Here is a 57671-nt window from a genome sequence, read left to right as displayed (position 1 = left end):
GACCGGCACGGGGTGATTTTGGAAGTCCGTGGCGAGGGTGGACACCCGCCCTATGTTGTCCGCTTCGATGACGGGCACGAAACGGTCATGTATCCCGGCGGCGATTTCGCCGTCGACCACGGCCACGACACCTGACGCGGGCCTGCATCCCACGGCTTGACCTGTCAAACTGGATTGATGGATCACCCACTGTCCTCCAGCATGTCCTCCACCCCGCCCCCGCGCACCGGTCCACGGGACCCCGGCGACGCCTGGGTGGAAGGCGACCGCGGCCGGTACTGGGGCAGGTTCGGCGCGGCGGGAGTCCTGGCCTACGACCCCGCCAAGGGGGTGCTCCTGCAGCACCGTGCCGTCTGGAGCCACAACGGCGGTACGTGGGGCCTGCCCGGCGGTGCGCTGCACGAGGGTGAGGAAGCGGTTGAGGGTGCCCTTCGGGAGGCATACGAGGAAGCCGCCGTACCGCCGGAGAGCGTGGAAGTGCTGTTCACCTCGGTGCTGGACCATGGCTACTGGTCCTACACCACGGTGGTGGTTCGGGTGCAGGAATCCTTCGAGCCCGTCATCAGCGATCCGGAGAGCATCGCGCTGCTCTGGATTCCGGTGGCTGAAGTGGACTCTTTGGAGCTGCATCCCGGCTTCGCCGCGTCCTGGCCGGACCTGATGGCCAGGCTGGACGGGGAGGAATCCTGGTAGCCAGGCGTTACCCGTGAAGCACTCACGGACGGTGCACTGAGGGGCTGGCTCCCTTCGGAAAGCAGTTCCGCGCAGGAGAACGCCCCCGGTTTCTGCCCTAAAACAAGGTAGGTCCGGATGCGAAATTAGGTACCCACTACTGGTGTTCGCCCGCAGGCCAGCCCGTATGCTCCAGGCTACGGAGACGTCGCGGCTGCTGAAACGATGGACAGGTGACCGGACAACCGCCGCAGCAGCCCTGGCATGCCGCATTCCGGGGCCTTGACCCATTGGCCGACATGAGTCCGCGCAATACAGCAAGGTTGGTGAGCCAGTTGTCTCTTCCCCTCCTTTCACCTGTTGCACCATGGGCGCACGACGGCGGACTGCCGGGCAACGAGCCGACAGCGATCCAACTCCCGGCCACGGAAAAGCGACATCAGGCTTCCGGCGTCTCCGCCCCCGAGGCATCCGCACACCTCGTGTGCGTTCCCCTGGTGCAGGCCCTGTGACCGCCGCCGTCGACGCCCTCCGGCGCAACCAGGGGCGGCTGCGGCTCCGCGACCTGGGATTCGCACTGGCCGGCCTCGTATCGTTGCTGCTCGTTGCGGGGGCGGCCTCCACCGTGGCGGTACCCGTCACCAGCGACCTGGGCCTCGTCGCGGTGCTGCCCTACCCCTACTGGATAGGGCTCGTGCTCATTAATGTCACCTTCGTCGCGGCGCTGCGGGGCAATGCCGGGGGACCGGCGGGACGGGCAGTGATGATGTGGCTCCTCGCGGTGCTCGTGCTGGAACTGTTTGGGACCGCGGCCTTTGTCACCGATGTACCACGGGGCGAAGTCGCGTTCCGGCATCTGGGGATCGCCGACGCCCTTTCGAGCACCCAGGTGATCGATCCGGACATTGACGCCTACTTCAACTGGCCGGGCTATTTCGCCCTGCTGGCCACCATCATCAAGGCCACAGGCCTGGCCCCGGCAACCATAGCGCTCTGGGCTCCGGTGGTTAACGTAGGATTGTGGCTCGCCGCACTGGGGGTCCTGGCGCGGTTCCTGACGGCTGATCCCCGCCGACGCTGGCTTGTACTCTGGCTTTTCTGCCTCGGTAACTGGCAGGACCAGGACTACCTGTCACCACAGGCCTTTGCCTTCTTCCTGTACCTCGTCGTGATCGCCCTGCTCCTCGGCCCGTTGGCCGCACTGCCCGGGACGTTCCGCGGCTTCCGGCCCGCCAACCTTGCGGTGTGGTGGCGGGGACGGTCCCCCTGCGAGCACCGGCCACAGCACCGGGTGAGTGCACTCGTGGCCACCCTCCTGCTGGTGGCCGTTATCTGTGCCAGCCACCAGCTGACGCCCTTCATGATGCTCATTGCCATGACGGCCCTCTGCCTCAGCGGGCGCGTCTGGACCAGCCGGCTGCCCCTGATCACCGCCGTGATCCTTGCGCTCTGGCTGGTCTATCCGGCCAGTGCTTATCTCATCGGCCACCCGCCGCTCGAGGACGCAGGACTGCAGGGGGCGGTTGCTGCGAATGTCGTCGACCGCGTGACGGGCACCCCCGGCCATTCCCTCGTGGTGAAGGTCCGCATGGTCCTGACCCTCGTGCTGTGGGGCCTCGCCGCGGCAGGCGCGCTGCGCGACTGGCGCAGGAAGCGCCTCGACATCCGGGTGGTCCTGCTTGCCGTTACCCCGATCCTGCTCTTCCCGATGCAGTCATACGGCGGCGAAATGCTCATCCGTGTCTCATTGTTCGCACTGCCCTTCGTCGCCCTGCAGGCGTCCTCGATCCTGCTGCCGAAGGAGGGCAGCGCGCGCCTTCCCTTCCGCACCACGGCGGTCCTCGTTCCCACCTTCCTGGTGCTGTCCCTGCTGATCGAGACCAGCAGGTTCGGGAATACCAAATTCGACATATTCACCGGCAGTGAAATGGCCGCGGTGGCCGAAGTTGAACGGATGGCACCCCACGGCGCGGCCATCATCTCCGCTGCCCACCCCACGCCGTGGCGAAGCGACGCCTACTTGGAGCACCGGTACCGGACAATGGACGATTTGTGCCGGCGGAACCTGTCAGCAGCGAGCTGCGGCCCGATCTTCTACAACTACGGCAGGCACAACCCTGCCGGCGCCTTCGTGCTGCTCATGCGGTCAACAGAGGCGAGCCTCGAACTCCAGGGCCAGACCACCGAGCGCAACTCCGCCCAGATGGAAGACTGGTTGAAATCCCAGCCAGGTGTGGAACTCGTGTTCAGCAACGCCGACGCGCGGATCTACCGGCTGCCGACGCCATGACCTCCTAGTAGCCCTCGCCGTACTCGGCGGTCACCAGGATGGGCAGGTGGTCCGAGTTGCCGCGCGGCAGCGTTTCAACACTGGCGATGTCCAGACCCAGTGAGGTGGCAAAGTCGAAGTGGCCCTTGAACACCTTGTAGCGGGTGTAGGTGCGCCTGTTGCTCAGCGACAGGGCATACCCCGAGTTCTTCATGTGCATGTCAAGGTTCTTGGTGAAGAACGGATAGTTGAAGTCGCCCACCATCAGGGTCATCAGGCCCTTGCCCATGCTCAGCAGCTCCGCGTGGGCTGCATGGATCTGCTTGCGCCGCAGCGAGTTCGATGCCGTCAGAGGTGCGGCGTGGAACGACCCGATCACCAGCTCGTGCTGGGTTTCATTGTCCATGACCCGCGTGCCGATAAGGCGTTCGTGCGCCGGCGCCAGGACGCGGTCGTGCATCGATTTCTTCAGTGCAAAGGACTGCGTGTCCAGGGCTGTGAACCGGCTGGTGCGGTAATAGATGGCCAGCCCCAGCCGGTTGCCTTTCGTGGCGTCGGCCAGGTGCAGGGGCCCCAGGGTCTCGGGAAGGTCGCTGGAGTCCACCTCCTGCAGGCACAGCGCATCGACGTCGTGGTTCCGTGCCAGGGCGAGGAGCTCGCCGCTGGCCTTGTGCTTGCGGAGGTTGTAGCTGATGACACGCATAAAACACCTCATTCGAGGTTGCTGACAGGACCAGTTCCTGAGTCTAGTCCGATTGCCCCCCGCAGCTTCCAACATTTCATCAGCAGCCTCAGCGCGCCGTCCGCAGGCGGCCCGGGATAGAGTTAGTGGCAATTCACTGACTTTCCGTAAGGGGCCAGCCTTGACTGCAGACCTGCCCGAACTCGCCGAAGGCAACTTCTACTACCAGGACCTTGGCGGCAACCGCTTCCGGTCCACCATCCATGCCCAGGGGGCATGGAACGTTCACGAACAGCACATGGCGCCGGCATCGGGGCTGATGGCCGGCGTCCTGGAGCGGCACGAACCGCGGGATGACATGCGGATGGCCCGGATCAGCTACGAGATCCTGGGCCTGATCCCCGGCGGCGAATTCCGGATCGACACCACGACGCTGCGGCCCGGCCGCACCATTGAACTGGTGCAGGCCGAGCTGGTTGCCGGAGGGCGGACGGCAATCCGGGCCTCGGGGTGGCGCATGCTGACCAGCGACACGGCTGCCGTGGCCGCCGTCGAAGATGCTGCCATCCCCGGCCCGGATGAATGCAAGCCCTACGATGGCTCGGCTGTCTGGCCGGGAGGCTACATCCGCTCGCTCGAAATGAGGGTGGCCGAGGGGCACAGGCCCGGCGCCGGGAAAGTCTGGCTCCGCACCGACCATCCCCTGACCGACCATGCCGACAGCAGCGACTTCGCCCGGCTCATGGGACTGGTCGATACAGCCAACGGCATCGCCGCACGCGTCCCTCCGGGCCAGGGGAGCTATGCGTTCCCCAACCTGGACCTCCAGGTCCACATGTACCGCAGGCCTGAGGGGGAGTGGCTGGGGCTGGACAACGCGGTGTCGTTCGGCCGCGACGGGATCGGGCTGACGTCCACCGTGCTGCACGACAGGCAGGGACCCTTCGGGCGGGCCGAACAGATCCTGACCCTGCGCCGGACTTGAGCAAACCCCGCGTACGGTGGGTGCAGTGGCAGGCTGCATCAAGGACCGGCGGTCCCGCCGCAGCTATGGTGGCCGCATGTATCGCTGAGTATCGTTGTATATCGTTCACGATTTGACGAAGGAGTCCATCATGCGTGCTTCATCCCCCGCCGGCGGGTACGGCGGAAACAGCCTGGACGGCATGTGGCAGGCGGTCGAGGAGTTGCGTTCCCGCATCGACAGGCGGATGGGAACCCGGGCCGGAAAAGGCGAAGTCCGGGCGGCCGTGCTTGCCCTGCTTGCGGAGCGGCCCATGCACGGCTACCAGATCATCCGCGAGATCGAGGAGCGCAGCGGCGGCAGCTGGAAACCGAGCGCCGGGTCGGTCTATCCCACGCTGCAGCTCCTGGCCGATGAGGGATCCATCAGTGCCGAGGAATCCAACGGCCGCAAGATCTACTCGCTGGCCGAGGCCGGCCGCGAGGAAGCCGCGGGCCGGCACGGCGCGGCCCCCTGGGATCCGGCAGCTGCCGCGTCCGGCGGGGTCACCTCCCTTCCGAGGGCCGGGATGGAACTGGCCCAGGCAGCGGCACAGGTAGGCCGCACCGGGTCCGCCGGCCAGGTGCAGCAGGCGGTGGCGGTGCTGGACGAGGCCCGGCGCCGGCTGTACGCCATCCTCGCCCAGGACTGACGCGGGTGGCGTCCTCTGTCCAGGAGAGTCCAGCCCGGCAGCAACCCGCGCGGGAGCACGCCGGACGCTACCGGCGGATCCTGCGCTTCGCAGCCTGGAACCTTGCCTCTACGTGGTGGTTCGAGCTGTTCCTGCCGCGCATTGGGCTGGGCCGGATCGCCGCCCGGACACGCTCCACGCGGATGCGCCGCTTTGCCCGGCGGTTCCACGACCTGGCGGTGGAACTTGGCGGCCTGATGATCAAGGTGGGCCAGTTCCTGTCCTCCAGGCTCGACGTCCTGCCGCCGGAGATCACCAGGGAGCTCGAAGGACTGCAGGATGAGGTACCGCCGGTGGCGTTTCCCGCCATCTCCGCCCTCGCAGCAAAGGAACTTGGCACACCCCTGGGCCGCGTCTTCAAGTCGGTGGACCAGGAGCCGATCGCGGCAGCATCGCTGGGCCAGGCACACCGGGCGTGGCTCAATCCCGCGGACGCCGGGGATACCGGACTCCACGCCGTGGTCCTCAAGGTCCAGCGTCCGGGTATCGGGGCGATTGTCGACGTCGACCTCGCTGCCCTGCGCAGGGTGGCGGGCTGGCTCAGCCACGTCCGGCTTGTCGCCCGGCGAGCCGACATGCCCGCCTTGGTGGAGGAATTCGCCCAGACCAGCCTGGCGGAAATCGACTACCTCCACGAGGCCGTCAACGCCGAGCGCTTCGCTGCGGACTTCGCCGGTGACAGCCGGGTGGCCGTGCCGGACGTCGTCTGGGAACGCACGACCCGCCGGGTGCTGACCCTCGAGGACGTCACGGCCATCAAGATCACCGACGTCCGGGGCCTGCGTGCCGCCGGCATCGACCCCACGACGGTCGCCCCGGTGTTTGCGTCCATCATGTTCGACCAGCTCTTCACCAACGGTTTCTTCCATGCCGATCCCCACCCTGGGAACATCTTCGTCACCCCGCAGCCCGCCGCCATGGGGGAACTGCCCTGGAAGCTGACGTTCATCGACTTCGGCATGATGGGCGAGGTAACGGCCGGCACGCGCACCGGGCTGCGGAAGCTGCTGATTGCCGCCGCCGCCCGCGACGGCAAGGGACTCGTTGCGGCGATCAACGACGTCGGCGTGCTGATGCCCTCCGCTGACAGTGTGGCCCTGGAGCGTGCCATGACGCAGCTCTTTGCCCGCTTCGGCGGCATGGGCTTCGCCGAGCTGCGCGAGGTGGATCCGCGGGAATTCCGTGACTTTGCCGTGGAGTTCGGTGACGTGGTCCGGTCGCTGCCGTTCCAGCTGCCGGAGAACTTCCTGCTGATCATCCGCGCCATGTCCCTGACCTCGGGTGTGTGCAGCGCCCTGGACGAACGCTTCAACCTCTGGGATTCCGTGGAGCCCTATGCCGCGCAGCTGCTGCGGGATGAACGCGGCAACCTGCTCCAGGACGCGGCCCGGCAGGCCGTCGAGGCCGCCGGCACCGCACTGCGTCTTCCCGGCCGGCTGGACGCCCTGGCAGGGCGCCTGGAGGAGGGATCGCTGCAGGTGGCCGTTCCCCGCCTGGAACGGCAGGCCGCACGCCTGGACCGTGCCGTGCGCCGCACGGCCTCGGGCGTGGTGTTCGGTGCCCTGCTGGTTGCAGGGGCCATCGTCCGCTCCGATGACCTGCCGCTGGGCAGCGTGCTGATGGCCGCGTCGGCGGTTCCGCTGCTGCACGCCCTGTGGGTGGGGCGCCGGGGGCGTTAAGGCCGGTGCCGCCGTCGGGCGTAACCTAGGGAGGGCCTGCCCGGACCGCAAGCCGTCGAACCTGTCGGAACCGCCGACACCTAGCCAGGGAGCTTCGCCACAATGCACCACACCGGTACTGGACTTCGCACGCTCACGGTGGTGCGCCAGGACGTGTCTCTCGGCGCTGGCCGCGACCTGGAGTTCGGCCTCGAGCTGCTCGCCCGGGCGAGGAGCGGCGGCATCGGCCCCACCCTCCGGCTCTACCGGCCTGCTCCGACTGTGGCCTTCGGGCAGCGGGATACGAGGCTGCCGGGCTTCGAGGCAGCGGCCCAGGCCTGCCGCGACAACGGCTTTGAGCCCCTGGTTCGGCGGGCGGGGGGACGTGCCGCCGCCTACCACCAGGGCACGCTGGTGGTGGACCACATCGAACCGGACGCGGACGCCGTTGCTGGGTCCAAGGCACGTTTCGGGTATTTCGGCGGGCTCTTTGCCGAGGCGCTGCGAAGTGTTGGGGTGCAGGCTGCGGTAGGGGAAATCCCCGGTGAGTACTGTCCCGGCGAATACAGCGTGCATGGAACGGATCCGGCGGACAGCTCCCGCCGGGTGAAACTGGTGGGAACCGCCCAGCGGGTGGTCTCCGGCGGCTGGCTTTTCAGCTCCGTGATCGTGGTGGAGGATTCCGCCCCGATCCGCAAGGTCCTCACCGACAGCTACGCGGCACTGGGACTGGACTGGGATCCTGCCACCGCCGGCGCCGCCAACGACCTGGTGCCGGGCCTTGGAGTGGACGCTGTGGAGCAGGCCCTGCTGCAAACGTATGCGGGCCATGCCACCCTGGAAACTGCTTCCTTCAGCAGCCTGGGGGCATGACCCGCACTAAATTAAATCGGTACCGGGCGGCGGGCATGTACGGTGCGGCGCGGCCGGAACGTCCGGCTAAGCGGCCAGGCGGCTCTTCACCTCGGCGGCCGACGGGTTGGTGGCGGCGGATCCGTCCGGGAAGAGGACCGTGGGGACGGTGCGGTTTCCGCCGTTGAGCTGCTCCACGAGTTCTGCGGTGCCGTCCACCTCTTCGATGTTGATTTCCGTGTAGCCGATGCCCTGCGCATCCAGCTGCTTCTTCAGCCGGTTGCAGTAGCCGCACCAGGTGGTGGAAAACATGGTGATGGTGCCGGATTCGGGAGTGAAGTCCACAGGGATCTCCTAAACGTCGCTTGAAAGGTTTCCTTACGGTCAACGGTAGCGCGGCCGGCGGTATTCCCCGGTGCCGAACGGGCCCGGGCGCGGCTGGATGACAGTTTGTGGCGCGCGCTGGCAAGCTGGTGCCATGTGTGGACGCTACGTTATGGCACGCGCCGTGGGGGACCTGCTGGCCGAATTCGATGCCGGCCTGGAGGACGAGGTAAGCATTCCGCCGTCATGGAACGTGGCGCCCACCGATGCTGTCCCCATCGTGCTGGAACGCATCATTGATGGCCCCGCCGAGCCAAGGCAGATACGCCAGCTGCACGTGGCGCGCTGGGGCCTGGTCCCGTCCTGGGCCCGGGATCCCGGAATCGGTTCGCGCATGATCAACGCCCGAAGCGAATCCGTGCTGGAGAAGCCGGCCTTCAGGAAGGCAGTGCAGTCCCGGCGCTGCGCCGTCCCTGCTGACGGCTACTACGAATGGAAACAGGGCCCGGGGAAATCCAAACAGCCGTACTATGTGCACCCGGGCCAGGGCCGGAGCCTGGCGTTCGCCGGCCTCTATGAATGGTGGAAGGACCCGTCGGTTCCGGACGGGGAGCCGGGCCGCTGGCTGCTCTCCACTTCCATCCTCACGGCGGACACGCCGCCGCCGGGCAGTGAACACGGGATTTTTGGCAAGCTCACCGAACTGCATGACCGCGTGCCGCTGCCCATGGACAATGCAACGATGGACGCATGGCTGGACCCGCAGGCCGACGACCCCGCGGCGCTGGTGGACCTGGTGCGGTCAGGAGTGCAGGAAGCCGCCGCTGGCTGGCAGGTGGAATCCGTGGGCCGCGAAGTTGGCAATGTGCGCAACAACGGGCCGGAACTGATCCGCCCGGTGGAAACACTGTTCTAGCAGCCGCCCACCACGGTGCCACGATGTCACACGGTGACCGTGCCGTCGTCGTCCACTGTCCAGGTGGGGTTGTAGGCCACCTCCCAGCGGAAGCCGTCGGGATCGGCAAAGTACCCCGTGTAGCCTCCCCACGGCTGGGTGACGGGTTCGGCAATAACGGTTGCTCCTGCCGCCGCGGCCTCTTCAATCACCCGGTCCACGTCGGCTGCGCTGGGCTGGTTGTGGCTCAAGGTGATGCGCGGGACGCCGTCAGGTGGGCTGACGCCTGCCTCGGCCTGCATCTGGCGGACATCCCACAGGGAGAGCACCAGGCCGTGGTTCACCTGGATAAACAGCACTTCGCCGGCCACTTCGCGGTGGACCGGCCACCCCAGGCCGTCAATATAGAAGGCCCGCGACTCCTGGACATTGCGGACACCGAGGGAGATAAAGTCGACTCTGGGCTCCATGCTTCGATACTGTCAGATGATGGCGACAATTCAAGGAAACGATAGGGATGCCCGGGCCGACAAGGAACAGCTCGCTGCCGTTCGCGTTGCCGTTGATGAGGTGGATGAACAGATCGTCACCCTCATTGCCCGCCGCGAACGGCTGATCAGGATCGCCGGAACCCTCAAGGGTGATGACGCCGAGGTACGGGCGCCCGGCCGCGTGGAACGCATCATCGAGCATGTGCGCTCCGCGGCCGAGAAAAAGGACATCGACCCGGATATCGTCGAATCAACCTACCGGGCAATGATCTCCGGGTTCATTGAACTTGAACTGAAGATCCACAAAGAAAACAGCTAACCAGCCGCGCGGGGGTGGAGGAGCCTTAGATGGCTTCCTCCACCGGCACCCCGTGCTGGAATTCCCGGCCGTCCGCCTCGCTGAAGGCTGACAGGACGTGCCCCTGCCCGAGCCCGTTCAGGGCAGTGAGCGGAAAGCTGCCGGTAATGCTGTTCTCCGAGTGTGATACTCCGGACAGGTCGTAGTCTTCCTCGATTCCCTGGTCCCGGTTGAACGAGTAGCAGGCAATGGCCTCCCCGTTCATGAACTCAATGCACAGCCGCCGCTGCAGTGAATAGTCCGGCGAGGCACCCATTAAACCCACCACATAGGCGCCGGAATCCGGAATGGCGCCGTCTATGTCGAACTGTGCCACGAGGGTGGAGTCCTCGGTCTTGATGCTGGCCTGCTTCAGGAGCGCGTCATCGGTACTCATGCCAACATCCTGCTCCCTGCCGGACGCCCCGTCCACCCCCGCCTATGTTTTGCTGGCCGCCCGGCGTAAACTGGTTTTATTCGAACACTTATTCGAATGAGCAGAAGAAATCACCGTCGGGAGGCGCCATGGGCATGTTCAGTGAGTCCGTGGACGTGGTGTGTTCCGCCGAAGGGCAGCCTGAATCCCTGACCTGGCAGGGCAGGGCATACACCGTCTGTGCCGAACCCGTCCGCTGGTATGAACGCCGGCAGTGGTGGGCCGAAGACAGCCGTGCTCCGCTCGGAAGCGGGCAGGGAGTGGTGGACCATGAAATCTGGCGCGTCCAGGTGCTTCCCACCAAGGCTACGCGTGTGCCGGCGGCCGGGCCGGCAGCCGAAGAGCCCCTCACCCTTGACCTGGCCCGCCACATCCGCAGTGGCCGCTGGCGGCTGCTGCGAATCCATGATGCCCTCCGCCCTGTCCGGCTTGACCACAGAACAGCATGAGCTTTACCCACCTCCACGTCTCCACTGCATTCAGCGCCCACTACGGCGTCTCCTGGCCTGAAGAACTTGCCAATGCAGCTGCCGCCGACGGCGCCACAGCCCTGGGCTGCACCGACCGTGACGGGCTCTACGGCACCATCAAGCACATCAAGGCCTGCATGGCTGCGGGCATCGACCCCATCGTCGGGGTGGACCTCGCAGTATTTGACGACGACGGCGATCATCGCACCCAGTTGGCCGGCAGGGTGGTGGTGCTTGCCCGCGGCCACAACAACGGGGCCGGTTACCGTGCGCTGTGCCGCCTGGTCTCAGACGCCCACGCCAGGACTTCCGGTAAAGCCGGGGGAGCGGTACCCGTGGCGGTGACCAGGGCCGAACTCGCATCCCGGACCCTCGACCCCCAAACCCTCAAGCCTGTCCTGACCGTCCTGCTCGGCCCTGATTCCGACGTCGGCCGGGCCATGGGAGGCCGGCGGTACCTCCGTCCCCGAACCCTGTTCAAGCAATGGCTGGATGCCATGCCCACCGGGACAGTCGTGGCCGAAATCGTCTCCCAGCTCAGCGCCCCGGGATCGCCTTTCAGCACAGCGCATGCTGTCCGGATGTTGAGGCTTGCCGAGGAACACCACGTCCCCGCCATCCTTACCAACGCCGTGCGGTACTGCGCCGCAGACGGCGCCCCCACCGCCGACGTTCTGGACTCTGCCCGCACCTTGAAATCCCTCCCGGAACTGGCAGGTGAGCCGCTCCTGCAACCCACCGGCCAGGGATGGCTGAAAACCGGGGACCAAATGCTGGGCCTGGGCAGGGAAATCATTTCGGCTGCCGGTTACGGTGCCGCCGACCTCAGGCAGTTGATGGCCCAGACGGAGGCGCTCGCCGATCTGTGCCGTATCGATCCCGCCACGGACATGGGCTGGAAGCAGCCTGTAGTGCCGGAGGCATCAGTCATAGGCATCAGCCAGGATCCGCACGTGGAACTCATCCAGCGCTGCCAGGCCGGAATCGGAAGGCGGTTCCCGGGGATAGCGGGCAAGCCGGAGCAGGACATGCTGGCCCGGCTGGACCATGAGCTTCGCATCATCCAGAACCTCGGGTTCTCCTCCTACTTCCTGACCGTGGCGGAAGTATCCAGGATGATCCAGGACATGGGCGTCAGGGCTGCCGCCAGGGGATCCGGGGCATCCAGCCTGGTCAACTACCTGATCGAGGTCAGCCATGTGAACCCCCTCCAGCATGACCTGATCTTTGAACGCTTCCTGTCCAACGACCGTGCCACGCTCCCGGACATCGACATCGACGTCGAAAGCGCGGAACGCCACAACGTCTACCGCAGGATTTTCGAGCGTTTCGGCCGCGAACGGGTCACCCTGATGAGCATGCAGAACGGGTACCGGGCGCGGGGAGCTGTGCGTGATGCCGGACTCGCCCTGGGCATGGACGACGGCGAGGTGGGGGAGATCGCAAAGCAGTTGTGGCGGTTCTCTGCCCGGAAATTCCGTGAAGCGCTGCAGGAAAAACCCGAGCTTAGGGAGTTTGCCGGCCGGGTGGAACAACGGGATGCCGACGGGAACCAGCAGCTCGACCTGCTGGTGGACCTGACCGAGCGGCTAGACCGGCTGCCCCGCCACATCTCCATGCATCCGTGCGGCGTGATCCTGGGCGACGCCACCCTCCTGGACCGCACTCCCGTCCAGCCAAGCGGCCTCGGGCTGCCCATGAGCCAGTTCGATAAACATGACATGGACCCCATGGGCATGCTCAAGCTCGATGTCCTGGGTGTCCGCATGCAAAGTGCCATGGCCTTTGCCGTCAGGGAGATCATCCGCATCCACCCCACAAAAAAGGATGTCGTGGCTGCAGGCCGCCACCCGCAAGGGCCTGACGGCTCAGGCCCCGACTACATTGCCGGAGACGGCCGGATCGACCTCAATGCCGTTCCCCTCGACGATGAAGCCACCTATGAGCTGATCAGGAGCACCCACACGCTCGGTTGCTTCCAGATCGAATCCCCGGGCCAACGTGAGCTGATCGGCAAAATGGCGCCACGGGAATTCAACGACCTCATCATCGATATTTCCCTCTTCCGCCCGGGCCCCATGAAGTCGGACATGGTCCGTCCCTTCCTGGAACACCGGCACGGATTCGCCCCTGAGGTCTATCCCCACCCGGACCTTAAGCCGGTGCTGAAGGAAACCCACGGGGTCACGGTGTTCCACGAACAGATCCTGAAGACCCTGGACATCATGACCGGCTGCGGACTGGCCAAAGCCGACGAATTCCGCAGGGCTTTGAGCAGCGAAGCCGGCGAAGCCCAGGTGGAGGAGTACTTCCGGCGCCACGCCAAAGCCAAGGGATACGCACCGGAGGTGGTGGACAAGGTCTGGGGCACGCTGAAGTCGTTTGCCAGTTTCGGCTTCTGCAAAGCCCATGGTGCCGCTTTCGCTGTCCCCACCTACCAGTCAGCCTGGCTGAAGACCCACCACCCCGAGGCCTTCCTGGCCGGCCTGTGGGAGCACGACCCCGGAATGTACCCGAAACGCCTGCTGGTGGCCGAAGCTCGCAGGCTTGGCATCCCCATCCTTCCCCTGGACATCAACAGGAGCAAAGCCGAATACCGGGTGGAACGTATCGAGTCCGGCAAAGATGCCGGCAGGCTGGGAATCAGGCTTAGCCTGAACGGCATCTATGGGTTGTCCGCAGCCGAATTGAAACGGATCGTGGCCGGCCAGCCATTCGACTCCCTGGCAGACCTCCGGGCGCGCTCGCGGCTCAGCAAGCCAAGCATCCGCCGCCTGGCGCAGCTGGGGGCCTTCGATTCCCTGCACCGCGAAGCCGGGGGTACCGCCAACCGTGCCGACCTGGTCCAGCACCTGCAGCAGCTGCAGTCATCCACTGGGGCGCGCAAAGGTACTGATGTGGTGGACGGGCAACTGTCCCTGCCCCTGGGGGACATTGAACTGCGCAACCTCAAGCCAGGTCTTCCCGCCCCTACCCTGGTGGAAAATGTCCGGGCCGAACTGGACCTGATGGCAGTGGATGTCAGCACCCACCTCATGGACAGCCACCGTCCCATGCTCGAACGGTTGGGCGTCACCACGGCGGACAAGCTCCTCAGCCTCCGGAACGGCACTGAAGTCCTGGTTGCGGGTGTCCGGGTGGCCACCCAAACCCCTCCGATGCGGGGCGGCCGGAGGGTGGTGTTCATCAGCATCGACGACGGCACCGGCTGCGTGGATTCCGTCTTTTTCCATGAAGCCCAGGAAAGTGCCGGGCCGCTCCTGTTTGGCACCCGGTTGCTCCTGATCCGGGGCACCACCCGCAGGACCGGCCCGCGCGGCATCAGCATCAGCGCAAGCATGGCGTGGGACCTGGCCAGGCCGGAGACCTTGCCCTTCCCGGACTCCGGCACCACGGTCCCGGGGGACGGGCCGCACCCGCTGGACGGCATCAGCAGGACACTGGCCATCACCGGCTTCAACGGGTAACCCTGCCGTGTGCCGCGTTGGTCGGCCCTTAGCCGAACCGATAGCATTGACGGTGGCTGGCTGTGGTCCCCGTATGCCACAAGCTATGAAGCCTTAACTTTGAATAGGAGACACCCGTGTCAGATGCCCAGCAGATCACCCTTCTCGTCGATGGCGAAGAGACCAAGGTGACTACCGGGACCACCGGTGCGGAACTCTTCTTTGAGCGCCGTGACGTTGTTGTTGCCCGCGTTAACGGCGAACTGAAGGACCTGGACCAGGAACTTCCCGAAGGCGCCGAGGTGGAAGGCGTCACCATTGACTCGCCCGACGGCCTTAACGTCCTGCGCCACTCCACCGCGCACGTCATGGCCCAGGCTGTGCAGCAGCTGCGCCCCGACGCCAAGCTTGGCATCGGTCCGTACATCACCGACGGCTTCTACTTCGACTTCGACGTCGCCGAACCGTTCACCCCCGAGGACCTCAAGACCCTCGAAAAGATGATGCAGAAGATCATCAACCAGAACCAGAAGTTCGTCCGCCGAGTGGTCAGCGAGGACGAGGCCCGCGAGGCCATGAAGGACGAGCCCTACAAGCTCGAGCTGCTCGGCAGGAAGAACGACGCCGCCGAGGCCGGGGAAGGCGTGAACGTCGAGGTCGGAGCCGGCGACATCACGATCTACGACAACGTTGAGCGCAAGGAAGGCACCACCGTCTGGTGCGACCTCTGCCGCGGCCCGCACCTGCCCAACACCAAACTCATCTCCAACGCCTTCGCGCTGACGCGGTCCTCGTCGGCCTACTGGCTCGGCAACCAGAAGAACCAGCAGCTGCAGCGCATCTACGGCACCGCGTGGCCCACCAAGGAAGCACTGAAGGAGTACCAGGAGCGCATCGCCGAGGCAGAGCGCCGCGACCACCGCAAGCTGGGCTCTGAACTCGACCTGTTCTCCTTCCCGGACGAGCTGGGCTCCGGCCTGCCCGTCTTCCACCCCAAGGGCGGCATCATCCGCAAGGAGATGGAGGACTACTCACGCCAGCGCCACGTGGAAGCCGGCTACGAGTTCGTCTACACCCCGCACATCACCAAGGGCCACCTCTACGAGGTATCCGGCCACCTGGACTGGTACAAGGACGGCATGTTCCCCGCCATGCACGTGGACGCCGAACTCAATGAGGATGGCACCGTGCGCAAGCCCGGCCAGGACTACTACCTGAAGCCGATGAACTGCCCCATGCACAACCTCATCTTCCGCTCCCGCGGCCGGTCCTACCGCGAACTGCCCCTGCGGCTGTTCGAATTCGGATCCGTCTACCGCTACGAGAAGTCCGGCGTGGTGCACGGCCTGACCCGGGTCCGCGGCATGACACAGGATGACGCCCACATCTACTGCACCCGCGAGCAGATGAAGGATGAGCTCACCAAGACCCTCACCTTCGTCCTGGACCTGCTCAAGGACTACGGTCTGAACGATTTCTACCTGGAGCTCTCCACCAAGGATCCCGAGAAGTACGTCGGCGACGACGCCACCTGGGAGGAAGCCACGCGCACCCTTGCGGAGGTGGCCCAGGAGTCCGGGCTGGAGCTTGTGCCGGACCCCGGCGGAGCGGCCTTCTACGGTCCCAAGATCTCCGTCCAGGCCAAGGATGCGCTGGGACGCACATGGCAGATGTCCACCATCCAGCTGGACTTCAACCTGCCCGAGCGTTTCGAACTGGAATTCCAGGCCGCCGACGGCAGCCGGCAGCGGCCCGTCATGATCCACCGCGCGCTCTTCGGCTCGGTGGAGCGCTTCATGGGCGTCCTCACCGAGCACTACGCCGGTGCCTTCCCCGCGTGGCTGGCTCCGGTCCAAGTGGTGGGCATCCCGGTTGCGGAAGCGTTCAACGAGTACATGTTCGACGTCGTGGACCAGCTCAAGGCGGAGGGCATCCGCGCCGAGGTGGATACGTCATCGGACCGGTTCCCCAAGAAGATCCGCACCGCCAGCAAGGACAAGATCCCGTTCGTGCTGATCGCCGGTGGCGACGACGCTGAAGCAGGTGCCGTGTCCTTCCGCTTCCGCGACGGCAGCCAGGACAACGGAGTGCCCGTCGCTGAAGCAGTCAAACGGATTACCGACGCCGTCCGCAACCGGACCAGCTAGCCGAACGGAAGCAGCAAGTGCAGGAGAACACAGGCGCAGGGTATCCAGGCGATGCCGGCGTTACCGACGATTTCGCCCTCGCCGGTGTCCCGGACGCCTTCCAGCGCCTGTGGACTCCGCACCGCATGGCCTACATCAAGGGCGGGCAGCACCAGTTCAAGAACCAGGATGACTGCCCGTTCTGCGTAGGTCCTGCCCGCACGGATGAAGAAGCACTGATCGTCCACCGCGGCCGGACCTGCTACGTGGTGCTGAACCTGTTCCCGTACAACCCCGGCCACCTGCTGGTCTGCCCCTACCGGCACATCCCCGATTACACAGACCTCACAGTGGAAGAAACAGCCGAGTTCTCGGAGCTGACCCAGACGGCGATGCGGGTGCTGCGCAAAGTATCCAATCCCGGCGGCTTCAACCTCGGGATGAACCAGGGCGTCGTTGGCGGGGCCGGGATCTCGGCCCACCTGCACCAGCACATCGTTCCCCGGTGGGGTGGCGACGGCAACTTCTTCCCGATCATCGCCCAGACCAAGGCCATCACCCAGACCCTTGACGAGGTCAGGCAGCAGGTGGCCGACGCCTGGCCCGGGGAGTCGCATGCTGAATAGGCATGCCCGCGGCTTCTTCACCGCGCTGTTCACCCCACTGGCCCGCTGGCTCCTCAAAATCGGTATATCGCCCGACGCTGTCACCATCCTCGGTACTGCCGGGGTCGCGGCCGGCGCCCTGCTGTTCTACCCCCTGGGTCAGCTCTTCTGGGGCACCCTGTTCATCACCGCCTTCATCTTCTCCGACGTCCTGGACGGCATCATGGCCAGGATGCAGGACGTCAAGAGCCGCTGGGGCAACTTCCTGGACTCCACCCTGGACCGGATCGCGGACGGGGCACTTTTTGCCGGCGTATCCGTCTGGTTCTTCACCGGCGGAAACAACACGGCCATCGCCGTCGCAGCCCTGCTGTGCCTCGTCCTGGGAATGGTCGTCTCCTACGCCCGTGCCAAGGCGGAGTCGCTGGGTTTCAGTGCCAACGTAGGAATCGCGGAGCGCGCCGAACGCCTGGTCTCCGTCCTGGTGGTCACCGGCCTGACCGGCCTGGGCCTGCCGCCAGTGGTGCTCCTGGTGACGCTGGTCCTCCTCGCCGCGGCAAGCCTCATCACCGTGGTGCAGCGCGTCATCTCGGTACGCCGGCAGTCGCTGGCGGAACCGACTCCGGCTGATTAAGCCTGATTAAGCCGGCCGGCCGGCGGGGGACTAGTATATAAGTGCCCGGTCAATGGACCCGGCAATCCGTGCGTGCTCACCCGGCAGCTGCCGCCGCATGCCCGGCGAAGATCATCTGTCTACCCATAGGGGTTTTTGTGTCTACACCTGATGTAAGCAACGAGGCCGGTTCGTCCGCGAACAGCGTCACGGGCAGCAGCCGCGTGAAGCGTGGCATGGCCGAGATGCTCAAGGGCGGCGTCATCATGGACGTCGTCAACGTCGAGCAGGCCCGCATCGCCGAAGACGCCGGTGCCGTGGCAGTCATGGCGCTGGAACGCGTTCCGGCCGATATCCGCGCCCAAGGCGGCGTTTCCCGGATGTCCGATCCGGACATGATCGACCAGATCATCGACGCCGTGTCCATCCCGGTCATGGCCAAGGCCCGCATCGGCCACTTCGTCGAGGCCCAGGTCCTGCAGTCCCTCGGCGTCGACTACATCGACGAGTCGGAGGTCCTCACCCCGGCCGACTACGTCAACCACATCGACAAGTGGAACTTCACCGTCCCCTTCGTCTGCGGCGCCACCAACCTCGGTGAGGCCCTGCGCCGCATCAACGAAGGTGCGGCCATGATCCGGTCCAAGGGCGAGGCCGGTACCGGCGACGTCTCCAACGCCACCGGCCACATGCGCAAGATCCGCTCCGAGATCGCCAAGCTCTCCTCGCTGCCCGAGGACGAGCTCTATGTCGCGGCCAAGGAACTGCAGGCCCCGTACGAACTGGTCAAGGAAGTCGCCGCTGCCGGCAAGCTTCCCGTGGTGCTGTTCACCGCCGGTGGCATCGCCACCCCCGCTGACGCGGCCATGATGATGCAGCTCGGCGCCGACGGCGTCTTCGTCGGCTCCGGCATCTTCAAGTCCGGCAACCCCGCCCAGCGCGCCGCCGCCGTCGTGAAGGCCACCACCTTCTATGACGACCCCGACGTCATTGCCAAGGCCTCCCGCGGCCTGGGCGAAGCCATGGTGGGCATCAACGTCGACGAGATCCCCCAGCCGCACCGCCTCGCCGAGCGCGGCTGGTAATTTCCGCGTTCTGTGACGCGCCGGACGGCGCGATCCTCGGCGTGCTATTCCCCGCCTCCCGCTGCCGCCATATTGGTGGTGGTTGGGGGCGGGGGCCCTTTTACGCACGCTGCCGGACCGCACCGTCCGGCGCTTCGGTCGGCTTCACTGCCTTGACCACGACGCCGGTTCCCCACCTTCTCTGGTGGGGGACCGGCGTCGTTCTTTTAAATCGGTTGCTCCGTAAATGTCGTTTTCGGGGCTCTAAACGACAAGTGCTCAGCAATCGATGGGGTTACTCCAAGCCCCGGCGCTTGAGCAGGGGCTCGAGGCCGGCTTCGCGGCCCCTCAGGATGCGGAAGGATTCCAGCGGGTCGCGGCTGTTGCCGCGGGAGAGGAGTTCGCGGCGGAACGTTTCGCCGTTGGTTCTGGTGAGGCCACCGTTCTCCTTGAACCAGTCCACGGTCTCCGCGTCCAGGACCTCGCTCCAGATGTACGAGTAGTAGCCTGCCGCATATCCCGCCCCCGCGAAGATGTGCTGGAAGTACCCCGTGCGGTAGCGCGGTGGAATGAGCGGATGGGCAATTCCCGCGGCGGCCAGGGCCTTGGCCTCAAACTCCAGGGCGTCTCCCGGGATGGTGCCGGGCTCCAGGGTGTGCCAGGCCAGATCAAGCAGGGCGGCGCCGAGGTACTCGGTGGTGGCAAAGCCTTCACCCCACAGGCGGGACTCTTCCAGCCGGTCCACGATGTCCCGGGGAAGCGGTTCGCCCGTGACGTGGTGGCGGGCGTAATTGGCCAGCACCTCGGGCCACATGATCCACATCTCGTTTACCTGCGACGGGTATTCGACAAAGTCCCGCGGAACGGCCGTGCCGGAAAAGCGGGGATAGGTGACGTCGGAGAGCAGGCCATGCAGTGCGTGGCCGAACTCGTGGAAGAGCGTCCGGAGCTCGTCCAGGGTCAGCAGCGTCGGTTCACCGGCGGGCGGCTTGGAAATGTTGAGCGTGTTGATCACCACGGGCCGGGTGCCCAGCAGGGCCGACTGGTCCACCAGCGAGTTCATCCAGGCGCCGCCCCGCTTCGATTCCCGGGCATAGTAGTCGCCCAGGAACAGACCCAGCTCCGTGCCGTCCCCGTTGCGGACTTCCCAGATGCGGACGTCCGGGTGGTAGCCGTGGAGGTCTGTCCGCTCCTGGAACGTGATCCCGTACAGCGCTGTGGCCGCGAAGAACACGCCGTCGGTGATGACGCGTTCCAGTTCGAAGTACGGTCGGAGCGCCTGCTCGTCGACGTCGTACTTCTCCCGCCGCACCTTTGCCGAGTAATAGGCCCAGTCCCATGGCTCCAGCGGGTGTCCGGCAACCTTTGCCAAAGCTGCGGCCTCGGCGTCTGCGTTGCGGACCGCCGCCGGCGCCATCCGGTTCAGCACGGTTCCCACCGCCTGGAAGTCCGGCGCTGTCTGGCGGTCCGCCACCAGTTCCGCGAAGTTGGCGAAACCCAGCAGCTGGGCCTTTTCCGCCCGGAGCCTGGCCATGTCGATAGCGAGGTCCAGGACGTCCAGGCTGCCGCCACCGGTACCGCGGGCCACCGATGCTTCGAAGAGGCGGCGGCGGACATCCCGGTTTTCCAGCGCGGCAAGGGCCGGCTGGTTGCCGGGCTGGACCAGGGAGAGCAGGTATCCCTGGCCATGCCCGGCGGCGCGGGCCGCTTCCGCGGCCTTGGCCACATCGCCGGCCGGCAGGCCCGCCAGGTCTGCGCCGTCCTCCAGCAGGAGCGCGGCAGATTTCATTCCCTCCTTGACCCGCTGGCCGAACTCGGTGCCCAGGCGGGCCAGTTCGGCGTTGATGGCGCGGAGCCGCTCCTGGTCCGGTTCGTCCAGCTGGATGCCGGACTGCCGGAACTCCTTGAGGTACTCGTCCACCAGGCGCACGGATTCAGGATCGCAGCCATCAGTGCTGAGCGCGGCAAAACGCCCGTACAGGGCACGGTTCAGGAACACCTCATCCTGGTGCGCCGAGAGGCGGGGCGACAGCTCGGTTTCCAGTTCCCGGATCTGCGGGGACGCATCCGCCGAGACCAGGGTGAAGAATGCTGCGGCGGCCCGGTTCAACAGCTGCCCCGAATTTTCCATTGCGAGGGCCGTGTTCCGGAACGTTGCCGGCTCCGGGTTTCCGGTGATGGCCCGGATCTCCTCCAAGTGTGCGGACAGTCCGGCGTCGAAGGCTTCACGGTATTGCTCCACGGCCAGGCCTTCGAAGGGAGGAAGGCCGTACGGCAGGGGACTGGCGGCGAGAAGGGGGTTCGTCATGGGCTAAACCTTTCACAGCCGGGCAGCCTTCTCAACGAAGGAAACCCGGCTGTGTTCCCAGCAAGCATCCCTACAATTACGGCTATGCGGCCCGTCGCGGACCGCGCGGCGCCTTCCGGCAGGGAGGCGAACGGGCCGGCACGATGAAGGGACGCTGGGATGGCCAAAGAGGGCACGACGCCGGTAACCACCATCCTGGGAATGCCGTTCCGCTGGGTGGGCCCGGCCGCAGTCGTGGTGCTGGTGGGCGCGTATGGCATCTTTTGGTTCCTGGTGCGTCCCGCGGGTGAACCGGTCCTGGGGCATGCCGGGCAGCTCCTCGGTGGTGAGTCCGTTCTGCTTTACTCGATCGCGATGGTCCTCATCAGCACCCTTCCCCACGTCGAACCGATCTTTGGCGGCATCGACCATGCCGCCATCTGGCACCGCCGGGCGGCGGTAACGGCGACCATCCTGCTGCTGCCACACCTCGAACTTGCGTCCAACCCGGATGCAACAAGCCTGGGAAAGACACTTGCCGTGGTGGCCGTCTGCGGACTTGCAGCACTGGTGGTGTGGGCCGTCCTGCCACGCTGGCGGACCATGCTCCCCGCGCCCGCCCGGCGTGTCGTCCTGGCGTCGCTTGCCACCCGGCCCGTGCAGCTGGCGGCACGGTTGCTGGGCGGCTACGAACGGTGGCGGGGCTTCCACCGGCTGACGGGGCTCTTCCTGGCCGCCGGATTCCTGCACGGCCTGCTCGATGCCAGCGCGTTCGAGGCTGTGCCTGCCCTTCGATGGAGCTACGTGGCCATCGGCGGGACAGGCCTCGGGTTCTACGCCTACCGCGAACTGCTGGCGAGGCATTTCCTGCCGCATCACGACTACCAGGTGTCAGCAGTCCGGCCGGTCGCGGCGGACCTGGTGGAGGTGGCACTGCGCCCCCTGGGCCGGCCCCTTCAGTTCAAGCCCGGCCAGTTCGCCATGGTCTACCTGGAAACAGCGGACGGCTGGCAGCGGCACCCGTTCTCCATTTCTGGGCCCGCACCGGAGGGCGGGATCAGCATCACGGTCAAGGCCCTGGGCGACCACACCACCAGGCTCCCGGACGTGGTCCAGCCCGGGATGCCGGCTGTGGTGGGCGGCCCCTACGGCCGGTTCGACCGCCACCACGGCACGGCCCACCAGGTCTGGATCGCCGGCGGGGTGGGCATTACACCCTTCCTGGGATGGCTCCGGGCGCTGGAAGGGGAACTGCAGGAGGATGTCCACTTCTTCGTCACGTCCGCGGGCCCGTCCCCCTTTGCCGGCGAGATCAGGGCCGCCGCCAAAAGCCAGCCCAGGCTTACGGTCCATTGGGTGGACACCGCGGCGGGCGGACGGCTGACGCCCGAGGCGGTGCTGGCTGCCACCGGTACCGAGCCGCGGCTGCTGTCCGTATTCATGGGCGGCCCCGATGCGATGCTGCGGCAGTTCCGCAAAGCCTTCCGGGCAGCGGGGGTCCGCAGGGCCAACATCCACCGGGAGTATTTCCATTGGCGGTGACCCGGCCGCGTCAACGGGGGCGGCGCGCCGCGTGCTCCCGGGCCAGGACGGCGAAGCTGTCGTCAGGGGTGCCGGGAGAGAAGCTTCCGAACTTGCGTTCCGCGGCCGTGCGGATGAGGAAGTCTGCGATGGCGGGGTTCTTGGGCAGCAGGGAGCCGTGCAGGTAGCTGGCAACGATGTTGCGGTAGCGGGCACCTTCATGGCCGTCGCTGCTGTTGTTGCCCGTTCCCTTGGCCACCGTGCCAAGGGGCCGCACGCCGCTGCCCAGCGTCGTCTGGCCGCTGTGGTTTTCGTATCCAAGGACCTCGCCGAATTCCTCGGTGGCCACCTTGACGTTGCCGATCAGCCGCTCATCGGTGCCGTGGGTTTCCACGTCAAGGACGCCGATGCCGGGAATCACGGAGCCGGTCCGGGTCTTGAAGAACCGGCCGAAAAGCTGGTACAGGCCGCAGATCAGCAGCATCGGTGCACCGTCCTCGGCCAACTCCTTGAGGTCGCCCGCCCGGGCCTGCAGGTCGTCCTGGATGACCAGCTGTCCGCTGTCCTGCCCGCCGCCGCCAACGATGATGTCGACGTCCGCGGGGAAGGGATCACCCACGTTGTATTCGAGCAGTTCGGGGGTGTACCCGTGCCACTGGATGCGCCGCTGCAGGACCAGGGCATTGCCCCAGTCGCCGTAGATGTTCATATCCCGCGGGTACAGCTGCACCACGCGGAGGGTGCCTTTCGACTGGCCGCCCGCCGTCGCCGCTTCTGCCGGATTCACGAGACAACCTCCACGGTGGTGATTTTGGACAGTTCACGCCGGATGGCCAGCATCGCCGTGTAGGTGCAGAAAATCCGCTTGGGCTTGCCCTGCCCTTCCCGGATGAAGGCGGCAAGGGCATCAGGAATGTCGGTGTCCACGGCGCCGACGGGGACTTCGTCGTACTGCAGCCGCAGGGCCATGTCGTAGGCGCGCGAGCCCGTGAGCGTATCCACCCCGCCGTCGCGGAGGGAATCGAATTCGACGTCCCAGAGCCACGACATGTCCCGGCCGTCGGCGTAGTTGTCGTTGATGGCGATCATGGTGGCGTAGCCGCCGGCGGGGAAGGACTTCAGCCCCAGCCGGAAACCGCTGGGGTTCTTGACGAGCACCAGGTCCAGGGGCTGGCCGTCCACCGTCAGGCTTTCGCCGCGGCCAAAGGCGGGAGCCACCTGGGAGAGTGCGTGCAGCAGGGTCTCGTGGTTGGTGGTGGCGGCGCCTCCGCCGCAGATGCTGCGGGCCAGCGTCAGCGCTGCAGCCGCGTTAAAGATGTTGTAAACCCCGCGCAGCTTCATCGCCGTGGTGACCGTACCGCCGTCGTACTCGAATTCCGCGCTGTCCGCGCCGACTTTGCGGAGAACGACGTCGGCAGGCGGCTTTGCGGGCAGTCCCGCCGGGGCAGGGCTGCCCGGAGCGGCCCGCATCTCGTCGTCGTTCGGAAAGGTGGCCAGCAGGGAATCGTCCAGGCCGAAGTACCTGACGTCCTGTCCCGTCAATGTGTCCGCGATCCGGGCAACCCGCGGGTCCTCGCGGTTCAGGACCACAGTTCCGGTGGTCTTGGCGGCAATGTGCTGCAGCAGTTGTGCGGTCTTGTCGATCTCGCCGAAGCGGTCCAGCTGGTCGCGCAGGACGTTGAGGAGCAGGCAGTACCGGGGCGGGACGCTGTTCACGAAATGGACGGCGTGGGCTTCGTCGAGTTCGAGGACTGCAACATCCGCATCCAGCCTGCCGCGCCAGTCCACCTCACCCAGGAGGGCCGCCGCCACGCCGCGGGTGAAATTGCTGCCGGTGCGGTTGGTGAAGACCTTCAGTCCCTGGCTTTCCAGCAGTTCCACCACCATCTTGGTGGTGGTGGTCTTTCCGTTCGTGCCGCTGACCACGGCAACCCCATGCGGCAGTGTGCTGAGCGTGCGCCGCATGAAGCCGGGATCGATTTTTTCGACCACCAGGCCGGGAAGTGCGGACCCGCCGCCCCGCAGCCGGGACACCCCGCGGACCAGCTTGCCGAGCGGAACACTTAAGAAGACCATGTTTTGAATATATCCCAGCAGCGGCATGCAACCTTTGCCGGCTGCCGGTCCGCCGCACCGGCCAGCGGTACCGGACCCGTATGCTGGAGGGATGACAAATCCCCCTTCTGCCGCTGCCGCGGGCGTGGGCTCAGGCCTGCGGGTCGGTGTCCTGGCCCTCCAGGGAGACTTCCGCGAGCACCTGCGCGCCGCGGAAGCCACCGGCGCGCACGGCGTGGCTGTCCGCCGCCCGGAAGAGCTGGACGGCCTGGACGGCCTCATCATTCCCGGCGGTGAATCCACCACCATCGACAAGCTGGCCCGTGCCTTCGAGCTCGCGGACCCCTTGCGCAAGTACATTGCCGAGGGCCTGCCCGTCTACGGCTCCTGCGCCGGCATGATCCTGCTGGCCTCGGACATCGCCGACCCGGCCACTGACCTGTCCGGTGCACCGCAACAGACATTCGGCGGCCTGGACATCACCGTCCGCCGCAATGCCTTCGGCCGGCAGCGCGAATCCTTTGAAACCGACCTGGACTTCAAGGGGCTGGACTTCAGCGCCACCGAATCCGGTGTTGAGCCCGTGCACGCCGTCTTCATCCGCGGCCCATGGGTGGAGCGGGTGGGTCCGGACGTTGAGGTCCTTGCACAGGTCGAACCTGCCGACCCCGGCCACGCGTCCCACGCTGTCCCGCTGCCGGGGACGGCTAGAATTGTGGCAGTGCGTTCCGGCCAGCTGCTGGCCACCTCCTTCCATCCGGAAGTGACCGGCGAGAAACGCGTACATGAACTTTTTATCCGAATGATCAGAGGAGAAGCGTAAAGCATGTCAGGCCACTCCAAATGGGCGACGACCAAGCACAAGAAAGCCGTTATCGACGCCAGGCGTGCAAAGTCCTTCGCCAAGCTGATCAAGAACATCGAAGTCGCCGCCCGCATGGGTGGGCCGGACCTCGCCGGCAACCCCGGCCTGGAACTTGCCGTCACCAAAGCCAAGAAGACCTCGGTCCCCAATGACAACATCGACCGCGCCATCAAGCGCGGCGCCGGCCTCACCGGTGAAGTGGTTGACTACACCGAAATCATGTATGAGGCCCGCGGACCGCAGGGCTCGGCCCTGCTGATCGAGTGCCTTACCGACAACAAGAACCGGGCGGCGTCCGAAGTCCGCCTGGCCATCTCCCGCAATGGCGGCACCATCGCCGACCCCGGGTCCGTCAGCTACCTCTTTACCCGCAAGGGCGTGGTGAACCTGCCCAAGAACGGCCTGGCCGAGGACGACGTCCTGATGGCCGTCCTCGACGCCGGCGCGGAGGAAGTCAAGGACAACGGCGAGAGCTTCGAGATCCACTCCGAGCCGGGCGACCTGCCGGCCATCCGGGAAGCGCTCAAGGAAGCCGGCATCGAGTACGACACCGACGAGGTGGAGTTTGTGCCCTCCATGCAGGTGGAGCTGGACGTTGACGGCGCGCGCAAGTTCCTGAAGCTGGCCGACGCCCTCGAGGACCTGGACGACGTCCAGAACGTCTACAGCAACGCCGATTTCAGCGACGAAGTCCAGGCCGCCCTGGAATCCGAGTGACGTCCGGCCTTGCCAGCTGACCTGCTGCCGCGGCTGGAAACGTCTTCTCCGGCCTGGATGGGGCGCAGGTGAGCCTTCGTGTCCTGGGCGTCGACCCCGGCCTCACCCGCTGCGGCATTGGCGTGGTGGATGTCGAACGGAACCGGCGGGCCACCATGGTCGCGGTAGGGGTCGTCGGGACTTCGCCGGACGAAACCCTTGACCGGCGCCTGCTGGTGATCGCCACCGCCATCGACGAGTGGCTGGACCGCTACGAACCGGAAGTGCTCGCCGTCGAACGCGTTTTTTCGCAACTCAACGTCAGCACCGTGATGGGCGTCGCCCAGGCCTCCGGCGTGGTGATCGCCGCGGCGGCCCGCCGCGGAATCCCGGTGGCGCTGCACACGCCGTCGGAAGTCAAGGCCGCCGTGACCGGAAGCGGGTCTTCGAACAAGGACGCGGTGACCAAGCTGGTCACCAAGATCCTCCGCCTTGACGCTCCGCCGCGGCCGGCCGACGCCGCTGACGCCCTGGCGCTGGCCATTACACACGCATGGCGGGCCGGCAGCGGCGCTGCGGTGGCCACCACCGGCCCCGGCAGTTCCTCGCTGACTCCCGCCCAGCGCGCGTGGGCCGAGGCGGAGGCCAAGGCGCGCCGCGCACGCTGATTGTCCTGGCTGCTTGCTAGGGTATTCGTAGATATGTTCGGATAGCCGGCCTCATCCTGGGCCCGGCGGTATAACGGGAGCCCGGCCTTGATCAGTTTCCTCCGCGGAACAGTAGCGCATGTTGGCCTGTCCACGGCCGTGATCGACCTCAACGGTGCGGGCATGAGTGTCTACGCCACCCCCCAGACGCTCGGCAGGCTGCGCGTGGGGGAGGAAGGCCAACTGTTCACGTCGCTGATTGTCCGTGAGGACTCGCTGACGCTTTTTGGCTTTGCCACGGACGACGAACGCGAGGTTTTTGACGTCCTGCTGAGCGTCAGCGGCGTCGGCCCCCGGCTGGCCCTCGCGGTCCTCGCCGTCCACGACCCCGAAGCGGTCCGGGTCGCGGCGCACACGGGGGACAGCAAGACCTTCACCAAGGTTCCCGGGATCGGGCCCAAGGTTGCCGGCAGGATCGTGCTGGAACTGGCCGGAAAGCTGGTGCCGCAGGGAACCGCACCGGCCGCCGGTGCCGCCACGGCCGCCGAAGCCGCCTGGAAGCCGCAGGTAGTGGCGGCCATGACCAGCCTGGGGTGGTCCGAAAAGGACGCCTCGGCCAGCATCGACAAGGCACTGGCCGACGAACCCGAAGTCTCATTCCGCGGCAACGTTCCCGAGATCCTGCGGACCACCCTCCGGTGGCTCGGGCAGGACGGCGCCCGGGCCGGCAACCGTGTAGGCACCCGTGGCTGAACCGTCACTGGTCGCCGCGGGGGAGGAGCCGGAGGAACGCGCCATTGAGGCTGCCCTGCGGCCCAAGAACCTCGACGACTTCGTCGGCCAGCACCGGGTCCGCAAGCAGCTCTCGCTTGTACTGCAGGCCTCGCGGATGCGCGGCCGCACCGCGGACCATGTGCTGTTTTCCGGTCCGCCGGGCCTGGGCAAAACCACCCTGGCCATGATCGTTGCCGCAGAGATGAACGCTCCGCTGCGCCTCAGCAGCGGACCCGCCATCCAGCACGCCGGCGACCTCGCGGCCATCCTGTCCTCCTTGTCCGAGGGCGAGGTCCTCTTCCTCGACGAGATCCACCGCATGTCCCGGCCTGCCGAGGAAATGCTGTACATGGCCATGGAAGACTTCCGCGTGGACATCGTCGTGGGCAAGGGCGCCGGTGCGACCGCCATTCCGCTCGAACTGCCGCCGTTCACACTGGTGGGGGCCACCACCCGGGCAGGGTTGCTGCCGGGACCGCTGCGCGACCGGTTCGGCTTCACCGGGCACCTTGAGTTCTACTCCGTCCCCGAGCTGGAACTGGTCCTGCGGCGCTCCGCGGGGCTGCTGGACCTCAAAGTCAATTCCGCCGGCTTCGCCGAAATCGCCGGCCGGTCCCGCGGCACTCCCCGCATCGCCAACCGCCTTCTCCGCCGCGTCCGCGACTGGGCGCTGGTCCATGGCATCGACCAAATCGACGCCAGGTCGGCCTCGGCTGCCCTGGACATGTACGAAGTGGACAAGAAGGGGCTGGACCGGCTGGACCGGGCCGTGCTGGACGCCCTGATCACCAAGTTCGGCGGCGGTCCGGTCGGGCTCTCCACCCTGGCCATCGCCGTCGGCGAAGAAACCGAAACCGTTGAAACGGTGGCCGAGCCCTTCCTGGTCCGGGAGGGCCTGCTGGGCCGCACCCCCCGCGGCAGGATCGCGCTGGCCCCGGCCTGGACGCATCTGGGCTACGCCATCCCCCAGGGTGTCTTCGCGCAGGAGCAGCTGGACCTTTTCGAACCCGGCGGGGACGACTCCCTGGCGGGGGAGTGGGCGCCGGAGAGCCAATAGCAGGCTCCCTTCAGCTTTTCCCTTTAGACTGGTATGACGCCCGGCACGTTCGGGTCTTTGTTTCGCGGGTGGCCCCGATGCCCCCGTCGCTTGGGGAACGGCACGCAAGGCTTTGCGCCTGCGCCACCAGCCCACCCCGGCCGAAGCGAGGCCCACGTCGCTGGTAAACCAGCTTCACCACGCTAAAGAACGGAATTCCCCCTTGGATCCAATGTCAATTCTCCTGTTCGTCATGCTCGGCGTGTTCATCTTCATGATGTTCCGCCGCAACAAGAAGACGCAGCAGCAGCAGGCAGAGCTCCAGTCGAAGTTTGGCCCGGGCGTGGAGGTCATGACCAGCTTTGGCCTCTTCGGCCGCATCGTCGACATCGACGAAGCCGAGAACAAGGTCACCCTTGAACTTTCCCCCGGCAACCTCGCCACTGTGCACCGCCAGGCAGTCACCAAGATCGTGGAGCCTGCAGCGGAGACCGCACCCGAAACCGCCGCGGCTTCGCCTGTGGTACCGGACGACGCCTCCTCGCTGACCACGCCGGAAACCGGGAGCAACGCCGCCGGCGTCGAGACTCCCGAAGAGACCCTGAAGCGCCTCAACGACGAGGGCAAGAAGGACAGCTAGGCCCGCTGGCCCCTTTCCTCCCTCTACCGCCGCGGACCACCGCCGGCGCAGGCAGCAGCCCGCGCCGGCGGTTCCTCCGCGAATAAGAGAAAGATCGACAATGGCACGAACTGGCCGCAAAAAACCAGGACTCCGCGTCCTGGTCTGGCTCGGTGTACTCCTGGCAGCGCTCACCGCCGTCCTGGCTGGCGGAACCATCGCCGGGCAGGCCAGCTGGGCACCCAAACTGGCCCTCGACCTCGAGGGCGGAACCCAGATGATCCTGGCTCCCAAGGTCGAGGGCGGTTCGGACATCAACGAACAGCAGCTCAACCAGGCTGTGGCGATCATCCGCCAGCGCGTTGACGGCTCCGGCGTCTCGGAAGCGGAAATCAGCACCCAGTCCGGGCGCAACGTGGTGGTCAGCCTCCCGGGCACCCCCTCCGCCGAAACCCGGAACCTGATCCAGGCGTCCGCGGACATGAACTTCCGGCCCGTCCTGCTTAACGGTGACGGTGCGGCTGTTCCGCCGGAATCGCAGACCCCCGAGGACCAGCTGCCCAAGCCCACAGCAGAGCCGGCCAACAGCAGCGACACCAACTGGATTACCCCGGAGATCTACAAGCAGTTCGAGGCGCTGGACTGCAACAGCCCCGCGGCTGAAAAGTCCGAACGCTCAGATCCCGCCAAGCCTCTGGTGACCTGCGAACCTGCTACCGCCAAGTCCCCGGCCATCAAGTACATCCTTGGCCCGGTGGAGGTGAAGGGCACCAACATCGTCACCTCGTCCTTCCAGTTGCAGCAGGGTGCCCAGGGTGCTGTCACCAATGACTGGGCCGTCAACATCCAGTTCGACGCCGACGGCACAGCCAAGTTCAAAGAGGTAACGGAGCGCCTGAACCAGTTCTACGTGGCGGCAGGCGGCGAGTCGGGAAGCGACCCCAAGGCCCAGTTCGCCATCGTGCTGGACGACCAGGTCATTTCCGCGCCGCGCGCACTGGCCGTGATCACTGACGGCCGTCCGCAGATCACGGGCGGCTTCACCGAGCAGACCGCCAAGGCCCTCTCCGACCAGCTGAAGTTCGGCGCGCTGCCCATCAGTTTCGACATCCAGAGCGAACAGCAGATTTCCGCCACGCTCGGTGGCGAACAGCTGCGCATGGGGCTGCTGGCAGGTCTGATCGGACTCCTGCTCGTGGTGGTCTACTCGCTGTTCCAGTACCGGGCCCTCGGCTTCGTCACCATTGCCTCGCTGGTGGTGGCCGGCGCCCTGACCTACCTCGCCATCGCGATCCTGGGCTGGACCGAAAACTACCGCCTGTCCCTGGCAGGCGTGGCCGGCATCATCGTGGCCATCGGCCAAACTGCCGATTCATTCATCGTCTACTTCGAACGCATCCGTGACGAGCTCCGTGAAGGCCGGGGATTGGTGTCCGCCGTCGAGAACGGCTGGAAGCGGGCCAAACGCACCGTCCTCGCTTCCAAGGCCGTCAACCTCCTGGCCGCACTCGTCCTGTACTTCGTGGCGGTGGGCAACGTCCGTGGCTTCGCGTTCACGCTGGGCCTGACAGCCATCGCCGACCTCATCGTGGTGTTCATGTTCACCCACCCCACGCTGCAGCTGCTGGCCCGCACCCGGTTCTTCGGTGAAGGCCACAAGTTCTCCGGGCTGGATCCCGAACGCCTGGGTGCCGTGCCGTTGTACCGCGGCGCCGGACGGGTCCGTACCCCGGAGGACCGGCCTGTGGCTGTCCGTACCAAGAATGCAGGCGCCGCGGCCGAGGCCGAACGCCGCATGACGATCGCGGAACGGCGCATGGCGGAAAAGCAGGAACAGCTGGCCGGATCGTCCAAGACCTCCGGTAAGGAGAACAAGTAATGTCAGGCTTCGCCACATTCGGCAACGAGCTCTACACCGGTAAGCGTTCCTACGACTTCGTAGGAGCCAAGAAGATCTGGTTCATCATCGCCGCGGTGGGGGTGGCGCTGTCCATCCTCATTCCGATGGCAAAGGGCGGCTTCAACCTCGGCATCGAGTTCCGTGGCGGCTCCGAATTCACGGTGTCCAACGTTAAGACCACAGATGCCGGAATCGGCGAGAAGGCCGTCACGGACGTTGTGTCCGGGAGCGTGCCCCGCGTGGCGAACGTTGCGGGCAACACCATGCGGATCCAGACGGACAAACTGACCGACGATGAGACGCTCCGCATCAAGCAGGGCCTCACCGGCGCCTACGGCGTCACGGACAACGAGGTCACCTCCACCTTCGTCGGTCCCACTTGGGGCGCCGACGTGACTAAGCAGGCCCTGATCGGCCTGGCGGTGTTCGTGCTGCTGGCGGCCCTGCTGATGGCTCTGTACTTCCGCACCTGGAAGATGTCCCTTTCAGCGCTTGCCGGCATGGCCGTGACCATGTTCATCACCGCCGGGGTGTATGCCCTCAGCGACTTCGAGGTTACGCCGTCGGCGATCATCGGCTTCCTCACCGTCCTCAGCTATTCGCTGTACGACACCGTGGTGGTCTTCGACAAGATCCGCGAAAACACCTCCGGAATCGACGCATCCACGCGGCGGACCTTCGCTGAGGAAGTCAACCTCGCCGTCAACCAGACGCTGGTGCGGTCCATCAACACCATGATGGTGGCCATCCTTCCGGTGGGGGCCATCCTCTTCATCGGTGCCGGCCTCCTCGGCGCCGGAACCCTGCGCGACCTGTCCCTGGCCCTCTTTGTCGGGATCCTGATCGGCACGGCCGCCACCATCTTCGTCGCAGCTCCCATGTATGCCTGGCTGCGCCAGGGCGAACCGGACCTGGTCAGGCAGGCGAGGCGCGTGCAGCAGCGCCGCGCCGGGGCCGCAGACAAGACGGTTCCCGCTTCGCCGGCCAAGGCCTGACGGACCGGCTGCCGGACAGCCAAAAACGCACAACGGCCGGGTGGCGCATCTTTCGCGCCGCCCGGCCGTTGGCCGTTCCGGCCCGGTTATAAAAGTGGCTGCCCGGGGGAATAGACTGGGGTAATTAAGACGGTGTGAGGGGTGCTTCATTGGAAGAACGTTCGGCGTCGGCGCCAACGGCACAGGAAGATAAGAGTCCTGCCGGCGTACAGGCCGGTGCGGCTGCGCCTGCGCGCACTGGATCCCTGGTCCCTGTCGACAATTCAGGATCGCGCGCCACGTTCCCCGGCCGCCGGGAGCGCACCCGGTCCCGGCTTGCGCGCCTGACCGGACGTGGCACCACCACCTACTCACCCATCCTGGAGCCGCTCCTCCGCACCGTCCGCGCCAACAACCCCAAAGAGGACTTCGACCTCATCCAGCGCGCCTTCGACGTTGCGGAGCGCAGCCACCGCGGGCAAAAGCGCAAGAGCGGGGACCCGTACATCACCCACCCTGTTGCCGTAGCCACCATCCTGGCCGAACTGGGCCTCAGCGGCACCACCCTCGCGGCAGCGCTGCTGCACGACACCGTGGAGGACACCCCCTACACCCTCGCAGACCTGAAGCGGGATTTCGGGCCGGAAGTGGCCATGCTGGTGGACGGTGTGACCAAACTGGACAAGGTCAGCTTCGGCGAGGCGGCCCAGTCCGAGACAGTCCGCAAGATGGTCGTGGCCATGGCCAAGGACATCCGTGTCCTGATGATCAAGCTGGCGGACCGGCTGCACAACGCCCGGACGTGGCGCTTCGTGTCGGCGGAATCGTCTGCCCGCAAGGCCCGCGAGACCCTGGAGATTTTCGCTCCGCTGGCCCATCGCCTGGGCATGAACACCATCAAGTGGGAACTTGAAGACCTGTCCTTCGCGGCGCTCTACCCCAAGGTCTACGAAGAGATCGTCCGCATGGTGGGGGACCGGACCCCTGAGCGGGAGAAGAGCCTGGGCGTCATCCGCGACCAGATCACCGAAGACCTGCGCGGCGCACGGATCAAGGCGACGATTACCGGCAGGCCCAAGCACTACTACTCCATTTACCAAAAGATGATTGTCCGCGACAAGGACTTCGACGACATCAACGACCTCATGGGTGTTCGCGTCCTCGTCGACTCCGTCCGGGACTGCTACGCCGCCCTGGGCATCATGCATTCGCGCTGGAACCCGCTGCCCGGCAGGTTCAAGGATTACATCGCGATGCCCAAGTTCAACATGTACCAGTCGCTGCACACCACGGTGATTGGTCCCGGCGGCAAACCCGTGGAAATCCAGATCCGCACCCACGAGATGCACCGCCGGGCCGAATACGGTGTGGCCGCGCACTGGAAATACAAGGACCAGCCCAACCGCACCGCCGTCGGCCCGGGAAGCCCCCGCGACGGCGACATGGGCTGGCTGCGCTCCCTGGTTGACTGGCAGCAGGAAACCTCCGATCCCGGCGAGTTCCTGGACTCGCTCCGGTTCGAAATCAACGCCCGCGAGGTGTTCGTCTTCACGCCCAAGGGCGAAGTCATGGCGCTGCCGGCCGGGTCAACCCCCGTCGACTTCGCCTACGCCGTGCATACCGAGGTTGGCCACCGCACCATCGGCGCAAGGGTCAACGGCAAGCTGGTCCCGCTCAACAGTGAACTGAACCACGGCGACTGGGTGGAGATCTTCACGTCCAAGGCAGAGGGCGCCGGTCCCAGCCAGGACTGGCAGCACTTCGTCAAGAGCGCCCGGGCGCGCAACAAGATCCGCCAGTGGTTCAGCAAGGAACGCCGCGAAGAGGCCATCGACCGCGGCAAGGAGCTGCTGACCCGCGCCATGCGGAAGCAGAACCTTCCGCTGCAGCGGCTCATGACGCATGAGGCCCTGGCCGCCGTCGCCGAGGAATTCAAGTACGCGGACATCTCCGGCCTGTACGCCGGCGTGGGTGACGGGCACACCTCGGCCCAGTCGGTCATGGAGAAGCTCATCGAAAGCCTCGGCGGCAACGAGAGCGCAGATGACGACGTCGAGGAAGTCAGCATTCCCACGCAGGTCACCAAGGCCCGCTTCTCGGATTCAGGTGTGGTGGTCCGCGGCGTCGGCGACGTCTGGGTGAAACTGGCCCGTTGCTGTACGCCGGTTCCACCCGACCCGATCCTTGGCTTTGTGACCAGGGGCTCCGGGGTGTCGGTGCACCGCACGGACTGCACCAACATCTCGGACCTGAAGGACCAGCCGGACCGGATTGTCGATGTGGACTGGGCTCCCACCCAGTCAAGCGTGTTCCTGGTGGAAATCCAGGTGGAGGCCCTGGACCGCAAGTCCCTGCTTTCGGACGTGACGCGGGTCCTGTCGGACAACCACGTGAACATCCTCGCGGCCAGCGTCCACACCTCCACCGACCGGGTGGCGATTTCAAAGTTCGCCTTCGAGATGGGCGACCCCAAGTACCTCAGCCACGTCCTGAGCGCCGTCCGCAGAATCGACGGCGTCTTCGACGTCTACCGCACCACCGGAAACAAGCGCCGGAGCTAGCAGGGCAAGCTTCGCCAGGGCGGCACGTTTGTGCGGCACCCGGGGAGTCGCCTCAACAGCGAGTACCAGCAGCCGCAGCCGTACATCCTGCTGCGGCCGGGCCAGCAGTCCGGCCAGGGCGGGTACGGCGCGCTCAGGTTCCACATGCAGGGCAATATCGAGGGCGGTCCGCAGTGGACTGGTCACCATGAGGCCGCCGAGGCTGACGACGTCCAGCGGACCAAGCTTCACTTCGTGCAGCGTGCAGCCGCGGGTGCTCCGGAGGCTGGACACCCTCCGCTTGGCGTCCACCAGCAGGGCAAGCCTGTCCTGTTCGGCTGCGCAGCCGTAGATCCACGCCGCCGTCATCCGCCCGGCGACCACCCGTTGCCGGATTGCCGCGGGTACCGCCCCGGCGGCTGCCCTTGCCCGCAGCTGCGGGGACGCGGGCGTGCCGGGAAGGGTGTAGCCGTTCTGATGGAAGCGCGCCAGCAACCCGTCCGCTGCAAGGCACTGCAGTTCGGGGCCGGCGAAGGGCATGCCGGGCGCGTACAGCTCCGGGAACCGGGGCGGGCCGGCCGGCTCCGCCGCGGCTTCCCGGCAGGCCGCCCGGGACGCATTCAATCCAACGTCCCTGCCTGGGGCGGCGGTGGAAAAAACTGAAGGTGGGGCCATGCCTCCATCCTGCCCGGACCGCGCCCAACAGGCACAGGCCCGGCCCCGGCTATGTGGATAACCGGGACCGGGCCTGTGCCGTCACATCAGGACGGGAGAATCAGGACAGCTCGCTGGCCGAACGCTGGATCTGGTCGAGCCATGCCTGGCGTGCCTCCAGGGCTTCCCGGGCAGCCTTGATCTTGCGCTGGTCGCCGGTCTTCTCGGCGTCCGCCAGATCCTCCTGCAGCCCGGCGATGGCCGACTCCAGCTGGGACAGTGCACTGTTGGTCCGGGCCTTGCGCTCCGGGTTGGACCGCTGCCACTGCTCTTCCTCGGCGTGGCGGACGGCGTCCTCGACCTTCCGCAGCCCTGCTTCGATACGGCCCATGTCGGCGCGCGGCACCTTGCCGGCTTCTTCCCAGCGGTCGCGGATGGACTGGAGCGCCTTCTTGGCCGCTGCCAGGTCCTTGACCGGCAGGATCGTGTTGGCCTCGGCCAGCAACGCCTCCTTGACGGTGAGATTGGCGGCGTACTCCTGGTCGATCTCGTCGTTGGCGGCCTGGCGCGACGTGAAGAAGACATCCTGCGCCGCGCGGAACCGGGCCCACAGCGCGTCGTCGTCCTTGCGGCTGGCCCGCGGCGAGGCCTTCCACTGGTCCATGAGCCGGCGGTACTCGCCCGCAGCGTAGCCCCAGTCCGTGGAGGTCGACAACGCTTCAGCCTCAGCTATCAGCTTCTCCTTGGCGGCCTTTGCCGCAGAGTTGTTGCTGTCGAGCTGGGAGAAGTATGCCCGGCGGTGCCGGTCGAACACGGTCCGCGCTGCCCGGAACCTCTTCCAGAGGGCGTCCTCATTGCTGCGGCCCAGCCGCACGCCGCTCTTCTGGGCTGCCTTCCAGCTCTCGAACAGCTCGTTCATCCGGGCGCTGGAGGTCTTCCACTGCGTCTGGGCAGGGTCCTGGCCGGAAATCTGCTCGGCTTCGGCAACGATCGCTTCCCGTGCTGCCAGTTCGGCGGCGCGGACGGCGTCGTGCTCGGCTTTTTCGGCCTTCTCGAGCTCTGTAATCTGGCCGGACAGGGTGTCCAGCCGTGCCTCGGCTGCGCGGAGGTCGCCCACCATGTTGCGCTCCGCGAGCTGCTCGCGCAGGTGCGTCACGGTCTTCTGCATGTCCGTGCTGGGCGCCTTGGAGCTGACCCGCTGCTCGAGGAGCACGATCTGGGCGAGGACGTCGTCGTACTTCCGGGCGAAGTAGATCAGCGCCTCTTCATCGCTGACCCCCGGGTACTGCCCCACCGGGTGCTCGCCGCCGTCGATGGTGAGGTAAACGTGGCCATCGCCCTCCACGCGGCCCCACTTGGACGCCTCAGCGACGGACGTGCCGGGCGCAGCGGGGGCCGGGGCGGCCGCGGGAGCGGCGGCAGCGGGCTTGGGCCGTGACGCGAAGGCGGCGGGCGAGGGGGCGGAGGGCCGCGGCGCTGGAGCAGCCGGGGATGCCGGTGCGGAGGCAGGGGCAGCAGCGGGCGTTTCCGCGGACTCCTGGGGGGCTGCAGACTCGTGCGCGCCGCCGTTTCCTGCAGCGTCCGGTACTGCTTCCGTAGCTTCCGGTACTGCCGTTTCGGTCACGTCTGTAGCTGTTTCGTCGGATTTCTGACTGTCTGTCACCGCTAAAAGTCTTTCGCTTGGAGGGAAATACTCACGTACTGCACCGTGGCCTCTGCGGCCAGGCTTCCTACTTCAGAGAAAACGAGTCTATCGTGACTGGTTGTTTTGGCGCGCCGTCCGTGTCGCTGCTGCCAGGGGTGATGCCCGCGGCGGCAATGCCGGTCACCACATCGAGTCCCGACGTCACCTTTCCCACCACGGTATAGCCGCCTGCTGCGTCTGCCGGGATGACGGTGTCCTTGTACACGATGAAGAACTGCGTCCCGTTGCCATAGGCGTTGTTCCCGGTGCGGGCAACGGCGATGGTACCGGCGGGATAGGTGTTGTCGGCCGGCGTGTTTTCCAGCGGGCCCCAGGTGTAGGCGGGGTCGCCCTGCCCGTCACCGTTGGGCGAGCCGCATTGCAGGACGGCGAACTGGTCAGCAGTGGTCAGCCGGTGGCACGTCTTGCCCTTGAAGTAGCCTTCATCGCCGAGCGACTTGAAGACCGCGGCAGCCTGGGGCGCCTTGGTCCCGTCCACCTCAACGCCCAGCGGGCTGCCATTCAACACCAGTTCGCCCGTGAACGTCTTGCCTGCGGCGGTGTCAGCCGGGGGAATGTTGGGCCCGTTGGTCGCCGGCGCTGAGGGAGTGGCCGAGGCACTTGCGGTGGCCGAAGGCTCCGTCAGGCCCGCCTGCGCGGCTGCATATTCGTCCTCGGTGGGATTCCCGGCGAAAGCCGTGAGCTGGAGGACGACGGCGAGGGCAACGGCGGCGGTTCCGGCACCTGCGGCGACGAGGTTGTCCCGCTTCCGCCGCTTCTCCTGGCCGCGCCGGAGCTCACGCTTGGCTTCCATCTGCTGAATGCGCCGCTTTGCTTCGCGGGCACTGCGTGAACTGGCCGCCAAGGGTCCTCCTCATCGTCGGGCTGCTGGTGCCCGGCGGTTGGCCGCCGGAGCGCAGGTGTTCAGGGCCAGGCTGTGTGTCCGCTGCATTAGAGATGCACACGGATGACGCATAAACTGGCTGCCGCACATAGTTTATGCATGGCTGGCTGTGCTGCCGCCGTACGTTGCCTCCTAAGGGGTTGCGGCAGGCAGCGTCGGCGCACCGCCCATCCCTTAAGGAGAACCTTTCCCATGGCACGCACCGCCTCCCTGTCCGGATTCCCCGAGTGGCTTCCCGAGGAGCGGATGGTGGAGCTGCACGTGCTTGATACGTTGCGGCGCGTGTTTGAACTGCATGGGTTTTCCTCAATCGAAACCCGGGCAGTGGAAACCGTGGGCCAGCTGCTGCGCAAAGGGGAGATCGACAAGGAAGTCTATGGACTCAGCCGGCTCCAGGAGGACGAAAGCGACAACCCCGTCAAGGGCGGAAAAGCCGATCCCCACGCACTTGCCCTGCATTTCGACCTGACGGTTCCTTTCGCCCGCTACGTGGTGGAGAACGCCGGATACCTGGCGTTCCCGTTCCGCCGCTACCAGATCCAGAAGGTGTGGCGCGGCGAGCGGCCGCAGGAGGGCCGGGCACGCGAGTTTACGCAGGCGGACATCGACGTCGTAGGCGACGGCGATCTTCCGTTCCGTTACGACGTCGAGATCGCACTCGTCATCGCCGAGGCCTTGAGCGCCCTGCCCATTCCGGACTTCCGCCTCCGGATCAACAACCGGAAGCTCGCCGAGGGTTTCTACCGCGGCATCGGACTCGAGGACACCGCAGGGGTGCTGCGCAGCATCGACAAGCTCGAAAAGATCGGCCCCGCAAAGGTGGCCGAACTGCTCAAGAGCGAGCTCGGAGCCTCCGATGAACAAGCGGCCAAGGCGCTGCAGTTGGCCGCCATCCGCACCGAGGACACCTCATTCGTCAGCCAGGTCCGTGCCCTCGGGGTCAGCAATGACCTTCTCGATGAAGGCCTGGACGAACTGGAACAGGTCATCGACGCGGCCGTGCAGCGGGCTCCCGGCAAGGTGCTTGCGGACCTCAGCATCGCCCGCGGCCTGGACTACTACACCGGCACCGTGGTGGAAACGGTGCTGGTGGGCCACGAACAGCTCGGCTCCATTTGCTCCGGCGGCCGGTACGACGCCCTGGCATCGAAGGGCAACCGGAAGTTTCCGGGCGTCGGCCTGTCCATTGGCGTGACCCGCCTGGTGTCCCGGATCCTCAGCCAGGACCTGGCAAAGGCGTCCCGTTCGGTTCCCACCGCCGTGCTGGTGGCCCTGAACAACGACGACAGCTGGGGCGCTGCCCAGGATGTGGCCGCCCTGCTCCGCGGCCGCGGCATTCCCACCGAGGTGGCCGCGAAGGCGGAGAAGTTCGGAAAGCAGATCAAGTTCGCCGACCGGCGCGGGATCCCCTTCGTCTGGTTCACCGACGACGACGGCACCCACCAGGTCAAGGACATCCGCACCGGCGAGCAGGTGCTGGCCACTCCCGAAACATGGATGCCGCCGGTGGAGGACCTCACCGTCCAGGTGCAGACCACCGCTCCCGCGGCAGCCTCCGTGTAGCGCGGAGCTCAGGGCCCCGCTGCCTTTCCCTGCCGGAAACGCAGCACCAGCCAGCGCCCGGCCAGGCCCGCCGCGAGGACAGCTGCCATAGCCAGGACGGACGCCGCCGGAAGGGTGAAGGCAAGCACCACGCATCCCACGAAGCCCAGGGCGTTCAGCCAGCGGGGAGCGTAGCCGGGATGGGTGGCGAGGGTGAAGGCCGAGGCGTTGGCTACCGCGTAGTACACCAGCACACCAAAGCTTGAGAAGCCCACCACGGTCATCACATCGGTGGTCAGCAGGAGAAGGATGACGACGGCGGCGACGGCCAGTTCGGCGACGAACGGAACGGTGTGGCTGCCGCCCACCCTGGCCAACGGTCCGGGGAGATCGCGCTCCCGTGCCATGGCCAGGGTTGTCCGGCCGACACCGGTGATGAGTGCGAGCAGTGCGCCCAGGCAGGCCGCGGCGGCACCGGTCTGCACCAGCGGTGCGCCGGCGGCCAGCCCTGACTCGCGCACGGCGTCCAGCAGGGGAGTCCGGGTGGCCGCCAGTTGCGCCCCGAGATGGGCTGGCAGGACCAAGGCCAGCATCAGGTAGATGGCGAACGCGGCCGCCAGGGCGGCGAGGATGGCCCGGGGGATGGCGCGTTCCGGATTCCTGACTTCCTCACCCAACGTGGCGATCCGGGCGTACCCCGCGAAGGCGAAGAAGACCAGCCCGGCGGCGGACAGGACGCCGCCAGCGCTGCCGGAGAGTGTGCCGGCGGACGGGACTGCGGGATGCGGTCCGGCCAGCGCGGCGGCGGCCACGAACGCCAGCGTGGCCAGGACCACGCACAGCAGGATCCTCGTCAACAGGGCAGTGCGGGTGATGCCCAGCAGGTTGACACCCGTCAGGGCTACGACGGCGGCAACGGCCACCGGGACGGCGTAGCCGCCCGCCACATAACTGCCGAACGTCAGGGCCATCGCCGCGCAGGACGCCGTCTTGCCGGTCACAAAGCCCCAGCCGGCCAGGAAACCCGGCCATTCCCCCAGCTGATTCCGGCCATAGACGTATGTCCCGCCGCTGGTGGGATACCGGGCGGCGAGTGCCGCGGATGCCACCGCATTGCAGTAGGCCACCACCCCCGCCACCACCACGGACAGGACCAGGAGATTGCCGGCCAGGGCGGCGGCCGGGGCGAAGACCACGAACACGCCGGCGCCCAGCATGGATCCAAGGCCAATGGCGGTGGCATCAAAGGTTCCCAGCCTGCGTTCCAGTTGCTGCGGTTCGCTCATGCGGCGGCAGTACCTTTCCAGCGGGTAAACTCGGACGGGATCGTTCCCGCAACGATCATATTGAATTTCCCACTGTTTTCCCGCAGAAAGGCGTGCTGTGCTGCGCACACATGACCTCGGATCCCTTCGCTCCGAGCACATTGGACAAACCGTAACCCTGGCCGGCTGGGTGGGCCGCCGTCGTGATCACGGTGGTGTGGCATTCGTGGACCTGCGCGACGCTTCCGGCGTGGCCCAGGTAGTGGTCCGCGAGGAGGAAGTGTTCCACGGTCTGCGCAACGAATACGTGCTGCAGGTCAAGGGCACCGTTTCCCGCCGCCCGGAGGGCAATGAGAACCCCGCCCTTGCCACGGGTGAGATCGAGGTCATCGCCGAGGACGTCACCATCCTCAACACCTCGGACCCGCTGCCGTTCCAGATTGATGAGCATGTGGAAGTCGGCGAGGAAGCCCGCCTCAAGCACCGGTACCTGGACCTGCGCCGTCCGGGCCCCAGCCGCAACCTGCGCCTCCGTTCCGAAGCGAACCGGGTGGCGCGCGAGCTGCTCCACCACGAGGGCTTCGTCGAAATCGAAACGCCCACACTGACCCGGTCCACGCCGGAAGGCGCCCGTGACTTCCTGGTTCCGGCGCGCCTGGCACCCGGTTCCTGGTACGCGCTGCCGCAGTCGCCCCAGCTGTTCAAGCAGCTGCTGCAGGTAGGCGGATTCGAGAAGTACTACCAGATCGCCCGCTGCTACCGCGACGAGGACTTCCGCGCCGACCGTCAGCCGGAATTCACCCAGCTGGACATCGAAGCCAGCTTCGTGGACCAGGACGACATCATCCGGCTCGGCGAAAACATCGTCAAGGCCGTATGGCAGCTCATTGGCGTGGACATTCCCACTCCCATCCAACGCATCACCTACGCCGACGCCATGGCCCGCTATGGCTCCGACAAGCCTGACCTCCGCTTTGGCCAGGAGCTGACCGAACTGACGGAATTCTTCAAGGACACCAACTTCGGCGTGTTCAAGGCGCCCTATGTTGGTGCCGTGGTCATGCCCGGCGGTGCCTCTCAGGCGCGCCGCGCACTGGACGCCTGGCAGGAATGGGCCAAGCAGCGCGGTGCCAAGGGCCTTGCCTATGTCCTGTACAAGGAGGACGGCGAACTCGCCGGCCCCGTGGCCAAGAACCTGACCGAGATGGAACGCGCCGGCCTGGCCGACGCCGTCGGCGCCAAGCCCGGCGACTGCATCTTCTTCGCTGCCGGTGAGAAGACGCCGTCGCGCGCCCTGCTGGGTGCTGCCCGCGTGGAGATCGGCCACCGCACCGGCCTGATCGACCCCACCGCCTGGGCATTCTGCTGGGTTGTGGACGCCCCCATGTTCGAACCCGCTGCCGCTGCCGTCGCCTCCGGTGACGTCGCCGTCGGTACGGGCCAGTGGACGGCCGTCCACCACGCCTTCACTTCTCCCAAGCCGGAATTCCTGGACACCTTCGACAAGGACCCCGAGTCGGCGCTGTCCTACGCCTACGACATCGTCTGCAACGGCAACGAAATCGGCGGCGGCTCGATCCGTATCCACCAGCGCGAAGTGCAGGAGCGCGTCTTCGAACTGATGGGCCTGGACAAAGAGGACGCCCAGACCAAGTTCGGCTTCCTGCTCGAGGGCTTCAAGTACGGCGCACCCCCGCACGGCGGCATCGCCTTCGGCTGGGACCGCGTGGTGTCACTGCTCGCCGGCGTCGACTCCATCCGCGACGTCATCGCCTTCCCCAAGTCCGGCGGCGGCCATGACCCCCTGACGGAGGCCCCGGCGCCCATCACGCCCCAGCAGCGCAAGGAAGCGGGCGTGGACTTCAAGCCGGAGGCCCGGAAGCCCCAAGAGAAGAAGCCGGAAGAAAAGCAGTAGCACCTGCAACTCCGCGCAGACAGCAGCCAAGGGAGGTTCCCCGGACGTATCCGGGGAACCTCCCTTCGTTCATCAAGGAGCCTGCCCGTTGACCACGTACAGCAGCATCGAATGCCGGGAACTGGAGTCGGTCATGGACGCCGCCTGGCCGGCCCTGGAACGCCATGACGCAGGAGGATGGATCCTCCGTGCAGCCGGGGGAGTGACCCAGCGGGCCAACTCCATCTGGCCACGGACCGCGTCTGCCGGGCAGCCTCGGGACGACCTCCGCAGCCTGCTCGCAGAGGCCAGGGCCTGGTACCGCAGCCGCCGGCTGCCGGTGATCTTCCAGCTCTTCGACAACCCCGGCACGGAAGCGCTCCACGACCTGCTGGACACGGAAGGCTTCACACGCCAGTCCGAGACCCTTGTCATGACCCGTACTGCACCTCCCGGTGCGGATCCCGCAGGCAGTTCCGGTGCTGTCCCGGTCGAACTTTCCGCGGCGCCCTCCACGGAATGGCTGCGGGTCTGGTGGCAGGTGGACGGCCGCGGCGGGGAAGAGGCCCTGGCCACTGCCCGGGCCATCCTGGAAGGATGCCCGGCCGTATATGCGCTGCTGCGCGACGGCGACGGCCGGCCCGCCGCCGTCGGGCGGCTCGCCCTTCCCGCCGGCTCGCCGCGGGGTGGCCTGTACGCCATGGCCACCCTTCCGGACGCACGCCGCCGGGGTTACGCGGCGGCCATTCTCCAGGCCCTGCTGCATGCCGGCAGGGAGTGCGGCGTCACGGACTTCTGGCTGCTGGTCACCGCCGCCAACCACGGTGCCCAGGCGTTGTACGCGAAAGCCGGATTCCGCGAAGCCGGACGCTACCTGTACCGGCAGGAACGCCCACGCCCGGCCTTGACCGGGTGCTGATCAGGCACCCAGACGGTTTGCCTGTTCCCATGCTTGGGCAGAGCGTGCGGGCTCAGCCAGGCGCGTCGGCCACCGTAATCCTTACCGAGCACGCGTCGGCCGCGGCCTTCTTCAGGACGGCGGTTCGGGGCTCGGCGACATCGAGGTAGGCGAGGCGCGGCAAAGACGCGTACTCCCGAAGGGCGGGGTCCTGGAGGACCAGGTCCGCCAGCGCCCTGTCCCCTCCGGGCACCAGGTACTCGAAGGCGGCCGTCTGGAATATGCCGGCGGCCTGCTGTGCCACTGCCGAAACCAACGCGTCCGCCTGGTTGGAACGCCGCCGCGCGAACCGTTGCTGGGACTGGCCGCCCGCCGCGGTCCGCGACTGGACATACCGGGTCCCCGCTTTCGACGCGAGCAGCATTCCCTCGGCCGCCACCCCGATGCCGTAGCCGCCGCGGCGCACCAGCAGCAGTCCCAGGCGGCGCGGCTGCGATGCCAGGGCCGCGAGCCGCTCCAGGGGGCCGCTGCCCCGTCCCGGGCGCCCGTCCGCCGGCCACGGCGCCTGCAGCAGCGCGGCGGTGCCGTCCGCTGCCAGAAGGCGCAGGCCGTCGTCGTCGTCCTGCAGCCGGAAGCCACCATGCGAGGCGCCGAACCGCCCCGCCCAGCCCGCCAGTCGCGGGCCGGACACGAACGCCGTCCGGACCGGGGGCGGGCCACTGGCGGGAACTGGCGCAGGCATGTGTACTTCCTTGAAGCGTCGGGGGAGAAAGTGTCGGGGAAAAGCAGTGGCGGACTGGAAGTAGCCTATCTATGTGGATGATCTCTTCGGCAACGGGCCAGAACAAGACGACGACGACGACCGTCCCGTCGCCGGGGCAGGCACCGGATCCCGCGGCCCGGGTGTACGGGGCACGGGTGTACGGGGGCAGGGCGCGCGGGGGCAGGGCTCGCCGCGCAGCCCGCTGGCCGTCCGCATGCGCCCGCGCACGCTGGACGAAGTGGTGGGCCAGCAGCACCTCCTTGGCCAGGGGTCGCCGCTGCGGCAGTTGGCGGCCGGCGCCGGAGCCGACGCCGCCGGGCCGGCGGGTCCCAGCTCGCTGATCCTCTGGGGACCCCCGGGTACCGGAAAGACGACGCTGGCGCACGTCATCGCCCGCGGACCCGGCCGGAAGTTCGTGGAACTGTCCGCCATCACCGCCGGCGTCAAGGACGTCCGCCGGGTCATGGACGACGCCCTGACGGCCCGCGACCTGTACAAAACCACCACGGTGCTGTTCCTGGACGAAATCCACCGCTTCAACAAGGCCCAGCAGGACGCGCTGCTGCCCGGGGTCGAAAACCGGTGGGTGGTCCTGGTGGCTGCCACCACGGAAAATCCGTCGTTTTCCGTGGTCTCGCCGCTGCTGTCCCGCTCACTGCTCCTCACGCTCAAACCGTTGACCGATGCCGATATCGAGGGCCTGCTGGTGCGCGCCGTAGAGGATCCGCGGGGCCTGGGTGGCAAGGTGCGGCTCAATGCCGAAGCGCTGGAACACCTGGTCCGGCTGTCCGGCGGGGACGCCCGCAGGGCCCTGACCGCACTCGAGGCCGCCGCCGGCGTCGCCTTCGGTGACGCGGACGACGTCGAACGTTCCGCGGGGGAGGACGGCGCAGCCGGTGGGCCGGTCACTGATGAGCCGGTCACCGTGGAGCTGCGCCACACCGAGCGCGCCCTGGATGCAGCCGCCGTCCGCTATGACCGTGCGGGCGACCAGCACTACGACGTGGCCAGCGCCTTCATCAAATCCATCCGTGGCTCCGACGTGGACGCCGCCCTGCACTACCTTGCCCGGATGCTCGAGGCGGGGGAGGATCCGCGGTTCGTGGCGCGGCGGATCGTCATCTCGGCGGCGGAGGATGTGGGGATGGCGGACCCCACCGCCCTGCAGACCGCCGTTGCCGCCGCTCAGGCGGTCCAGCTGATCGGCATGCCCGAGGGCAGGATCATCCTGGCAGAGGCCGTGGTCCACCTCGCCACCGCGCCAAAATCGAATGCCGCCTACATGGGCATCAACAAGGCCATCGCGGACGTGCGCGCGGGGTTGGGCGTCGGGATCCCGGCGCACCTGCGCGACGCGCACTACCCGGGCTCGAAGCAACTGGGCCACGGTGTGGGCTACAAATACGCGCACGACGCCCCGCACGCCGTGGCCACCCAGCAGTACCCCCCGGATGACCTGGTGGGCCGCGACTACTACCAGCCCACCGGCAACGGCGCTGAGCGGGACATTGCGCAACGGCTGGAGCGGCTGCGGAAGATTGTCCGGGGCACCTGATGGCGTGGTAAGCTGAATCTTTGTCTGGCAAGGCACGGACGCACAATCCCCTTGAGTTTCCTTCGAGTAGGTTATGCCCTGTGCCCAGTAGCAAAAGGCAGCGGTTGGCCGATGCTCTCCATCGTGGAGGCCAGTAACACTGACACACCGCAGATATTGGAAGGACACAAGTGGCTAACAACACTCGTGCTCGCCGTCAGGCCCGCCTCTCGCGGTCCCTCGGCATCGCTCTGACCCCCAAGGCCGCCAAGTACATGGAGCGCCGCCCGTACGGCCCCGGTGAGCATGGCCGTGCCCGCAAGAAGCAGGACTCCGACTACGCCGTACGTCTGCGCGAAAAGCAGCGCCTGCGCGCCCAGTACGGCATCCGCGAAGCACAGATGACCCGTGCCTTCGAAGAAGCCCGCCGCACCAAGGGCCTGACCGGTGAGAACCTCATCGAACTGCTCGAAATGCGCCTCGACGCCCTGGTCCTGCGTGCCGGCTTCGCCCGCACCATCGCCCAGGCCCGCCAGCTGGTTGTGCACCGCCACATCATGGTTGACGGCATCCGCGTTGACCGTCCGTCGTTCCGCGTCGGCGAGGGCCAGCTGGTCCACGTCCACAGCCGCAGCGAAACCATGGTTCCGCTCCAGGTTGCAGCCGCCGGTGCACACCGCGACGTCCTGCCTGCCGTCCCGGCCTACCTGGACGTCAAGCTGGAAGCCCTCCAGGCACGCCTGGTGCGCCGCCCCAAGCGTTCGGAAATCCCGGTGACCTGCGAAGAGCAGCTCGTCGTCGAATTCTACGCACGCTAAATCCCAGCAGCGTATCCAAAGAAGCCCGTGGCAAGCGCCGCGGGCTTCTTTGTATGTAAGGTACTTGGGGGACATCTGCGCGGCGCACCTTCCAGTCGCGCGCGGGATGGGAACCCAACCACGGAATTTCGAGGAGATGAACGTTTATGTCTGGTGGCGATATTGCCGGCCTGATCGCTGCCGGGGTGTTCGCACTCCTGGTCCTGCTGCTTGCGGTCCCCATCCTGAAGCTGGGGAAGGTTTTCGATGAGGTGCGTACTGCCATCAGGTCCATCAGCGACGGCGCAACGCCCCTGATGGACGAGGTCACGGCCACGGTGTCCACCACCAACCAGCAGCTGAAGAAGGTGGACGGTATCTCGACCAACGTGTCGGATGCATCCGCCAACATCTCCGCCCTGTCCTCCCTGGTGGCCGCTACGGTGGGTTCCCCGCTGATCAAGGTGGCCGCGTTCAGCTACGGCGTCCGCAGCGCCTTCGCCACCCGCCGGAAGCCCGCAGCCGGCCGCCGCAGCCGCTAGATTCGAAAAGAAGACCATGAAGAGAATTGTTTGGATGGGAATCGGCGTGGCCATCGGCGTCATCGCCTTCCGCAAAGTGAGCCAGGCCCAGTCCACCCTCGGACCCGAGGGCCTGAACCGTGCGGTGGGACGGCTCGCGGACGGGGTCTACGACTTCGCCGATGCCGTCCGTGCCGGGATGCAGGAGCGGGAAACCGACCTGCGGAGCGCCCTGGGGATTGATTCCGCAGAATTGGTCCGCCGCTGAGCCCCCAGGGCATCTGACCGGCAGCCAGCCAACAACCGGCAGGGTCCCACCGCGGGACCGGCCACCTGAACGAAATTCCCGTGCCGCAGGGCGGCGCGGACCAAGAAGGGTAAGAAAACAGCTCATGAAGTCGCAGGAGATCACAAAGCGCTGGGTGGACTTTTTTGTCAGCAAGGGCCACACCGCGGTTCCCTCCGCATCGCTGGTCTCCAGCGACCCCTCGCTGCTGTTCACGGTGGCCGGCATGGTGCCGTTCATTCCCTACCTCACGGCCCGCGAGGAACCGCCCTACTCCCGCGCCACCAGCGTGCAGAAGTGCATCCGCACCGGTGACATCGAGGAGGTGGGCAAGACTGCCCGCCACGGCACCTTCTTCCAGATGTGCGGCAACTTCTCCTTCGGCGACTACTTCAAGGAAGACGCCATCAAGTTCGCCTGGGAGCTGCTCACCACCGGCGTTGACGACGGCGGCTACGGCCTGGCACCCGAGCGGCTGTGGGTGACGGTCTACGAAGAAGACGACGAGGCCGAGGAACTGTGGCTGAAGAACACCGGGGTCCCGGCTGAGCGCATCCAGCGGATGGGCAAGTCGGACAACTACTGGTCAACCGGCCAGCCCGGCCCTGCCGGGCCCTGCTCAGAGATCTACTACGACCGCGGACCGGCCTACGGCGTCGAAGGCGGCCCGCTGGCTGACGAGACCCGCTACATCGAGATCTGGAACCTCGTTTTCATGCAGTACCAGATCGAAAACGTGCGCTCCAAGGTTGACTTCGACATTGTGGGTGAGCTGCCCAAGAAGAACATCGACACCGGCCTGGGCATGGAACGCCTCGCCATGATCCTGCAGGGCGTCGAGAACATGTACGAGACCGACCAGGTCCGCCCGGTCATCGACAAGGCCGCGGAACTGTCCGGCAAGGAATACACCTCCGCCGAAACCCCGGACGACCCCCACCACACCGACGACGTCCGCATGCGCGTCGTGGCCGACCACATCCGTTCGGCCCTGATGCTGATCTCGGACGGCGTCACCCCTTCCAACGAAGGCCGCGGCTACGTCCTGCGCCGCCTGATCCGGCGTGCCGTGCGTTCCATGCGCCTCCTGGGTGTCGAACAGGCCTGCCTGCCGGAGCTGCTGCCAGCGTCCCGCGATGCCATGAAGGGCGTGTACCCCGTGGTGGAGACCGACTTCGCGCGGATCAGCCGCATCGCCTACGCCGAGGAGAAGGCGTTCCTGCGCACCATCGCCTCGGGCACTGCGCGGCTTGAGGACGCGGTGAAGGAATCCAAGGCTGCCAACAAGCCCCTGTCCGGCGAGGACGCCTTCACCCTGCACGACACCTACGGCTTCCCCATCGACCTCACGCTTGAGATGGCTGAAGAGGCCGGATTGAAGGTTGATGAGGCGGCGTTCCGCAGCCTGATGCAGGAACAGCGCCAGCGCGCCCAGGCGGATGCCAAGGGCAAGAAGGGCGGCCACGCCGACGTCAGTGTCTTCCAGGAGCTCCTGGGCCAGGGCGAGACCGTCTTCACGGGCTACACCGAGCTTGAGGGTGAGTCGCGCGTCCGCGGCCTGCTCAGCGCCGGCCGCCAGGTCCAGCAGGCAGCCACCGGCGACGAGATCGAACTCGTGCTGGCTGAAACCCCGTTCTACGCCGAAGCCGGCGGCCAGGCCGCTGACACGGGCCTCATCACCGGCGACGGGTTCGTCGTCGAGGTCCTGGACGTCCAGCGCCCCGTGAAGGGCCTGAGCGTGCACAAGGCAATCGTCCGGGAAGGCGAAATCGGCGCCGACTCGCTGGTGCGCGCCGCCGTCGACCGTGAACGCCGGCACGCCGCGGAGCAGGCGCACACGGGCACGCACATCGTGCACGCAGCCCTGCACCAGATCCTGGGGCCGGAAGCCACCCAGCGGGGCTCCTTCAACAAGGCCGGGTACCTGCGCTTCGACTTCGCCTGGGGCGAGGGCCTCAGCACGGCCACCCGGTCCGAGATCGAAGAGGTGTCCAACCTCGCCATCCGCAACAACTACGCGGTGGAAACCAGGATCATGGGACTCGCCGAGGCCAAGGCCATGGGCGCCATGGCCCTCTTCGGCGAAAACTACGGCAGTGAAGTCCGCGTGGTGGAGATTGACGGCGCCTGGTCGCGCGAACTCTGCGGCGGCACGCACGTTGCCAACACCTCGCTGATCGGCAGCCTGTCCCTCCTCGGCGAACAGTCCGTGGGATCGGGCAACCGGCGCGTGGAGGCCTTCGTGGGCATGGAGGCCTTCCGGCACCTCGCTGCCGAGCGTGCACTGGTGACGGAGCTGACGGACCTGCTGAAGGTTCCGTCCGGGCAGCTCGCCGACCGGATCTCGGCCACGCTGGCCAAGCTGAAAGCCACCGAGAAGGAACTGGACCGGCTCCGCAAGGAACAGTTGGCCGCAGCTGCCGCGCAGCTGGTGAACAGCGCCAAGGATGCCGCAGGCGTACGGGTGGTGGCCCACGATGCCGGCACCGTCAGCGGCGCCGACGACCTCCGGGGCCTCGCCCTGGACCTGCGGAACCGGCTCGGTTCGGATGCTGCCGCGGTTGCGGTGGCCGGTGTCGCCAATGACCGCCCGCTGATCCTGGTTGCCACCAACGAGGCCGCCCGGGAAGCAGGCATCAAAGCCGGTGCCCTGGTCCGCGTCGCTGCCGGTGTCCTCGGTGGTGGTGGCGGCGGCAAGGACGACGTGGCCCAGGGCGGAGGAACCGACGCCGGAAAGGTCGGTGCCGCCCTGTCCGCCGTCGTCGATGCCATCGCACGGCGCTAACCAGGCCATGACCAATCCTGCTGCGGCCGGCGGCTACCCCCAGGGCGTCAAGCTGGGGGTGGACGTCGGCACCGTCCGGGTGGGCGTTGCCATCTGCGACCGCGACTCGATCCTGGCCACGCCGTACAAGACGCTGGACCGGAACACCAAGAAGAACTCGGACGTCCGGTTCATCGCCAAACTGGTCGAGGAACTGGGCGCCGTACAGGTCGTTGTCGGCCTGCCCCGGACCATGAAGGGCGAGGAACACGCCTCGGCCAGGATGGCCACGGACTACGCCTTGCTCCTGGCCGCGGAGCTTTCCGGCCGCGGCCTGGACGTTCCGGTCAACCTGGTGGATGAACGCCTCAGCAGCGTCACGGCGCACCGGAACCTGCACCAAGCTGGCATGAGCAGCCGGGACCACCGTAAAGTAGTTGATCAGGTCGCGGCGGCGGGTATTCTTCAACACGCCATCGACATGCAGAAAGCCAGGGGAGCGGATGTCGGCTCACGCGTGACAGCGCCGTCCCCGACCGTGGACCTGGGGGCCGGTGGGGTGGACGAAACAGTCCGTGCCACCACCGCCGACACGGCCCCATCTTCAGATAATGGAAGGCAACAGTGAGCCCTGCCAACATTGATGACACCACCGGCCCCCGGGACAGGGGCGCCGGAAGGCCACTGACGCGCAAGGAGCTGCGGGCCCGCGAGAAGAGCCTCGCCACCGGCCGGCAGGACGCGGTGCCGGAGCACGCCTACGAGACCGGCGATGTGCCGCCGCCGCCCGCCGCGCCGCCGGCCGCTGCATCCGCAGCCGCGGAACCAACCTTTGCACCCCTTCCCGACGCCGACGATGTTCCGGCGGCTCCGGCGACACCACCTTCCATCCAGGACGGGCAGCCCTCATCCGGTTCCGTCGAGGCTGACCCCGACGCGGACCTTGCCCCCGCGGCTGCCTCCCACGAGGGCATGCTGCCTGCCGGCGGATCCCACCACGGCATTGCGCACCAGGACGACGTTGCGCACCACGTGGACGAGGCTCATCACGACGGCGTTGCGCACCACGTGGACGAAGCGCATCACGACGGCGTTGCGCACCACGTGGACGAAGCGCATCACGACGGCGTGGCGCACCACAGCGGTTGGCAGCCCGTCGAAGGGCACCACTACGCGGAAGCCGGGCATGAACAGCCGGCCTACCATGCTGATACCTACCATGAGGAACTACCTCCGGAGGTCCATCCTGACGAGGCCCACCTGCACGGCGACCATGCCGACGCGGAGCACCCCCTCCTCGGCTCATCGGCAACGCAGGAGGTGAAGCGGCCCTCGAAGAAGGTCCGCCGGCGCCGCAGGCTGTTGGCCCTCTTCCTGACGCTGGCCGTCTTCGTGACGGCGGTGGCCGTGGGCGCCCAGTTCCTCAAGCCCCTTCTCGGCAATGGAAAGCCCTCCGACTTCCCGGGCCCGGGCTCCGGTGAGGTCCAGGTGACCGTCCAGAGCGGGGAAGGAACCCGGTCCGTCGCCACCGAACTGGAAAACCAGCGCGTCGTGGCCAACGCGGATACGTTCATGCAGGCCTTCCACGCATCCGGAGGAACACTGGCGCCGGGGGACTACACCTTCAAGACCGAGATGAAGAACGCCGACGCGGTGAACGTCCTGCTCGGCAAGGACAAGACCAAGGTCATCTACTTCGCCCTGAGCGCGGGACTGCGGATCAGCGAGTCCCTGCAGGCAATTTCCGAGGGATCGGGCATATCCGTGCAGCAGCTTCAGGCGCTCAGCAACCAGCCCGCCCAGTTCGGCCTTCCCGCCAACGCCAAGAACCTCGAAGGGTACCTGGCGCCGGGCGAGTACCGGTTCCCGCTGGGAACCCCCGCCAAGGACATCCTGCAGTCGCTGGTGAAGGCCACCACGGATGAACTGGTCTCGCAGGGCATCACCGACCCCGCCAAGCAGTACGAGGCCGTTACGGTGGCCAGTATCGTGCAGGCCGAAGGAGGCCAGGCGGATTACGGCGACGTGGCGGGAGCCATCTACAACCGGCTCAAGCCCAACGACCAGACCGGCGGCTTCCTGCAGGTTGACTCCGCGGTGACCTACGGTCTCGGCACCCGGAGCTTCAACTTCACCGATGAACAGCGCCAGGACAAGTCCAACCCGTACAACACGTATGCGAACCCGGGGCTCCCGCCCGGACCCATCGGTTCTCCCGGCAAGACGGCCATTGACGCGGCCGCACGGCCCAAGGCCAACGACTACCTGTACTGGGTGACCATCAACCTGGACACCAAGGAAACCAAGTTCGCCAAGACGCTTGCCGAACACAACGCCTACGTGGAGCAGTACAACGCGTGGTGCCGGGCCAACGCAGGCCGCTGCACATGAGCCTGCGGGCTGCCGTCCTGGGCCATCCGATCAGCCACTCCAAGTCCCCGGCCCTGCACCTCTCGGCCTATGGACAGCTGGGGGCGGGCATCAGTTACACGGCCATCGACGTGACCGAGGAGCTGCTGCCGTCCTTCATGCGGCAGATCCGGAACCAGCCGGGATGGCGCGGACTCTCCGTGACCATGCCGCTGAAGACGGCGATGCTCAACGAAGTGGACAAGGTGCGGGGGGTGGCACAGACCCTGGGCGTAGTGAACACCGTCACGTTCGAGGAATCAGCCGCAGGTGTGCGGACCGTCGGGTCCAACACGGACGTCACGGGCATCGTCAATGCGTTGTGCCACGCCGGAACCCGGACCGCGCCGTCGGCAGTGATCCTCGGCGGCGGCGGAACGGCAGCCTCCGCTGTTGCGGCCCTCAAGGAACTGGGCACCGGTACTGTCCAGGTCTATGTCCGCGACGCGTCGCGGACTGACGACGTCCGCGCGGCCGCTGACGCCCTCGGCGTGGCCCTGGAGATCCGCCCGCTCAGCAAAGCCGCCCGCCCGACCTCGGAAGCCGACGTCGTCATATCCACCCTGCCGCCCCGTGCGGCAGACGGACTGGCGTCGGAAATAGCCGCGCTGAAAACCTCGACGCGGGGCGTGCTGCTCGACGTCGCCTACGACCCCTGGCCCAGCCTCATCGCCTCCGTCTGGCAGGCCGGCGGCGGGCGGGTCGTGCCCGGCCTGGAGATGCTGCTGTACCAGGCCGTCGAGCAGGTGCGGCTGTTCACCGGGCGCGGTGAAGACGTTAATGCAGCTGTCATAGATGTGATGTGTGACGCAGTCGGCCTTGCCCGGCGGGCGTTCTGACCGCCCTACGTGGCAGGATGGAAATTATGCGTTGGTTGACTGCCGGTGAATCCCATGGTCCGGCTCTGATGGGAATTATTGAGGGCGTCCCCGCCGGTGTGGAAATCACCAGCGGGCACATCGCAGACTCCTTGGCACGCCGCCGGCTTGGCTATGGCCGCGGCGCCCGGATGAAATTCGAGCAGGACGTGGTCACCATCCTTGGCGGCGTCCGGCACGGCCTCACCCAGGGCGGCCCCGTTGCCATCCAGGTGGGAAACACCGAATGGCCCAAATGGGAGCAGATCATGTCCGCGGACCCCGTGGACGCCGAACTCCTGGCCGACCAGGCCCGCAATGCCCCGCTGACCCGGCCGCGCCCCGGACATGCCGACTTCACCGGCATGCAGAAATACGGCTTTGACGAGGCCAGGCCGGTACTGGAGCGGGCAAGCGCCCGGGAAACCGCCACCCGCGTGGCGCTCGGCACCGTCGCGGCCCAGTTCCTCAAGCACCTGGGCATCGAACTGGTCAGCCACACCGTCTCGATCGCCAGCGTGACCGTCCCCGAAGGCCGTCCGCTGCCCTCGCCCGGGGACGTCATTGCCCTGGACGCCGACCCCCTGCGCTGCTTCGACCGCGAAACCTCGGACGCCATGGTGGCCGAGGTTGACGCGGCGCACAAGGAAGGCGAAACCCTGGGCGGCGTGGTGGAAGTCCTCGCTTACGGGCTCCCGCCGGGACTCGGCAGCTACGTGCACTGGGACCGCCGGCTCGACGCCCGGCTCGCCGCTGCCCTCATGGGCATCCAGGCCATCAAGGGCGTGGAGGTTGGCGACGGCTTCCTGACCGCGGCCCGTCGTGGTTCCGCCGCCCATGACGAAATCCTCCGGGACAACGACGGCCGGATTGTCCGTGCCAGCAACCGTGCCGGCGGCATTGAGGGCGGCATGAGCATCGGAGACGTCCTTCGGGTCCGGGCAGCCATGAAGCCCATCGCCACCGTGCCGCGCGCCCTGCGGACCATTGACGTCAGCACCGGCGAAGCCGCCAAGGCCCACCACCAGCGTTCGGACGTCTGTGCAGTCCCCGCCGCCGGCGTGGTGGCCGAGGCCATGGTGGCACTGGTCCTCGCCGAAGCCGTCATGGAGAAGTTCGGCGGTGACTCGGTGGCGGAAACCGCACGGAACATCAAGGGTTACCTGGACAGCATCCCGGCCTCCCTGGACTCGATCGGGCAGTAGTGCTCCAGCACAGCAGTCCCGCACCTTTCGGTGGCCGGCCGATTGTGCTCATCGGCCCGATGGCCGTCGGCAAATCGGCGATCGGCCAGCAGCTTGCACAGCAGTTGGGGGCACGGTTCATTGACACTGATGCCGTTATTGTTGCCGCCCACGGCTCGATCGCGGAGATCTTCGCCGGCCGCGGCGAGCGGGCATTCCGTGAAATCGAGGCCCGGACCGTTGCCGCCGCCGTCGAGGAAGCGGAGGGCACCTGCACCGTCATTTCGCTGGGCGGCGGGGCGGTGCTCGACTCGGGCACGCAGCAGCTGATCAGCCGCTGCACCGTTGTGTACCTGGAATGCGACGCCGATACCGTGGCGGACAGGATCGCCCGGAACTCGGGGCGCCCCCTCCTCGCCGGCGATGCCATGGGCCGCTGGATCGCCATGTTCGCCACCCGGAAGCCGGTCTACGAGAGGCTGGCCGACATCACCCTGGACGTCCGCCACGGCTCGATACCCGAGCTCGGCGGCCGGCTGGAAGCAGCACTGCGCAACCACGCAGCTGCCAAACAGGAAGTTGACAAGTGAACACGCAATCAACCGTCATCAACGTCACCGGCGAAGGGGCCGGCAACAACTACGGCGTCGTCGTGGGGCGAGGCCTGCTGGGCGAGCTTCCCGGCCTGCTCGGGGAGCGCGTCCGCCGCGTCCTGGTGATCCACCCCCGCGCCTTGCGCATCACCGGGGACACGGTGCGGGACGAACTGGCAACAGCCGGGTTCACCGCGGTGACCGCGGAAATCCCCGACGCCGAAGAAGGCAAGCACATCCAGGTGGCAGCGTTCTGCTGGCAGGTCCTGGGCCAGAACGACTTCACCCGGTCGGACGCCATCGTGGCCGTGGGCGGGGGAGCAGTCACCGACCTGGCCGGCTTCGTCGCCGCCACATGGCTGCGGGGCGTCAAAGTCATCCACATGCCCACCAGCCTCCTGGCCATGGTGGACGCGTCCGTGGGCGGCAAGACCGGCATTAACACCGCCGAGGGCAAGAACCTGGTGGGTTCCTTCCACCCGCCCGCCGCGGTGCTGGCCGACCTGGACACGCTGGACACGCTGCCGAAAAACGAGATCATCTCCGGCTTGGCCGAGGTGATCAAGTGCGGCTTCATCGCCGACCCCGCCATCCTGGACCTGGTGGAAAAGGACCCGGCCGCGGTGGTGGACCCCCGCTCCGAGGCCCTCCGGGAACTGATCGAGCGCGCCATTGCGGTGAAGGCAAAAGTGGTCTCCGAAGACCTCAAGGAGTCAGGCCTGCGGGAGATCCTCAACTACGGGCACACCCTGGGCCACGCCATTGAACTGGTCGAACGCTACTCCTGGCGGCATGGCGCCGCAGTCTCGGTGGGCATGATGTTCGCGGCCGAACTTGCCCGCAGCGTGGGACGCCTCAGCGATGCCGACGCCGACCGGCACCGGAGCATCCTGGACGGACTTGGGCTTCCCGTCACCTACCGGCGCGACCGCTGGCAGGGCCTCCTGGACGGGATGCGACGCGACAAGAAGTCCCGCGGCGACCTCCTGCGGTTCGTGGTCCTCGATGGCATCGCCAAACCTGGAATCCTCGACGTCCCGGACACCTCGCTGCTGTTCGCGGCCTACCAGGAGATTGCTTCCTGATGCAGGGCACCATGAGCGGCACCACCGACTGGCCGGAGGCCGGATTCCCCGGCATCCGCATCAACCCTGAGTCCCTGCGGCCCCAGATCGTCAACGAGGAGGCAGTCCGGGAAGCGCTGGCAGCCTCCACCGATCCGGCAGACCACATCTTCGTGCTCCTCGTCGAGGGACACGCATCCGAGGCTGCCGAACTGCTGGCCGAGGCACGCTTCAAGGATCCCGAATCCTTCCGGCTCCGCGTGTTCGAAGCCGAGGTGCTGAGTGTCACCCACCGGCTGGACCGGGCCATCGACCTGTTCCGCCAGCTTCTCGCCGAGGTGCACGGCACCCCCCGGGAAGCACTGGCCCTGCAGTACCTGGGCCGGACCCAGTACGCGGCCGGCCAGACCTCCGCCGCCGTCGAATCCTTCTCCAAGGCCCTGGACCTGCGGGTGGCGCAGTCAGCCGACGCCGGACAGATCTACTCCTCCACGGTGGCACTGCAGCGCGCCAGGGACGTGCTGGATCTCGCCTGCTGAGGCGGGCAGCACTGAGCGCGGAAAGGCCGGCCCGGATTTGCCGGTAGAATGGGTGTGGAATTTTTTGCATCCACGCGATTTTTGACAAACACGTGCAGGCGGCCCACCCGGCGTGCCCGCCCGGCATAAAGCATCTGGCCCGCGCGGCCGGACGAAGAAACCAGAGGAAACCAGTGGCAACCACTAACGACATTAAGAACGGAACGGTCCTGAAGCTTGAGGGCCAGCTCTGGAACGTCATCGAGTTCCAGCACGTCAAGCCCGGCAAGGGCGGCGCCTTTGTCCGCACCAAGATGCGCAATGTGATGTCCGGCAAGGTTGTCGACAAGACGTTCAACGCCGGCCTCAAGATCGAAACGGCAACCGTCGACCGCCGCGACTACCAGTACCTCTACCAGGACGGCGCCGACTTCGTCTTCATGGACACCTCGGACTACGACCAGATCACGGTTTCCGGCGCAACGGTGGGCGACGCCACGAACTTCATGCTCGAGAACCAGATGGTCAACATCGCCATCCACGACGGCACCCCCCTCTACATCGAACTGCCGCCGAGCGTTGTCCTCGAAATCACCTACACCGAGCCGGGCCTGCAGGGCGACCGCTCTTCGGCAGGCACCAAGCCCGCCACCCTGGAAACCGGCTACGAAATCCAGGTCCCGCTGTTCATCGAGAACAACACCAAGGTCAAGGTGGACACCCGCGACGGCAGCTACCTGGGCCGGGTCACTGAGTAGTGAGCGCCCGCGGTAAAGCCCGCAACAGGGCACTGGATGTTCTTTTCGAAGCGGAGCAGCGCTCTGTTTCCCCGTTCGACGTGCTCCGCGCCCGCCGGGAAAAGACTGACCAGATCGTTAACCCCTACACCGTGGACATCGTTGAGGGCGTACTGTCCCGGCAGGCAGCCATTGACGAGTTCCTGGAGACCTATTCACAGGGCTGGAGCCTGGAGCGCATGCCGTCGGTCGACC

At 66.7% G+C, this 57671-nt stretch carries 54 protein-coding genes (2 of these 54 cut by a window edge); 42 read left to right on the top strand and 12 right to left on the bottom strand.

Going from position 1 to position 57671, the window contains the following annotated elements; genetic code table 11:
- From RM50_RS15500 to RM50_RS15490, 3 genes are all read left to right on the top strand, one after another.
- On the top strand, positions 1 to 135 hold the 3' portion of the coding sequence (locus RM50_RS15500) for a DUF1918 domain-containing protein (RefSeq protein ID WP_043454568.1). The gene continues 57 nt to the left of window position 1, outside the view; the window shows 135 of its 192 coding nt (coding positions 58-192); the start codon falls outside the window, past its left edge; the stop codon is at positions 133 to 135.
- Between the two features lie 42 nt (positions 136 to 177).
- Positions 178 to 693 carry an NUDIX domain-containing protein gene (locus tag RM50_RS15495; protein WP_043454531.1) on the top strand — a complete coding sequence of 172 codons (516 nt, stop codon included), beginning with the start codon at positions 178 to 180 and terminating at the stop codon, positions 691 to 693.
- Positions 694 to 1180: 487 nt separating this feature from the next.
- Positions 1181 to 2962, top strand: coding sequence for a hypothetical protein (locus tag RM50_RS15490; RefSeq protein WP_043454528.1), 1782 nt, complete (start codon positions 1181 to 1183; stop codon positions 2960 to 2962).
- Positions 2963 to 2966: 4 nt separating this feature from the next.
- Here the strand turns inward: RM50_RS15490 and RM50_RS15485 are convergent, their stop codons facing one another.
- Positions 2967 to 3644, bottom strand: a complete 678-nt coding sequence (locus tag RM50_RS15485) for an endonuclease/exonuclease/phosphatase family protein (RefSeq protein WP_043454525.1) — start codon at positions 3642 to 3644, stop codon at positions 2967 to 2969.
- Between the two features lie 160 nt (positions 3645 to 3804).
- Between RM50_RS15485 and RM50_RS15480 the strand changes: the two genes are divergently transcribed.
- From RM50_RS15480 to RM50_RS15465, 4 genes are all read left to right on the top strand, one after another.
- Positions 3805 to 4608: a thioesterase family protein gene (locus RM50_RS15480; RefSeq protein WP_043454522.1), complete on the top strand. Its 804-nt coding sequence runs from the start codon at positions 3805 to 3807 to the stop codon at positions 4606 to 4608.
- 130 nt (positions 4609 to 4738) lie between these two features.
- Positions 4739 to 5278, top strand: coding sequence for a PadR family transcriptional regulator (locus RM50_RS15475; RefSeq protein ID WP_043454518.1), 540 nt, complete (start codon positions 4739 to 4741; stop codon positions 5276 to 5278).
- Positions 5279 to 5283: 5 nt separating this feature from the next.
- Positions 5284 to 6996: an ABC1 kinase family protein gene (locus tag RM50_RS15470; RefSeq protein ID WP_043454516.1), complete on the top strand. Its 1713-nt coding sequence runs from the start codon at positions 5284 to 5286 to the stop codon at positions 6994 to 6996.
- A 102-nt stretch (positions 6997 to 7098) separates the two neighbouring features.
- The gene (locus tag RM50_RS15465) at positions 7099 to 7848 is read left to right on the top strand and encodes a lipoate--protein ligase family protein (protein WP_043454514.1); all 750 of its coding nucleotides are present in this window, start codon (positions 7099 to 7101) and stop codon (positions 7846 to 7848) included.
- 66 nt (positions 7849 to 7914) lie between these two features.
- Here RM50_RS15465 and RM50_RS15460 read toward each other — a convergent pair whose 3' ends face one another.
- Complete coding sequence (locus tag RM50_RS15460; RefSeq protein ID WP_043454512.1) at positions 7915 to 8172, bottom strand: mycoredoxin; 258 nt, start codon at positions 8170 to 8172, stop codon at positions 7915 to 7917.
- Between the two features lie 151 nt (positions 8173 to 8323).
- Between RM50_RS15460 and RM50_RS15455 the strand changes: the two genes are divergently transcribed.
- Complete coding sequence (locus RM50_RS15455) at positions 8324 to 9067, top strand: SOS response-associated peptidase (RefSeq protein ID WP_043454510.1); 744 nt, start codon at positions 8324 to 8326, stop codon at positions 9065 to 9067.
- 26 nt (positions 9068 to 9093) lie between these two features.
- On the opposite strand, the gene RM50_RS15450 is transcribed toward RM50_RS15455, so the two are convergent.
- On the bottom strand, positions 9094 to 9516 hold the full coding sequence (locus RM50_RS15450; protein WP_043454508.1) for a VOC family protein: 423 nt from the start codon (positions 9514 to 9516) through the stop codon (positions 9094 to 9096).
- Between the two features lie 16 nt (positions 9517 to 9532).
- Here RM50_RS15450 and RM50_RS15445 point away from each other — a divergent pair, with 16 nt between their 5' ends.
- Positions 9533 to 9856, top strand: coding sequence for a chorismate mutase (locus RM50_RS15445; RefSeq protein WP_043454505.1), 324 nt, complete (start codon positions 9533 to 9535; stop codon positions 9854 to 9856).
- Between the two features lie 25 nt (positions 9857 to 9881).
- Here RM50_RS15445 and RM50_RS15440 read toward each other — a convergent pair whose 3' ends face one another.
- Positions 9882 to 10271, bottom strand: coding sequence for a hypothetical protein (locus tag RM50_RS15440; protein ID WP_043454503.1), 390 nt, complete (start codon positions 10269 to 10271; stop codon positions 9882 to 9884).
- Between the two features lie 128 nt (positions 10272 to 10399).
- On the opposite strand from RM50_RS15440, the gene RM50_RS15435 reads away from it, so the two are divergent.
- The 6 genes from RM50_RS15435 to pdxS all read left to right on the top strand — a co-directional run bounded on the left by RM50_RS15435 (position 10400) and on the right by pdxS (position 18655).
- Positions 10400 to 10759, top strand: a complete 360-nt coding sequence (locus RM50_RS15435) for a DUF6504 family protein (protein WP_043454502.1) — start codon at positions 10400 to 10402, stop codon at positions 10757 to 10759.
- Complete coding sequence (locus tag RM50_RS15430) at positions 10756 to 14247, top strand: DNA polymerase III subunit alpha (RefSeq protein ID WP_043454497.1); 3492 nt, start codon at positions 10756 to 10758, stop codon at positions 14245 to 14247. The genes RM50_RS15435 and RM50_RS15430 overlap by 4 nt, the downstream gene beginning before the upstream one ends.
- A 116-nt stretch (positions 14248 to 14363) precedes the next feature.
- Positions 14364 to 16373: a threonine--tRNA ligase gene (thrS, locus tag RM50_RS15425; RefSeq protein ID WP_043454495.1), complete on the top strand. Its 2010-nt coding sequence runs from the start codon at positions 14364 to 14366 to the stop codon at positions 16371 to 16373.
- A 17-nt stretch (positions 16374 to 16390) separates the two neighbouring features.
- A complete protein-coding gene (locus RM50_RS15420) occupies positions 16391 to 16978 on the top strand; it encodes an HIT family protein (protein ID WP_043454492.1) in 588 nt (195 codons plus the stop codon).
- Positions 16968 to 17591 (top strand): phosphatidylinositol phosphate synthase, encoded by a 624-nt coding sequence (gene pgsA, locus RM50_RS15415; protein ID WP_043454489.1) that lies wholly within the window; start codon positions 16968 to 16970, stop codon positions 17589 to 17591. Before RM50_RS15420 ends, pgsA begins: the two co-directional genes overlap by 11 nt.
- A gap of 137 nt (positions 17592 to 17728) precedes the next feature.
- A complete protein-coding gene (pdxS, locus tag RM50_RS15410) occupies positions 17729 to 18655 on the top strand; it encodes a pyridoxal 5'-phosphate synthase lyase subunit PdxS (RefSeq protein ID WP_043454486.1) in 927 nt (308 codons plus the stop codon).
- A gap of 274 nt (positions 18656 to 18929) precedes the next feature.
- Here pdxS and RM50_RS15405 read toward each other — a convergent pair whose 3' ends face one another.
- Positions 18930 to 20942 (bottom strand): M3 family metallopeptidase, encoded by a 2013-nt coding sequence (locus tag RM50_RS15405; RefSeq protein ID WP_043454482.1) that lies wholly within the window; start codon positions 20940 to 20942, stop codon positions 18930 to 18932.
- Between the two features lie 159 nt (positions 20943 to 21101).
- Between RM50_RS15405 and RM50_RS15400 the strand changes: the two genes are divergently transcribed.
- Positions 21102 to 22463, top strand: a complete 1362-nt coding sequence (locus RM50_RS15400) for a ferredoxin reductase family protein (RefSeq protein ID WP_043454479.1) — start codon at positions 21102 to 21104, stop codon at positions 22461 to 22463.
- A gap of 10 nt (positions 22464 to 22473) precedes the next feature.
- On the opposite strand, the gene RM50_RS15395 is transcribed toward RM50_RS15400, so the two are convergent.
- A complete protein-coding gene (locus tag RM50_RS15395) occupies positions 22474 to 23229 on the bottom strand; it encodes a type 1 glutamine amidotransferase (RefSeq protein WP_043454476.1) in 756 nt (251 codons plus the stop codon).
- Positions 23226 to 24518 (bottom strand): Mur ligase family protein, encoded by a 1293-nt coding sequence (locus RM50_RS15390; RefSeq protein WP_205622283.1) that lies wholly within the window; start codon positions 24516 to 24518, stop codon positions 23226 to 23228. Before RM50_RS15390 ends, RM50_RS15395 begins: the two co-directional genes overlap by 4 nt.
- Before the next feature lie 91 nt (positions 24519 to 24609).
- Here RM50_RS15390 and pdxT point away from each other — a divergent pair, with 91 nt between their 5' ends.
- From pdxT to RM50_RS15345, 9 genes are all read left to right on the top strand, one after another.
- Entirely contained in the window at positions 24610 to 25320 is a 711-nt protein-coding gene (pdxT, locus tag RM50_RS15385) for a pyridoxal 5'-phosphate synthase glutaminase subunit PdxT (protein ID WP_043454470.1), read from the top strand.
- A 3-nt stretch (positions 25321 to 25323) separates the two neighbouring features.
- The gene (locus RM50_RS15380; protein ID WP_043454466.1) at positions 25324 to 26079 is read left to right on the top strand and encodes a YebC/PmpR family DNA-binding transcriptional regulator; all 756 of its coding nucleotides are present in this window, start codon (positions 25324 to 25326) and stop codon (positions 26077 to 26079) included.
- Positions 26080 to 26147: 68 nt separating this feature from the next.
- On the top strand, positions 26148 to 26726 hold the full coding sequence (gene ruvC, locus RM50_RS15375) for a crossover junction endodeoxyribonuclease RuvC (RefSeq protein ID WP_043454463.1): 579 nt from the start codon (positions 26148 to 26150) through the stop codon (positions 26724 to 26726).
- Between the two features lie 87 nt (positions 26727 to 26813).
- On the top strand, positions 26814 to 27458 hold the full coding sequence (ruvA, locus tag RM50_RS15370; RefSeq protein WP_043454460.1) for a Holliday junction branch migration protein RuvA: 645 nt from the start codon (positions 26814 to 26816) through the stop codon (positions 27456 to 27458).
- A complete protein-coding gene (gene ruvB, locus RM50_RS15365) occupies positions 27451 to 28536 on the top strand; it encodes a Holliday junction branch migration DNA helicase RuvB (protein ID WP_043454458.1) in 1086 nt (361 codons plus the stop codon). Before ruvA ends, ruvB begins: the two co-directional genes overlap by 8 nt.
- A 211-nt stretch (positions 28537 to 28747) precedes the next feature.
- Entirely contained in the window at positions 28748 to 29155 is a 408-nt protein-coding gene (gene yajC / locus RM50_RS15360; protein ID WP_052260281.1) for a preprotein translocase subunit YajC, read from the top strand.
- Positions 29156 to 29255: 100 nt separating this feature from the next.
- On the top strand, positions 29256 to 31013 hold the full coding sequence (gene secD / locus RM50_RS15355; protein WP_043454454.1) for a protein translocase subunit SecD: 1758 nt from the start codon (positions 29256 to 29258) through the stop codon (positions 31011 to 31013).
- Complete coding sequence (secF, locus tag RM50_RS15350; protein ID WP_043454451.1) at positions 31013 to 32029, top strand: protein translocase subunit SecF; 1017 nt, start codon at positions 31013 to 31015, stop codon at positions 32027 to 32029. Before secD ends, secF begins: the two co-directional genes overlap by 1 nt.
- 149 nt (positions 32030 to 32178) lie before the next feature.
- Positions 32179 to 34569, top strand: coding sequence for a RelA/SpoT family protein (locus RM50_RS15345; RefSeq protein ID WP_043454449.1), 2391 nt, complete (start codon positions 32179 to 32181; stop codon positions 34567 to 34569).
- Here RM50_RS15345 and RM50_RS20470 read toward each other — a convergent pair.
- The 3 genes from RM50_RS20470 to RM50_RS15335 form a co-directional block, all read right to left on the bottom strand.
- A complete protein-coding gene (locus RM50_RS20470; RefSeq protein ID WP_240471972.1) occupies positions 34450 to 35223 on the bottom strand; it encodes a hypothetical protein in 774 nt (257 codons plus the stop codon). The two genes, RM50_RS15345 and RM50_RS20470, sit on opposite strands and share 120 nt — an antisense overlap.
- 100 nt (positions 35224 to 35323) lie before the next feature.
- Positions 35324 to 36865, bottom strand: a complete 1542-nt coding sequence (locus RM50_RS15340; RefSeq protein ID WP_043454448.1) for a DUF349 domain-containing protein — start codon at positions 36863 to 36865, stop codon at positions 35324 to 35326.
- A 67-nt stretch (positions 36866 to 36932) separates the two neighbouring features.
- Positions 36933 to 37751, bottom strand: coding sequence for a peptidylprolyl isomerase (locus RM50_RS15335; protein ID WP_043454446.1), 819 nt, complete (start codon positions 37749 to 37751; stop codon positions 36933 to 36935).
- A gap of 231 nt (positions 37752 to 37982) precedes the next feature.
- On the opposite strand from RM50_RS15335, the gene hisS reads away from it, so the two are divergent.
- On the top strand, positions 37983 to 39353 hold the full coding sequence (gene hisS, locus RM50_RS15330) for a histidine--tRNA ligase (protein ID WP_043454443.1): 1371 nt from the start codon (positions 37983 to 37985) through the stop codon (positions 39351 to 39353).
- An 8-nt stretch (positions 39354 to 39361) separates the two neighbouring features.
- Here the strand turns inward: hisS and RM50_RS15325 are convergent, their stop codons facing one another.
- Positions 39362 to 40618 carry an APC family permease gene (locus tag RM50_RS15325; protein WP_043454441.1) on the bottom strand — a complete coding sequence of 419 codons (1257 nt, stop codon included), beginning with the start codon at positions 40616 to 40618 and terminating at the stop codon, positions 39362 to 39364.
- A 97-nt stretch (positions 40619 to 40715) separates the two neighbouring features.
- Between RM50_RS15325 and aspS the strand changes: the two genes are divergently transcribed.
- Positions 40716 to 42512: an aspartate--tRNA ligase gene (aspS, locus tag RM50_RS15320; RefSeq protein WP_043454439.1), complete on the top strand. Its 1797-nt coding sequence runs from the start codon at positions 40716 to 40718 to the stop codon at positions 42510 to 42512.
- Positions 42513 to 42600: 88 nt separating this feature from the next.
- Complete coding sequence (locus RM50_RS15315; RefSeq protein WP_430929417.1) at positions 42601 to 43410, top strand: GNAT family N-acetyltransferase; 810 nt, start codon at positions 42601 to 42603, stop codon at positions 43408 to 43410.
- Between the two features lie 52 nt (positions 43411 to 43462).
- On the opposite strand, the gene RM50_RS15310 is transcribed toward RM50_RS15315, so the two are convergent.
- The gene (locus tag RM50_RS15310) at positions 43463 to 44131 is read right to left on the bottom strand and encodes an acVLRF1 family peptidyl-tRNA hydrolase (protein ID WP_043454436.1); all 669 of its coding nucleotides are present in this window, start codon (positions 44129 to 44131) and stop codon (positions 43463 to 43465) included.
- Positions 44132 to 44204: 73 nt separating this feature from the next.
- Here RM50_RS15310 and RM50_RS15305 point away from each other — a divergent pair, with 73 nt between their 5' ends.
- The 14 genes from RM50_RS15305 to nusB all read left to right on the top strand — a co-directional run.
- Positions 44205 to 45707 carry a replication-associated recombination protein A gene (locus RM50_RS15305; protein ID WP_043454435.1) on the top strand — a complete coding sequence of 501 codons (1503 nt, stop codon included), beginning with the start codon at positions 44205 to 44207 and terminating at the stop codon, positions 45705 to 45707.
- A gap of 170 nt (positions 45708 to 45877) precedes the next feature.
- The gene (rpsD, locus tag RM50_RS15300) at positions 45878 to 46504 is read left to right on the top strand and encodes a 30S ribosomal protein S4 (RefSeq protein ID WP_043454433.1); all 627 of its coding nucleotides are present in this window, start codon (positions 45878 to 45880) and stop codon (positions 46502 to 46504) included.
- A 146-nt stretch (positions 46505 to 46650) separates the two neighbouring features.
- Positions 46651 to 47025 carry a DUF948 domain-containing protein gene (locus RM50_RS15295; protein WP_043454431.1) on the top strand — a complete coding sequence of 125 codons (375 nt, stop codon included), beginning with the start codon at positions 46651 to 46653 and terminating at the stop codon, positions 47023 to 47025.
- 16 nt (positions 47026 to 47041) lie between these two features.
- Complete coding sequence (locus tag RM50_RS15290; RefSeq protein ID WP_240471971.1) at positions 47042 to 47272, top strand: DUF6167 family protein; 231 nt, start codon at positions 47042 to 47044, stop codon at positions 47270 to 47272.
- Positions 47273 to 47396: 124 nt separating this feature from the next.
- Positions 47397 to 50075, top strand: coding sequence for an alanine--tRNA ligase (gene alaS, locus RM50_RS15285; RefSeq protein ID WP_043454427.1), 2679 nt, complete (start codon positions 47397 to 47399; stop codon positions 50073 to 50075).
- A gap of 7 nt (positions 50076 to 50082) precedes the next feature.
- Positions 50083 to 50682 (top strand): Holliday junction resolvase RuvX, encoded by a 600-nt coding sequence (ruvX, locus tag RM50_RS15280; protein WP_043454560.1) that lies wholly within the window; start codon positions 50083 to 50085, stop codon positions 50680 to 50682.
- Positions 50679 to 52445 carry an endolytic transglycosylase MltG gene (gene mltG, locus RM50_RS15275; RefSeq protein WP_043454425.1) on the top strand — a complete coding sequence of 589 codons (1767 nt, stop codon included), beginning with the start codon at positions 50679 to 50681 and terminating at the stop codon, positions 52443 to 52445. The genes ruvX and mltG overlap by 4 nt, the downstream gene beginning before the upstream one ends.
- The gene (locus RM50_RS15270) at positions 52442 to 53302 is read left to right on the top strand and encodes a shikimate dehydrogenase (protein ID WP_043454422.1); all 861 of its coding nucleotides are present in this window, start codon (positions 52442 to 52444) and stop codon (positions 53300 to 53302) included. The genes mltG and RM50_RS15270 overlap by 4 nt, the downstream gene beginning before the upstream one ends.
- A gap of 23 nt (positions 53303 to 53325) precedes the next feature.
- On the top strand, positions 53326 to 54525 hold the full coding sequence (gene aroC, locus RM50_RS15265; protein ID WP_043454558.1) for a chorismate synthase: 1200 nt from the start codon (positions 53326 to 53328) through the stop codon (positions 54523 to 54525).
- Positions 54525 to 55094 carry a shikimate kinase gene (locus RM50_RS15260; protein WP_043454420.1) on the top strand — a complete coding sequence of 190 codons (570 nt, stop codon included), beginning with the start codon at positions 54525 to 54527 and terminating at the stop codon, positions 55092 to 55094. Before aroC ends, RM50_RS15260 begins: the two co-directional genes overlap by 1 nt.
- Positions 55091 to 56182 (top strand): 3-dehydroquinate synthase, encoded by a 1092-nt coding sequence (aroB, locus tag RM50_RS15255; RefSeq protein ID WP_043454417.1) that lies wholly within the window; start codon positions 55091 to 55093, stop codon positions 56180 to 56182. Before RM50_RS15260 ends, aroB begins: the two co-directional genes overlap by 4 nt.
- Positions 56182 to 56700 (top strand): hypothetical protein, encoded by a 519-nt coding sequence (locus RM50_RS15250; RefSeq protein WP_043454414.1) that lies wholly within the window; start codon positions 56182 to 56184, stop codon positions 56698 to 56700. Before aroB ends, RM50_RS15250 begins: the two co-directional genes overlap by 1 nt.
- A gap of 173 nt (positions 56701 to 56873) precedes the next feature.
- The gene (efp, locus tag RM50_RS15245) at positions 56874 to 57437 is read left to right on the top strand and encodes an elongation factor P (protein WP_043454411.1); all 564 of its coding nucleotides are present in this window, start codon (positions 56874 to 56876) and stop codon (positions 57435 to 57437) included.
- On the top strand, positions 57437 to 57671 hold the 5' portion of the coding sequence (gene nusB, locus RM50_RS15240; protein WP_043454408.1) for a transcription antitermination factor NusB. Its footprint extends 176 nt past the window's final position; the window shows 235 of its 411 coding nt (coding positions 1-235); the start codon lies at positions 57437 to 57439; the stop codon falls past the right edge of the window. Before efp ends, nusB begins: the two co-directional genes overlap by 1 nt.

It is taken from the genome of Pseudarthrobacter phenanthrenivorans (genome assembly GCF_000813845.1).
Classification (GTDB): domain Bacteria; phylum Actinomycetota; class Actinomycetes; order Actinomycetales; family Micrococcaceae; genus Arthrobacter; species Arthrobacter phenanthrenivorans_B.
This window is presented reverse-complemented; position numbering and strand designations above follow the sequence as displayed.

What these genes read in the sequence shown, in the direction of transcription:
- RM50_RS15400 (WP_043454479.1), top strand. Translation starts at nt 21,102, where the DNA reads ATGGCCAAAGAGGGCACGACGCCGGTAACCACCATCCTGGGAATGCCG.
- RM50_RS15390 (WP_205622283.1), bottom strand. Translation starts at nt 24,518, where the DNA reads ATGGTCTTCTTAAGTGTTCCGCTCGGCAAGCTGGTCCGCGGGGTGTCC.
- yajC (WP_052260281.1), top strand. Translation starts at nt 28,748, where the DNA reads ATGTCAATTCTCCTGTTCGTCATGCTCGGCGTGTTCATCTTCATGATG.
- RM50_RS15270 (WP_043454422.1), top strand. Translation starts at nt 52,442, where the DNA reads ATGAGCCTGCGGGCTGCCGTCCTGGGCCATCCGATCAGCCACTCCAAG.
- RM50_RS20470 (WP_240471972.1), bottom strand. Translation starts at nt 35,223, where the DNA reads ATGGCCCCACCTTCAGTTTTTTCCACCGCCGCCCCAGGCAGGGACGTT.
- pgsA (WP_043454489.1), top strand. Translation starts at nt 16,968, where the DNA reads ATGCTGAATAGGCATGCCCGCGGCTTCTTCACCGCGCTGTTCACCCCA.
- RM50_RS15455 (WP_043454510.1), top strand. Translation starts at nt 8,324, where the DNA reads ATGGCACGCGCCGTGGGGGACCTGCTGGCCGAATTCGATGCCGGCCTG.
- hisS (WP_043454443.1), top strand. Translation starts at nt 37,983, where the DNA reads ATGGCACGCACCGCCTCCCTGTCCGGATTCCCCGAGTGGCTTCCCGAG.
- RM50_RS15495 (WP_043454531.1), top strand. Translation starts at nt 178, where the DNA reads ATGGATCACCCACTGTCCTCCAGCATGTCCTCCACCCCGCCCCCGCGC.
- pdxT (WP_043454470.1), top strand. Translation starts at nt 24,610, where the DNA reads ATGACAAATCCCCCTTCTGCCGCTGCCGCGGGCGTGGGCTCAGGCCTG.
- ruvX (WP_043454560.1), top strand. Translation starts at nt 50,083, where the DNA reads ATGACCAATCCTGCTGCGGCCGGCGGCTACCCCCAGGGCGTCAAGCTG.
- RM50_RS15440 (WP_043454503.1), bottom strand. Translation starts at nt 10,271, where the DNA reads ATGAGTACCGATGACGCGCTCCTGAAGCAGGCCAGCATCAAGACCGAG.
- RM50_RS15465 (WP_043454514.1), top strand. Translation starts at nt 7,099, where the DNA reads ATGCACCACACCGGTACTGGACTTCGCACGCTCACGGTGGTGCGCCAG.
- RM50_RS15380 (WP_043454466.1), top strand. Translation starts at nt 25,324, where the DNA reads ATGTCAGGCCACTCCAAATGGGCGACGACCAAGCACAAGAAAGCCGTT.
- alaS (WP_043454427.1), top strand. Translation starts at nt 47,397, where the DNA reads ATGAAGTCGCAGGAGATCACAAAGCGCTGGGTGGACTTTTTTGTCAGC.
- RM50_RS15435 (WP_043454502.1), top strand. Translation starts at nt 10,400, where the DNA reads ATGGGCATGTTCAGTGAGTCCGTGGACGTGGTGTGTTCCGCCGAAGGG.
- RM50_RS15290 (WP_240471971.1), top strand. Translation starts at nt 47,042, where the DNA reads ATGAAGAGAATTGTTTGGATGGGAATCGGCGTGGCCATCGGCGTCATC.
- secF (WP_043454451.1), top strand. Translation starts at nt 31,013, where the DNA reads ATGTCAGGCTTCGCCACATTCGGCAACGAGCTCTACACCGGTAAGCGT.
- RM50_RS15450 (WP_043454508.1), bottom strand. Translation starts at nt 9,516, where the DNA reads ATGGAGCCCAGAGTCGACTTTATCTCCCTCGGTGTCCGCAATGTCCAG.
- RM50_RS15430 (WP_043454497.1), top strand. Translation starts at nt 10,756, where the DNA reads ATGAGCTTTACCCACCTCCACGTCTCCACTGCATTCAGCGCCCACTAC.
- secD (WP_043454454.1), top strand. Translation starts at nt 29,256, where the DNA reads ATGGCACGAACTGGCCGCAAAAAACCAGGACTCCGCGTCCTGGTCTGG.
- RM50_RS15310 (WP_043454436.1), bottom strand. Translation starts at nt 44,131, where the DNA reads ATGCCTGCGCCAGTTCCCGCCAGTGGCCCGCCCCCGGTCCGGACGGCG.
- RM50_RS15475 (WP_043454518.1), top strand. Translation starts at nt 4,739, where the DNA reads ATGCGTGCTTCATCCCCCGCCGGCGGGTACGGCGGAAACAGCCTGGAC.
- RM50_RS15405 (WP_043454482.1), bottom strand. Translation starts at nt 20,942, where the DNA reads ATGACGAACCCCCTTCTCGCCGCCAGTCCCCTGCCGTACGGCCTTCCT.
- RM50_RS15485 (WP_043454525.1), bottom strand. Translation starts at nt 3,644, where the DNA reads ATGCGTGTCATCAGCTACAACCTCCGCAAGCACAAGGCCAGCGGCGAG.
- RM50_RS15445 (WP_043454505.1), top strand. Translation starts at nt 9,533, where the DNA reads ATGATGGCGACAATTCAAGGAAACGATAGGGATGCCCGGGCCGACAAG.
- RM50_RS15325 (WP_043454441.1), bottom strand. Translation starts at nt 40,618, where the DNA reads ATGAGCGAACCGCAGCAACTGGAACGCAGGCTGGGAACCTTTGATGCC.
- RM50_RS15295 (WP_043454431.1), top strand. Translation starts at nt 46,651, where the DNA reads ATGTCTGGTGGCGATATTGCCGGCCTGATCGCTGCCGGGGTGTTCGCA.
- RM50_RS15250 (WP_043454414.1), top strand. Translation starts at nt 56,182, where the DNA reads ATGCAGGGCACCATGAGCGGCACCACCGACTGGCCGGAGGCCGGATTC.